The following is a 43,133-nucleotide window of genomic DNA, read 5'->3' on the forward strand; positions in this document are numbered from 1 at the left end:
GGGTTGGGGGTGGGCCTCAAACGCCCAAGGCCGTTGCTCTACGTCCGCCCGACAGGATCAGCCCTAAACCTGCGGCGCCTTGGCAAAAGGCGAGAAGTCGGTGTCCGTATCATAGACGTCCGCACCTTCGCGCGCCTTCAGCCAGCCGACCACGGCATATGTCACCGGCGTCAGCACCGCCTCCCACACCACCTTCATCAGCCAGTTGGTCACCATCACCGTCAGCACCTGGCTCGTCGTCCAGATGCCCAGGAACGCGATGGGGTAAAACAGCAGGCTGTCCACCGCCTGCCCGAACACGGTCGAGCCGATCGTGCGCGTCCACAGCATCTTGCCCCCGGTCAGCACCTTCATTTTGGCCAGCACGAAGGAATTTACGAACTCGCCCGCCCAGAAGGCCGTCACCGAGGCCAGCACGATCCGCCAGGTCGATCCGAACACGCTTTCGTAAGCCGCCTGCCCGTCCCAGCCCGGCGCGGGTGGCATTTTCACGACCACGAAGCTCATGAACGCCATGAACACCAGCGCAAAGAAGCCCATCCACACGCAGCGCCGCGCGTTGGCATAGCCATAGACCTCGGTCAGCACGTCGCCGATCACATAGGACACCGGGAAGAACAGGATGCCTGCGCCAAAGGTGAACCCGCCGACTTGCGCCAGCTTCGCCGCCCCGATCAGGTTCGACAGCAGCAGTATCGCCACGAACGAGGCCATCACATAGTCGAAATAGCGGAAATGCCGGCGCGCGCTGGTGGAGCCGTCGATTCTCGAAATCTGGGGATCGCTCATGGAGCGTGGTGCTAACCCGGTTTGCACGATCCGCAAAGCGTGCTTATGGGAAGCCGGCGCGCGCCCGTAGCTCATCTGGATAGAGCGCGAGACTTCTAATCTTGAGGCAGCAGGTTCGAGTCCTGCCGGGCGCGCCATCAACACGATCAGGTGTGTTTCCCACCTACCATAGGCGGGCTGTCTGCGTTGACAGTTGGGACTTCTGGTCCACTACGAAATCACTACCGCACAAAATCTCAATTCGGCAAAATCAATAACAAGTCTTCCCTCCTATCGATTGGACAGAAGGAGTCGGTCCCGGCAGAGGTATGAGACCGGTTTCACATTGCATGATCGCCGCTGCGAACAGGCGCGCCGGTCGATTGCAGCGTGAGAAAATACTTGCGAGGAGACGGATGCTGCCATGACAAAGCATCACATACCGAGTTTCATGACAGGGATCGCGCTGCTGCTGCCGATCACGCTCACCACGATGGCCGTCGTACTTCTTGCGCCTGTCGTACCGCAGATCATGGCAGAATTCAGTACAACCCCGGGACATGAATACCTTGTCCCAATGGTGTTGACCCTTCCGGCGCTGTGCGTGGCGCTGCTATGCCCGTTCGCTGGCATTCTCGGGGATTATTTCGGCCGCCGCAAGCTCTTGCTGGCCTCCTTCGTGATTTACGCGCTGGTCGGTCTGGCTCCAATCTTTCTGAAGGACCTGACTACCATCCTGGTGTCTCGCGTTGGCGTGGGAATTGCAGAGGCGCTGATCTACGTTCTCTCCACAACCATGATCGGCGACTATTTCAAGGGTGCCGAGCGCGACAAATGGCTTGCAGGCCAGACGGCGTTTGCCTCGATGTCCGCACTTCTGTTTTTCAATGTCGGTGGCATTCTCGGAGATTTCGGCTGGCGCACGCCGTTCTGGGTCTATTCGTCAGCTTTAGTGATGTTCGCACTTGTCTGGATCTTCACATGGGAGCCCGCAGGAGACGACGATGCGGATGAGGAAGCTGATGCCGCTCCTCACAAGCTCAGCTGGGCAGGTTTTCCGTGGGCCCGGATGGCAACGATTGTCGCCGTGACGATCTATGGCTCGGTGTTCTTCTATACCGTGCAAATTCAGGCCGCGAGCGGTCTCACCGAACTCGGATTGACCAGCGCCGCCCGAATCGGCTTCCTGACGTCTGTTGCCAGCGTCGGTGTTCCCCTCGGCACCTTCCTGTACTCCCGGATCGCTCGCATCGGTGTGGGCAAGCTTCTTCTCATCGAACTCACGCTGCTGGCTATCGGATTCATGCTGATGGGCAAGGGTGGAAACGTGACGGGATTCCTTGCCGGATGTTTCATCAACCAACTCGGTGCCGGCATGCTCCTGCCAACCCTTCTCGTATGGGCAATGAGCATCCTGCCCTTTGAATTCCGGGGCCGCGGGACCGGCTTCTGGCAGTCAGCCTTTTCGCTGGGGCAATGGCTGAGCCCGCTCGTGGTGACGTTCGTTGCCCTTCGTGCCGGCGGACTTATGGGTAGCTTCCAGGTCCTGGCTCTGTTTGCCGGTGCCGGTGCGGCAATTGCTCTTGCGTCGTTGCAAATCAGCCGGAAGGCGCAATGATGCCTGGTCGTTTAGCCAACAAGATCGCCGTCGTTACCGGTGCCGGCAACGGCATCGGCAAGGGCTGCGCCAAGATGTTCGCTGCCGAGGGTGCCAACGTGATCGGTCTCGACCTGGGCGGTGCGGACACGACGTGCGACCTGCTCGACGAGGACGCGACACGGGCGACCTTTCAGCACATCGGCCAGAAGCATGGCCGCATCGACATTCTTGTCAATGCAGCCGCCTTCGCAGTCTTCAATTGGATCGAAACCATGTCCTATCACGAATGGAAGCGGACGCTTTCAGGGGAACTGGACATCGTCTTTCTCGCGACGCGGGCCGCATGGCCGTTTCTGAAGTCCAGCGGCAAGGCGAGCGTGATCAACTTCGCAAGCGCCAATGCGCGCCATGCTCTCGATGGTTCTCCGGCCATCGCGCATTGCGCAGGCAAGGGAGGCGTTCTTGCCATGACCAGGCAACTGGCCATGGAAGGCGCGCCGCACAACATCCGCGCCAACACGATCGCACCTGGCTTCATCCAGACCGAAGCCACGCGCCGTCATATGGAGATGGACCCAGGTCTTGAAGGGGCGGTCCTCAAGAAGAACATGCTCAAGCGTCTTGGTGACCCGGAGGACATCGCCTGGTGCGCCACATGGTTGGCCAGTGATGAGGCACGCTACGTGACCGGCGCCGACTTTGCCATCGATGCGGGAGCGACTGCCTGGTAATCATTCTTGCACGAAACCTGTGTCCCCGGACAGGATCCGCACAGGGCCAAAATCCGGGGACACAAACAGATTGCTATCAACCAGGCCCAAACGCCGCCTACGAAACCCCTGTTGTCAACCAAGGGGTGTCGCTCACCACGAGCGTCATCGCGGGGGAACCGTCAGTTCGCGGCCGGCGGACAGGGGATGGCCTCGCCCACCCCCTCGATAAGTGCGCTACGGACGCTGACCGTGAATCCCTTATCTGCGCTCAGTCGAAGGGGGGAGCCCACCGCGCCCAACTTCGCACCATGCTCCGCAAAGCATGTCAGTGGGATACGCAGGGTGGCAGCCTTGCCAAGAGCCCCAAGGCTCTTGCCGACGTCCAGCTTCACGCCCGCAAAGGCAACCGTCACCGGCCCCGACCCGCGCGCATCCAGCCGCCAGTCCAGCCGCAGCGCGAAGCCGCCGTTGAGGTGCCGTTGCATATCGACCACCGGCCCGTCGAGCGCGATGTCGCCCTTGCCGCTCCAGGTGAACTGCCGTGCGTCCTCCTGCGCTGCCACATCGACCGCGCGCATGGTGACTACGCTGTCCAGGCCGAGCCGCCACGGCTCGATCACTTTCCCAGCGCGGATGAACGTGGTTTCACTCAGCAGGCTGCCCACCTCGACGCGAGGGTCCTCGTTGACCCTGGCGACGCTCGCAGGCTTTGCGTAACTGACGCCATGGCCCACCCGCCACAGCGGCTCCACCATCGGCGAGCGCGCATCGCGCGGCCAATCGAACGGCAGCGTGCCGGTGAAATCGCGCGGTGGCTTGCCGTCCTTGCGCGCGACCAGCACATCAGCCACGCCCTGCCCCTGGGAGCCCGGCTGCCACGCGGCGACGAAGGCATCGGCCACGTTCATCTCGGGTCCAACGAACATCGGACGGCCCGAAAGGAACACCGCAACCACCGGCACGCCTTGGGCCTTGAGCTGCTTCATCAGTTCCAGCTCGCCCTCGCGCGACTGGAACAGCAGGTTCGGCACATCGCCCTGAAACTCGGCATAGGGCTGTTCGCCGAACACCACGATGGCGACATCTGGCTTGACCGCGCCCTGCCCCTTGGCAATCTCGGCGGTACCGCCCGCTTCGGCCACAGCCTCGACGATCGCGCGACCGATGGTGCGGCCCTTGGGGAAGTCGGCGCCTGTCGTGTCGGTGCCCTGCCAGGTGATGGTCCAGCCGCCGGCCTGCATCGCCATGCTGTCGGCCCCCGGGCCGGTCACGAGCACCTTGGCGCCCGGCTTGATCGGCAGCGCCGAACCTTCGTTCTTGAGCAGGACGAGCGACTTGGCGACCGCTTCGCGCGCCACATCAAGATGCGCCTGGGCGCCCACTGCTGCGGGATCGCCACGCTCGACCAGCTTCGGCCCCATCAGGCCGAGCTTGTACTTCACGCGCAGGATCCGCCGCACGGCATCGTCAAGCCGCGCCATGGGAATCTTGCCCTCGCGCACCTGGCGCAGGGTGTTATCGAACAGGCCCTTCCAGCTGTCGGGCGCCATGTAGAGATCGAGGCCGGCGTTGATCGAGGCGGCGCAGTCGGTCGGCGTGCAGCCCTCGACCTGCCCGTGCCCGTTCCAGTCGCCAACCACCAGGCCCTCGAAGCCCATTCGGTTCTTGAGCACGTCGGTGAGCAGCGACCGGTTGCCGTGGTTCTTGACCCCGTTCCAGCTCGAGAAACTCGCCATGACTGTCAGCGCGCCCGCATCGATGGCGGGCGGATAGCCCTGCGCATGCAGACGGACGAGTTCGGGCTCGGCCAACTTGGCATCGCCCTGATCCTTGCCCTGTTCGGTCCCGCCATCGGCAAGGAAGTGCTTGGCACTGGCGGCCACCTTCTCGGCCGTCAGCGGCTTTCCGGCGAGAAGCGGCCCCTGCAGCCCCTCGACCATCGCCTTCGAATAGCTGGCGATCACCGCCGGGTCGCTCGAATAGCCTTCATAGGCGCGCCCCCAGCGCAGGTCCTGCGGGGCGGCAAGTGTCGGGGCGAAGGTCCATTCGATGCCCGAGCCGGCAACCTCGGCTGCAGTCGCTGCACCGATCCGCTTGATCAGTTCGGCGTCATGCGCCGCCCCAAGTCCGACGTTGTGCGGAAAGATCGTTGCGCCCGGCAGGTTCGAATGCCCGTGGACAGCATCGACACCAAACAGGATCGGCACCCCCGCCCCCGCCTTGCGCGAGGCTGCGCGGAATTCGTTCACCAGCTTGAGCCACTTGGCCGCATCGGCACGCTCGTCGCCATAAGGCCCGCTGTTGCCCCCAGCGAGGATCGACCCGAGCGGATAGCGGGCGAGGTCCTCGGGCTTGATCGAACTGATATCGCCCTGGATCACCTGGCCGACCTTCTGTTCGACCGTCAGCTGGCGGAGCAGCCGGGTGATCTCCTGCTCGGTCCGGGCATCGGTGATGGTCGACGGGCTGTGAGCAGTCGGCCAGTTCGCGGGATTGGCCACCGGGCTTTCGTGCGCTGCTACCGGCGCAGCGGCAAGCAGGAATGATAGCGCCACCACACTTGCCATGGCAGGACGCAGGCTTCCCTTCGACATCGACTTCCCCAGATGCTGTGAACGTTCTCAATCAGACGTCTCACACGTTTGCGAGTGGAAATCAACCCTTGACGAAACTGGTGTCAGGCAGTCCGTCGCAATCCGAAGAGAAGCAAGGTTGCGCAAAGGGCGAGCAACGCCAGAACCACGAAAAGCGCGCTGAAGCCGAGGCTTGGTACAAGAGCCAGCGTCAGCGCTGGCATCGCCAGCGACGGGATCGTGTTTGTCAGGTTGAACAGGCCCAGATCGCGCCCGCGCCGTGCACTGTCAGGCAAGACCCTCAGGGTGTGGGCGCTGTGCAAGGCCAGGAACGCCGAGGTCGAAAGGCCGAACAGAATGTACCCGGCAATCGCTCCGTCGCGTCCTTCGGCAAGCGCCATGATGATCAGCCCCAGCGCGGCCCCGATCGACGAGATCACCAGCGGTGAAACAGGCTGCCCGGTGCGATCCGCCCTGTCGCCCGCCACCAGCGCGACCAGCGCACCGATCACCATCGCCGTCAGCAGCACGCGGGCAATGGCGCCATCGGCAAGGCCCGGATCGACCGAGCGCAACCACAGGTAGAAGAACGCGAACAGCGAGGCTTCGGAAATCTGCACCAGCAGGCGGGCAAGCCACATGCGCGTTGCCATGCCCTTGAGAACTTTGCGTGCAACGTCGCTTCCCTCGGCCGGCCTTGCCCGGGTTTGCGCGAAGCCGTCGTCACCCAGAAGCACGAGCGGGAGGACGCACAGCGCCACGATCACGCCCACGACGGCAAAGCGCGTCTCCAGCGAGAAGGCATCGCCCAGAGTCGCCAGTGCTCCGGCAAGGGCGCCCGAGGCCGGGGCGAAAGCCAGCAGGCCGCCGAGCAGCCCCTTGCGCCCATCGGGCACCTGATCCCCGGCCCAGGCAGACAGCGGCCCCAGCATCATGTTGAGCCCGACCTGCCACAGCGCGATCACGGCGGTCAGCGAAAGCAAGGTCCCGGTACGCGGCGCAATCTGGAGCATGACGCTGGAGAGCAGGAGCCCCGCCAGCACGAAGGGGCGGCGCCTGCCCACGAGGTCGCTCGCCCAGCCAAACGCGATGTTGCACAAGCTGGCAGCAATCGCGCCCAAAAATGTCGTTGCAGCAAGCCAGCGCACGGCCTCGCTTCCCGCCAGTTCGCGCACGTGCATCGGCAACAGCAGCGTCAGGAACGGGACATAGGCAATCGTCGATCCAGCCCACGCCAACGCATAGAGCGCCAGAAAGCGGTGCTCGCGGCCTTGTCCGCCAATCACGCCCCGCAGGCCGCTGCCGGGCCGGTAGAGCCGCGAACCTCGAAGCCCATCGGCAGGATCACCGCGCCAGCAACATCTTCGCCCTTCTGCGCGGCGATCAGGCTGCGCACCGCAGTGGCTGTCGTCTCGGCAATCGGCTGATCCACGGCTGTCAGCGCGGGCCGGGTAAAGCGCACCAGCGGAGTGTTGTCGAAGCTGACCAGCGAGAGATCCGCCGGGATGGCAAGGCCCAGTTCGTCGGCGATTTCGACTGTGGCCAGCGCCATCTGGTCATTGCTGGCAATGATCGCGCTCGGCCGGTCGAGGCTGGCGAGCAAGGCGCGAGCGGCGCGCACGCCAGAGGCATAGGTGAAGTCCCCTGCCTCGAGCAGGCCCTCGGTGGGAAGACCCGCCGCGTCCATCTCGGCTTGCCATCCGTCCACGCGCTTGGCCGAAAGCCGATACTCGGAAGGCCCCGAGATGAAGCCGATGCGCTTGTGGCCAAGGCCGATCAGATGCCGGGTCGCCGTGCGTGCGCCGCCTTCGTCATCCATCGAGACCATGATGCCATCGGGCAACCCTTCCTCGTGCACTTGTGCGCCGATGCGGGCGAACGGCACGTTGTGGCGGGTCAGTGTCTCGAGAATCTGGGGATTGTCAGAGTGCGGCGGCGTGAGGATCGCGCCATCGGGCTGTAGTGCCGCAATCGCCGCGCCCAGTTCGCGCTCGACATGGTCGTTGTGGGTGTCGACCAGTTCGAAGATCAGGCGATAGCCATGTTCGGCGCATTCGAGCATGCCGCCCAGCAGCATCTGGTCGACCCAGTCGGTGCCCTGGCGCGCCCGCCAGTCGGCAATGGTGCGTTCGCGGTCGTTGAGGGCCAGGATAAGATAGGAACGCGATCCGCTCATCCGCTGTGCCGCGATCGAGGGCACATAGCCGAGCTTGTCGATCGAGGCCTGGACCTTTTCGCGCATTTCCGGCCGGACATTGGCCTCGTTGTTGATGACGCGGCTTACCGTCTGCAGCGAAACACCTGCATCAGCCGCCACGTGCTTGATGGTTACCGCCTGCCGCCTTCGCGCCATGGTAGCTCAGTTACCCCCGCTCTTCGTTCCGGCGCCCGCGTTAGCGGTTTCGCTGGGCTTTTGCCATACGCGGACCCAGTCAACCGCCATTGCCTTGGGAAAGCCTGAAGCGTTGACGCCCGTGGTGTTGCGCCCCTCTGGCAAGTGACCGCCGATGGCGAGGTTGAGGATGAGGTGGAAAGGCTTGTCGAAGGGCGCACCGGGCTTGTCAGAGCCCAGCGTGTGCCATTCGTGAGGGATGCGTCGAGCGTATTCCTTGCCGTCAACGCGCCAGACCATGCCATCCTTGTCCCATTCGACCTCGTAAGTGTGGAAGGCGGTCGGATCGGGCAGCGGCGTTTCTTCCGAGATATAGCGATTGCGCGGTGGTTGGCCGCCGAAGTGGATCGTGCCAAGCACATGGTTTTCGCGGCCACCCTCGCAGGTCTCGCAAGGTTCGCCAAGATTGACCGCCTCCATGATGTCGATTTCGCCGGAGCGCGCCCAGCCGCCATAGGCCCAGTCTTCGGGCAGCATCCAGATCGCTGGCCAGGTGCCCTGCCCCTGCGGCAGGCGGGCGCGGACTTGGATCTTGCCGTAGAGCCAGGCAGCTTTGCCTGCCGTCGACAGCCGGGCGGAAGTGAACGGCTTGTACCGCTTGGCCTCGGCCTTTTCCATGCTGTCGCGCTGATCGCGCGGGAAGGCAGGGCCGGTGAAGTCCTCGCGCTGGGCGATGATCTCCAGCACCCCGTCGCTTAATCGATGGTTGGCCTTGCGCGCGGTGTAGCACTGGCGCTCCTCGTTGCCGCCGCCCCAGCAGTCCTCGGCCAGGACCCAGCGATTGCGGTCAAGCGTGGTACCGTCGAACTCGTCGGCCCAGACGAGTTGCCAATCGGGTTGGACCGCCGCTGCGGCCAGAAGCAGAAAGCTCATGCTGCGGCCGGAACCTCGGCGCCACAATAGCGCGCAACGTAATCAACGTGCGATGGCAGCGCGGCAACGGTGCGGCTGACCTGTTCGCGCAAGCTCCCGAGCAGATGTTTCAGTTCCTCGTCACGCAGCTTGGCGGCAACCGGGTGGTGGCTTTGCGGATTGATCCCCTGCCCCATCATCACCTGCACCCACGAGTTCTCGGCAAACAGTTCTTCGTGTCTGCGGAACACGCGGCCGGTTTCGCGGAACAGCTCGATCTTGTGCTCGAGGCTGGCAGGAATCTCCATGCTGGCGCAATGCCGCCAGAACGGCGTGTCACGGCGATCGGTCGCCTTGTAGTGCAGGACGAGGAAATCGCGGATCTGCTCCATGTCCGTGAACTGCTGGTCGTTGAACTCGTCGATATCGCGCTGGCTGATGGCGCCCGCAGGCAGCATCCGCACGATGCGCAGGATGGCGCGCTGGATCAGGTGGATAGAGGTGGACTCCAGCGGCTCCATGAACCCGCCGGAAAGCCCCACGGCCACGCAATTGCGATGCCACTGCTTGCGCCGCGCCCCCGTGCGGAAGCGGATATGGTTGGGCTTGACCAGCTTCTCGCCCTCGACCGTCGAGAGCAGCTTTTCGAGCGCAGCCTCGTGGGCAAGGTAGTCACTGCAATAGACCACGCCATTGCCCTGCCGATGCTGCAGCGGAATGCGCCACTGCCAGCCAGCCTCGTGCGCGATGGCGCGGGTGTAAGGCACGGGCGGGCGCACGCTCGAGGTCTGGATGGCAATGGCGCTGTCGCAAGGCAGCCAGTGGGTCCAGTCATCATAGCCCGCTCGCAGTGCACCTTCGATCAGGAGCGCGCGAAAGCCGGTGCAGTCGATAAACAGGTCGCCCTCGATGCGGCGGTCCCCTTCGAGTACCAGCGCGGCGATGTCACCGGTTTCACCGTCAAGTTCCACGCGGGCGATCTTGCCTTCGATCCGGATGGTGCCGTCGGCTTCGGCCATGGCGCGCAGGAACTTGGCGTAGAGGCCGGAATCGAGCTGGTAGGCGTAGTTCATCCGGTCATCGGGAAGATGCGCGAACTTGCCCGCCTCGGCGGCCTTCAGCTCAAGGCAGTATTCGCCATAAGGGGCGGTGTGACCGCGCTCTTGCCCGTTGAGCCAGAAGTGCTGGAAGCCCGCCGACCAGTGGTCCTTGCCGGTACCGCCGAACGAGTGGAAGTAGTTCTCGCCCGGCACCCGCCAGTTCTCGAAATTGATGCCGAGCTTGAACGTCGCCTGCGTGGCGCGCATGAACTCGGCCTCGTTGATGCCGAGCAGGCGGTTGTAGGTGACCAGCGGCGGGATCGTGCTTTCACCGACGCCGATCGTGCCGATTTGCTCGCTCTCGACCAGCGTGACCTCGGCCACCGGGCCCAGCGTGCGGGCAAGCGCGGCGGCGGTCATCCACCCAGCGGTGCCGCCTCCGGCGATGACGATGCGGCGGGGCAGATGCGAAGCGGTCATTGGCTGAGGCTCCTCAGGATGAACTGGTGGATGCGGGCAGCGCCCTGCGCGTCGATGGGGCCCAATGCGCCCTGCCCCTCTTCGGGAATATGCGCGCGGGCCTCGTCCCCGCCCGAGAACACGTAGTATTCGAACAGGTCGCGCCACACCGCGCGGTCCCCCTCGGGCAGGTCTCGGATGGCGAGCAGGGCGTGGGTCAACGCCGTCTGCGGCTGTCCCATGTAGCGCGGGGTATCGCGCCACCAGTAATTGAGCAGGATGTTAAATGGCTCTGTCGCCTCGACATGGTGCCACCACATCGAAGGCACGAACAGCGCGTCGCCCGGTTCGAGGTCGGCCACCTGCCCGTGCCCCAGAGCTTCGGCAAAGCGCGGGTACGCCTCGAAATCGGGCGCCGCGAAATCGACCATGCTCACCGCGCGGCCCGCTGGCGTGTTGTCGATGGGGCCGAGGTAGAGATTGCGGAACTGGTTCGGCGGGAACAGCGTGAAGCGGCGACGCCCTGCCACGCAGCAGGCGAGGTTGTCGGGGAAATCGTTGTGCGCGGCGATGCGCGTTGGCGATCCGATCCACAGGCTGGTGATGGGATCGCGCGAGCCGAGATCCACCCGGTTTTCGGTATCGACGCCGTGGAAGTGCGTCGGCACGTCGATCGAGCCGAGGTAGATCACGGGGTGATCGGCGCTGCCTTCGTTGGCATCGAAACCTGAAAAGATATCCGCCAGCTTGCCGCGCGCCGTCCTGAAATTCATCTGCATGGCAGCGTCATAGAACAGCCGACCACCGCAGCCGGGGTCGGCCAGCGAGACGGTGAACGGCACGGGTCGCGCCCGTTCGACCAGATAGGCGCGAGCGGCGCGGGCAGATTCAAGGCCCGCCTGCACCAGCGGCCAATCGCGCACCAGTCCGCGCAGCACGAACGGTTCGCGCGTGCTCTGCAGCAGGGCGTCGAGGCCGCCCGGATCGTCAAGCGTCCTTTCGGCAACGGCAGGAAGCTTCGGGGCGGTCGCTTCAGCCACCGGCGACCTTGGCGTTCTTGCGCGCGACCAGATCGCCGAAGTGCGAGAGCGAGGCGATGATCATGTATATCCGCGCGAGGTGGCCGCTGGCCATGAGGTCCTGCAGCGCAGCGCCGTCCAGGGTCGAGAGCTTTTCCTCGTTGATGGTATGATAGCCGACGAGCGAGTTCTTCGCGCCATCGTCGAGCGTGACTTCCAGCGTGAAGGATTCCGCCAGTTCATAGCGATCGAGCGCGGCGAAGAAATCGGCGGATTCGCGGTGGGCGTGATCGAGGTCGCCCAGCTTGGCGGCGATGTCCTCCAGGTAAGGCGTGGGCTGGCCGCTGGCATCGAACACCCGCACACCCTCGCCCGTCCTGCTGATGCGGGGGTGGTCGAGGTCGACATGGACCTGGCCCACGCCGTCGGGCGTTGGCGCGCGACCGATCAGGAACGGGCGGGTCGCCATCGACAGCGGGCGGTAGGGCGCATCCCACCTGCCACTGCGCAGGAACAGGTTCTCGCCCGTCTCGAAGCCCAGCAGCGCCAGCGCTTCAAGCTTGCCGGTGGCAAGGTCGCGGCGCAGGACTATGGGGTAATGCGCCTGAACCGAGCGGAACTCGGCCGGGACCGTGGCACAGGCCATGACGTTGTCGCCAAGTTCGGCGCTGGCGGCAGTGTCGATGCGCAACTCGCCGTGGTCGGCGGGATTGAGGACTGCGTGATTGCTCATTTCACTGCCGCTCCGTGCATGGCGATTGGGGCTGCGGCCGCAACGGGGCGCAGGGCATCGAGATAGGTCCGGTTGGACGGCAACGCGGCAGCCAAGGCGCGCGAACGCTGGCGCACTTCGGTAAGCGCTTGCGTGGCTGTAGCGTCGGCTGCTCCGCCCGGCACAGGGAAGCCCACGCCATAGAGCACGTATTGCTGGCTGGCGGCGCAGAACAGTTCGTCCATGCGAGGGAAGTCCCACGCCGACGGCGGCTGATCGCGCCAAAGCTCCAGACACTCGGCAAGGCGCGCCGGGACTGTCGCCGGATCGCGCTGCGCCAGCCAGTAAGGCTCGGGCCGGCGGCTGAGGACGTAGTGCAGCTTGAGAAATTCGACGATGCGGTCCCAGCGGTAGCGGAACAGCTCGTTGAACCGCCCGGCGAGCAGGCCCATCGTGGCCAGGCGGCGCGGAAAGTTTTCGGCCAACGCCTTGATCGACAGTTCGATGGTGACGATGGCCGAGGCCTCGAGCGGCTCGATGAAACCGGCGGAGAGGCCCACGGCAAGGCAGTTGCCCTGCCAGAAGCGTTCACGGTGGCCCGTGGAGAACGTGAGCTTGCGCGGGCGCAGGGTCTGCAGGTCAGCGGACGGCAGCCGCGCGGCAATGTAGTTCCGCAGCACATCCTCCGCCCGCGCATCATCCATGAAGCGCGAGGAGAAGACGCAACCGATGCCGCGCCGCGTTGGCAGGGCGATGTCCCAGATCCAGCCCGCTCCATGCGCGGTACCGATGGTCTGCGAGGCAATCGGGCTGCCGGGTTCGACCGGGACCTGCACGGCAAGCGCACTGTCGTTGAAGGACACGTCGGACCGGTCCACCCACGGCACGCCGCAGTGGTCACCGATCAGGATCGCGGCAAGCCCTGAGCAATCGATGAAGAAGTCGCCGGCTATTTCGCGCCCGTCGAGCAGGCGCAGACTGGCGATATTGCCGGCCTCGTCATCGGCAATTGCAATGACTTGCGCCGAAACATGCGTCACGCCGAGCCACGTCGTCGCGTGGCGCTTGAGCAGTGCGGCGAACTTGCCGGCATCGAGATGATAACCGTAGTTCAGCGCCCCGGCATAATCGGGCATGGCCCTTTGCCGTGGTGCAAGGTTGTCCTCGCAGGCCGCAGCTTGTGGCGTCACCAGCGCTGCGAAGGACAATTCCGGTGCCTGTGCGCGCCACGCCTGCAGCATGGCAGCCATGTCGCCCGGCGGGGGCGGCGTGAACGGATGGAGGTAGCTGTCCTGCGCAGAACCATCGACCCAGCCATCGAAGCGCGAACCCTGCTTGAACGAAGCGTCGCACTCGGCAAGGAACTCGGCCTCGGGAATGCCGATGGTCGAGAGCGTTTCGCGCATCGTCGGCCAGGTGCCCTCGCCGACGCCGATTGTCGGGATGTCGGGCGCCTCGACCAGCGTGATTGCCAGCTCGGGCCGTCGCGCGGCCAGCAGGCACGCGGAGAGCCACCCTGCGGTGCCGCCTCCGACGATGACAACCTGCTTCACCGACCCGATCATCTCTCACCCGTTTCAGCCGCCGGTTGATCCGGCCAACCTGTCAGTCCTTGAAAACCCCTGCGGCCCGCACTGCCGAAGCAATACGGGCCGCCGGTTCCTCGTTACCCGAAGGTCATCCCCTCAGGCTCAGAAGGTAAACCGCGCACCGGCAGCATAGCGCGCATATCCCGGTGCCGCAAAGAACACGGTCTGGGTGTTGCGCTGGTAGCCCTTGCGGTCGGCGTTGGTGATGTTGATGCCTTCGACGAACACCGTCACGCCCTCGCGGATTTCGTACGATGCACTGGCGTCGAACTGGCCATAGGCCTTCACGTAGTACGGATCGAAGCCGTAGCCCGAGAGGAACCCATCGCGCCAGTTATAGGCAACGCGCGCCTGCAGGCCGTTCTTGTCGTAGAACAGCACGGCGTTGGCACTGTCGCTGACCCCGTTCACCGCGAACTGCGGGATGGTGTAACGCAGGGTGTTGTCGAACTTCGTGTCGCTCTTCACCACGGTGTAGTTCAGGATCGCACCGAAGCCGGTATCCCAGAAGCTGTGCTGGACCGCGAATTCCCAGCCCCACAGCTTGGCCTTCTGATCGCTGTTGGTCGGCTGCGTGGTGATGAAGTTCACAAGCGGATCGGAGGCCTGGCCGATGACGCCGGTGACGACCCCGTTGTTGTCACGAATGACCGTCGAGGGGAAGTTGGCGCCGATGTAATCGAGCAGTTGCTGCGCCGTAGCATTGGGACCCAGCGCTGCCCGCGCTGCTGCGGCATTGGCACCGGCAGCAGCGTTGGTCAGGCCGAACGCGGGCTGGTTGACCTGCGTCTGGCTGATGAAGTTCTTCACGACCTTGTGGAAGAAGCCCACCGAAACGTAGCTCGCCGGCGCGTAGTACCATTCGGCCGAGAGATCGACGTTGTTGGACTTGTAGGGCAGCAGGCCGGGGTTGCCGCTCGAGGCCGTGCTGCCTCCGATGCGGATCGGCGAAGCCAGCGTGGTGCCACCCTGCAGCGAGGCATAGTCAGGACGGGTGATCGTCTGGCTATACGATGCGCGCAGGCGGACGTTGTCGATCGGCTCCATGTCGAAGTCGATGGCCGGCAGCCAGTTCTCGTACTCGCCCTTGAGCGAGGCGGCAGCGACCTGCTGCGGATTGCCATAATCGATCGCGGTTTCGTTGCCGCCGGTCCAGATCGTGCGGACCGGGATCGGAACTTGCGCAGTGGAGTCGACCTTGGTCTTCTCGTAGCGCAGGCCGAAGCGCAGGTTAGCCGTGCCCGCGCCCAGATCGAACGAGTGCTTGGTCTGCAGGTACGGCGCCCAGGTCCGTTCGCGGACGGTGCGGTCGGTCGTGTACTTGGCAATGCAGGTGCCGGCAGTGACGGCGGTGCTGCAGATCCCGATCTTGCTGTCGAGCAGACGGATCAGACCGTCCGTGTCGATGTTGAAGTAGTTCGGGATGATCGAGCCATCGTTTGAGCCCGACATGCCCGCCAAGTCCTTCGGCAGGTCACGGATCTGGTAGAGGTCGTCCGGGGTTTCGGCTGCGGAAAGCGTGCCGCCCCAGGTATCGTTCTGGATAACGCCGAATGCAGAGCGCACCTTGTTCTCGGTGTAGGTGACGCCGAAGTCGAGGCTGTCGATGAACGAGGCGTCGAAATCCCAACCGCCGCGGAAAGTGACTTCGTTGATCTCGTCACGCATGTAGGCGGTGCGGAAGGCGTTGCCGGCAGGGCGGATGTTCGAGGCCTTGATCTCGGCCCCCGGATACATCTGAACGCTGATGACGGGCATGTCGGAGGTGTAATCGACCTTCTGCGACTTCACGCCGAAGATCGCGCTACCGACGGCAATGCCCGAACCATAAGGCTTAGTCGGCTTGCTTTCGGCGGTCGAGTGGTGACCATCGAGTTCGAGGCGCAGGCCGCCGGGGCCATCCCACTTGAGGTTGCCGCCGATCGACTGGTTGCGCGAGCGGTTGGCCGCGACTGCGCCGGTGATGGCGAGGTCCTTGTCGGTGCCACCGAAGTTCTCGGCATAGAAGTTCGGGCCAGCTGCCGGACCATCGGTCCAGCTGCTCGAGGTGTCGCCGTGGTTGAACCAGACGCCGATCGAGTTGGTGCGGGCGTCGATGGTGTTCTGCGAGAAGGTGTAGTCGACGGTCGCAGTCAGCGTATCGGTCGGCTTGACCTGCACCACGGCCTGACCGTTGATGCGCTTGCGGCGGAACGTGGTAAAATCGTAGCCCGCGTTCTGCGTGACCTGATAGATGTCGTTCGGGCCGGGGCGGTTCTGGATGTTGGCAGCGCCCGGCGTGCCCGGCTGTGCCAGCGAACCCCAGTTGTTTTCCGAGCCGAGATAGCCTTCGCGCCAGCCCGCGTTGAACTGCGCCTGGCTGGCCTTGCGATCCTGGTAGGAACCGGTCAGCAGAACGCCGATGCGGCCATCAGCAAAGGTATCGCTGATGATGCCCGAGACTTCAGGCGTGATGCTGGTGCCATCGAACAGCGAGGTGTCATAGACCGCCTTGGCGCCGATGCTGCCGTGGAAGCCTGGACGTTCGAGCGGCTTGGCGGTCTTGATGTTGATGACCGAACCGATACCGCCAGTGGCGAGCGAAGCGCGGCCCGACTTGTAGACTTCGACGCCGGCAATGCCTTCGGAGGCGAGGTTGGCGAAATCGAACGAGCGCGAGGCCGGGGCGCCGCTGCTGCCGCCGAGGCTGGAAGCGGGCATCTGGCGGCCGTTGAGCAGGACGAGGTTGAAGTCCGGACCGAAGCCGCGAACGGTCACGGTCGAACCTTCACCGCTGTTGCGGTCGATCGAAACGCCGGTGATGCGCTGCAGCGACTCGGCAAGGTTGGTATCGGGGAACTTGCCGATGTCTTCGGCCGAGATCGCGTCGACCACGCCCTGCGCGCTGCGCTTGATGTCGAGTGCCTTCGACAGCGAGGCGCGGATGCCGGTGACGACGATGGCTTCGCCTTCTTCAGCGGGAGCAGCAGCATCCTGCGGCGCTTCCTGCGCGTGGACGGCCTGTCCTGCAAGTGCGAGTGCAAGGGCACCCATGCTGGCTGCACGAACGGCAGCGGAACGTGTCATGGAAACCTTCATGATCCTCCCCTTTTACAACCTCGGCACTGCCACGCGAAATGCTCGCCATCAGCGCTCTTGTGAACGTTCACCTAAATGAGAACGTTCACGCGGTCAAGGGCCTTCGCCGACAATAGCCGGAAAACCTAGTTCTTTTGGGCAATCCAGGCAGGCACTTGCGCGAAACCTGCGCAAATCCGTTTGGTGGTGCGCTGCTCTTGGCATAGCGTTTTGCCCAAGCGGCGGCGTCAATGGTGCCTTCTCTCCTGCCAGCCGCGTCAGGGATTTTCACCCATGCGCGACCATGACCTTCGAAGCAGGGCCGTTGGCGAGATGCACTTGCGGCGCTGGCCGCCCCTGCCGGTCCCTTGCCATATCGTGCAGTGGGTCCTTGCGATCGACGACAGCGAGCGTGCCGATGAACTGTCCGCGATTGAGGCCTTGACGGCGAGCAACGACAGCGTCGGCAACCCGACGCACCGCGAAGGCCGGATCAACCAAAGGGTCACCTTCACCTGGGAACGCCAGAGCGAAGGCAGCAGCCTGACGCTGTTTTGCGCGCCTTGCGATGATGAAGGCTTTCTCGAACCGGCGACGGACGTTGAGCTATCGGCCGCAATCGCCTGGGCACGCACTCTGCCTGGCCAGATCGTGCGCAGCACGCGCGTGTGGCTGGCGCAGAGCGATGCCGACGTCGAGCGGGTTCTCGATCGCCATCCGATTAATCGCGATGAACTTGTTTCCAGCACACTGGGCGGCGGCATCCGCATATGGTCGGACTTCAGGCTGAAGGATGACGGCTTCGGGCGATTGCTTGCAGCGGCCAACGGCATTGACCGGCGCGATCTCACCCGACAGATCCAGCGTCTTCAGGAACTGGGCAACTATCGCAACAAGGCGCTGCTCGGCCTGCCGGTCGCCCGCGAATGCTGGCCCAAGCTTGATGCTGCCGAAGAACGCCTGAGCGATCTTGCCAACCGTATCGCAGATAGCGACGCACGCGACGACAGCCTGCTGGAGGAACTGTCGCGCCTTGCGCTCGATCTTGCCTCTGTCGCGACTGCTATTTCGTTCCGCATGGACGCCACCCGCGCCTACGGTCAGATCGTCGAGGAACGTCTGGAACAACTCGATGTGCGGCCGGTCGGAGGGTACGCCTCGCTGGTTGATTTCACCCAGCGCCGTTTCCGCCCGGCCATGAATACCTGCATCGCCACCAGCGAGAGGATCGAACGCATCGGTGAGCGTACCGAGCAACTGACTTCGCTGCTGCGTGCGCGGATCGATACGCGGATCGAGAACCAGAATGCAGAGCTTCTGCGATCGATGGAGCAGTCGATCTCGATGCAGGCACGTTTGCAGCAGCTGGTCGAAGGCCTCTCGGCGGTCGCGCTAAGCTACTACGTCCTCGGCCTCATCAAGTACGCACTCTATGCTGTGCCAGACAGCGCATTGGGGGTTTCGGACGAGTTCGTGATCGGTCTTCTTGTCCTGCCGATGGTGCTGGGCGTGTGGTGGACGATGCACACCCTCAAGGACCGACTGATCAAGACTTCAGATCAGCAATAATTCCGCTTGTCCTGACGGCCATATGTGTCCACACTTCTGGACAGATGGCGCGCTTCCCCTTCTCTGCGATCGTCGGTCAGGACGAAATGAAGCTCGCGCTCCTGATCGCAGCGGTCGATCCCTCCATCGGCGGAGTGATGGTTTTCGGCGACCGTGGAACAGGCAAGTCCACCGCCGCCCGCGCACTGGCCAGCCTGTTGCCGCCGATCATGGTCATGGACGGCTGCCGCTATGGCTGCTCGCCCGAAGCGCCGCATAGCTGCCCCGGCCCGTGCGAATCCAACAAGGCCAGCAAGCGGCCGGTGCCGTTCGTCGATCTGCCACTGGGCGCCACGGAAGACCGCGTGCTGGGCTCGCTCGATCTGGAAAGGGCACTGCGCACCGGGGAAAAGACGTTCGAACCCGGCTTGCTGGCGCGTGCGCATCGCGGGTTCCTCTACATCGACGAGATCAACCTGCTCGAAGACCACCTGGTCGACCTGCTGCTCGACGTGTCCGCCTCGGGCGAGAACGTGGTTGAGCGCGAGGGTCTGTCGGTGCGCCACAAGGCCAAGTTCGTGCTGATCGGCAGCGGCAACCCGGAAGAAGGCGAACTGCGTCCGCAACTGCTCGACAGATTCGGTCTTTCGGTCGAAGTACGCACCCCGCGCGAGATCGAAAACCGCGTCGAGATCATGCGCCGCTGCGCCTCGCACGATGCCGACAGCGAGGCTTTTGCCGCACAGTGGGCCGAGGAGGACGAGAAAGTCCTGCAGCAGATTGCGCGCGGGCAGAAGAAGCTGGCGAAGATCGAGGTTCCGGACGGCGTACTCGTCGACGCGGCGGGAATTTGCAGCGCCGTGGGCGTTGACGGCCTGCGCGGCGAACTGACCCTGATGCGCGCCGCGCGCGCCTTTGCCGCGCTGAAGGGGGCAAAGGTGGTCAAGCGCGATCACCTGCTTCACGTTGCGCCGATGGCCTTGCGCCACCGCCTGCGCCGCGACGTGCTAGACGAAAGCGGATCGACCGCACGGATTGATCGCGCGATCGCCGAACACTTCAGATGACCGAGGCACTGGCAGATGCGCTCCTGGCAGCGCGCCTGCTGGCCGCAGACCGCAAACTTGGCGGCATCGTCCTGCGCGGCGGCGGACCGGCGCGCGATCTCGTCTTGCAAGCGCTGCGAGGATTGCTTCCGGCGGACACGCCCTTCCGCCGCCTGCCCGGTCATATCGACGAGGACCGGCTGATCGGGGGCACCGACATTGCTGCCAGCCTCGCCAACGGCACGCTCATAAGGCAACGGGGCCTTCTGGCTGAGGTGGCAGGCGGCGTGTTGGTCGTTCCCATGGCCGAGCGTTTGCGCTCGGACACTGCTGGCCGGGTAGCGCAGGCGCTCGACAACGAAGGCGCCTTCCTGCTCATCCTGCTCGACGACGGCGAAGGCCCGGACGAGCGGCCACCGCTCGCCCTGATGGAACGGGTCGCTTTCGACCTCAGCCTGCAAGACGTGCGCGCGGCGGACCTCCACTGCGAAATGCCCGAGCCGGGCGCTCTCGGGGCCGCACCATCGCTCGATAGCGAAGCACTCTCGGCCCTTGCCGCCACCGCAACGGCGCTGGGTATCGCGTCGATCAGGCCGCTCCTGCAGGCAGCGGCCGTTGCCCGGGCGCACGCGGTGCTTGGCGGCCGGGACACGGTTCACCGCGCCGACCTTGAAGCCGCGACGCGCCTCGTCCTTGCCCCGCGCGCGACACAGCTGCCGCCGGAGCCTGAAGCGCCCGCTCCTCCAGAACCCGAGCATGAGCCCGTAGAGGCAGAGCGGCCGGACAATGACGAAGATGACGACGACAGCGCGCCCGACATTCCCGAAGACCTGCTGATCGAAGCGGCCCGCGCCATGATCCCGCCTGATGTGCTGGAACTGATCGCCTCGGGCCGCGCCCAGCGGTCTGCGCGTGGCGGAGGCGCCGGACGCCGAACCGGTTCAGCACTGCGCGGCAAGCCCTTGGGTGCGCGGCCCGGCATGCCCGGCGGCGGTGTGCGCATGGCGCTGGTCGATACCTTACGCGCGGCCATACCGTGGCAGCCCCTGCGCAGGCGCGATCCGGCTCCCGAAGGCGCAGGTCCGATCCGCTTCCGCCGGGACGACCTGCGGGTCCGCCGCTTCGAAGAGCGCGCCACCACGGTCACGATCTTCGCGGTGGACGCATCGGGCTCGGCGGCACTCGCCCGCCTGTCGGAAGCCAAGGGCGCGGTCGAATTGATCCTCGCCCAGGCTTATGTGAAGCGAGCCGAAGTTGCGCTGGTCGCCTTCCGCGGCACCGATGCCGACCTGCTGCTGCCCCCCACCCGCTCGCTCACCCGCGCCAAGCGCGCCCTTGCCGAACTGCCCGGTGGCGGCGGCACCCCGCTTGCCCGAGGCATTGCCCTTGCCCGGCAGCTTGCCGATGCCGTGATGAGCCGGGGCCGCACACCGTTCCTCGTGTTCCTCACCGACGGCAGCGCGAATGTCGCCGCAGACGGTACATCCGGCCGCGCCCAGGCCAACGCCGACGCGCTGACGGCCGCCAAGGGAATTGCCGGCGCCGGCCTTGATGCCGTGGTGATCGACATCTCCCCTCGCCCTCGGCCCGAAGCTGCCCGCATCGCCGAAGCGATGCGGGCGCGTTACCTGCCGCTGCCCTTCGCCGATGCCAAGGCGCTCAAGGCGGCGGTGACGCTGGCGGCCGAGCCGCAGAATAAACGCGCATGAGGGGGCCGCGCTGGGAGGTCGAAGGGCGCAACTGGCCGAACCGCGAGGGAAGCCGCTTCGTGGAGACGCCGGGGCTCAAGTGGCACGTTCAGGTGGCGGGCGATGGGCCGGCGATCCTGCTGCTCCACGGCACCGGCGCGGCAACGCACAGCTGGCGTGACGTGCTGCCACTGCTGGCGCAGGACTTCACCGTGATTGCCCCTGACCTGCCCGGCCACGGCTATACCAAGGGCCGCCCGCGACAGGGCCTGACGTTGCTTGGCATGGCGAGTGCCGTGATCGCCCTGCTCGATACCCTTGGCCAGAGGCCGTCGCTGATCGTCGGCCACTCGGCCGGCGCGGCCATTGCGATCCAGACCGTCCATCTGCAGGGCGCGGCCATGCCCCTGATCGGCTTCAATCCCGCCCTGATGCCCTTCCCCGGCCTTGCCGCCAAGCTGTTCCCGTCGCTGGCAAGGATGCTGTTCGTGAACCCCTTCGTCCCGCGGATGCTGGCCGGCATTGCCCGCATTCCGGGCGAGACCGGGCGCTTTCTGCGCCGCGCCACCGGCTCTGCCATCGATGTGCGGGGGATCGCTGCCTACGAGGCATTGATGGGCAACCATCACCACTGTGGCGGGGCAATGGAAATGATGGCCAGTTGGGACCTCGACGCGCTCAGCCGCCTGCTACCGCAGTTGAGAAGCCGCGTGCTGCTCGTACATTCCAGCGGCGACACAGCCGTGCCGCTGTCGTCGGTCGAACAAGCCGCGAGGTTGATACCCGATTGCCGTCTGGAAGTGCTGCCGGGGCTTGGGCATCTTGCGCATGAAGAGCGCCCCGGGAAGGCCGCTGAACTGATCCGCACGTTCGCCGCCGCAAGCGCGAGTGACGAAAGCAAGGGAGAGCCAGGATGAATTCGATGAGCGAACACTTTGGCTGGGTGGAAATCGTCTTCACCGCCGTCATCGCGCTGGGCTTCGGCATTTACCAGCTATGGTCGGTCAACCGCGAGATCGCGAAGGACAAGGCGAAGAAGCAGAACCCGGACGACTAGCCGCGCGGTATCCGATAGGGCAGCATGAACTGCACGATCGGCGAAGAAAAGCGATCGAGATCAAGGCTTTCCTGCACGGCCACGACGGGCTCTCCAAACAGGCGCGATGACAGGGCGGAGCGCGCATAGAACGGTGCGTCCTCCCACGTGCGGATGACGCTGGCATGGCCCCTGTCCGCCCGCGTCTTGCGCTCCATCTGCCAGAGCGTGTTCGGCAAGGGCGCAACCGGCGGCAGCGCCTCCTCCTCGTGCGGCACCCCGTCCGCACCGAAGCGCAGCGCGCTGGCAAAGCCCTGGCCATTGCGACGGATGCCCTCGTAGCAGACCACCGATCCGCTGCGGCCATGGGCGCGGGACCAGTGCCAGACGCGGAAGCCCTCCTCCAGCGATTCCGCGCCGAAGTTCGAATCGAGATAGGCGCTGCCCTTCCACTTGAGCCCAGGCTTTTCCATCCGGACCTCGATCCGCGCGCGCGGGGCAATGCAGTGCCAGCGGTGGCGCCCGGCCGGGTCCAGCGAGAAGGCGCGGTCGTTGGTCGCTTCCGGGTAGACGCGGACCTTGCCGGCGACACGCCGCTGCCACGGCACACCAACCCGCTTGTCCATCTCCTCGATATCGATTTCGAGCGCGTCACCGGTCCAGCGGACCGAACTCGGCCCGATCTGCAGATTATCGGCATCGCGCGCGACACTGCCACGCCCGCGCTCGGTCATGGTCCAGCGTGCGCCGAGGCCATAGAGCGCCACGTTCAGCGCGCAGTGCTGCAACGGATCGGCGCGGCCGCTCTTCTTGTAGTAGGGCGAGAAAACACTGCCGATGAATGCGATGATCGTCAGCCCATGGCGTCCGCATTCGCTGATCGCATCGACATACCACCAGCCATAGCCACCGGGCGGAACTTCCGCATCGAAGCGAGGTCTTGCACCACAGCCTGCATCGCCAGTTGCCCGGACAAGGCGGCCATCGGCACCCCGGCCCCCGGATGGGTGCTTCCACCCGCGCAGTAAAGCCCAGGGATCCGGGTCCGCGTGCCCTGCCGGAGGAAGGACGCCGCCCAGCCGTGCGAGGCCCGACCATAGATCGCCCCCCCGGTCGAGGGCAAAAAGTTCTCGAAGGCGTTCGGCGTCAGCAGCGTGTGGGGAAAGTCTTCCTCCAGCTCCAGTCCGCAACGCTGAAGGCTGCGCATCATGGCCTGTGTGCACCGGGCCTTCTCCTCTTCGGTATAAGTGTGGCTGTCGCCATTGGCAGGCGCGTTGACGATGATCTGCAGACGTTCACGCTGGCCCGGCGGCACATCGGCCCCGCCCTCGCGATCAAGCGCGCAGACATAGACGCTGGGATCACATGGCGGAGCGCCGCCACGAATGTCGCTGAATTCGCGGGCATAGTCGGGCGAGAAGAACACGTTATGACGCTGCAACGGAAAGCCCGATGTCCGTGCATTAGCCAGCCAGACCATCGCCGAGAGCGAACGCTTGCGCACGCCATGCGATGGCACCGCCATGGCGCCCAAGGGGCCGAAGCGCCCTGCCGCCAAGGCCTCGGGATCGGCATTGGCGATAACCGCGTCGGCGGCAATGCGCTCGCCATTGCAGAGGATCAGGCCCGATGTGCGTCCTTGCGCGGTCTCGATCAGGGCAGCGCCCGTGCTGAAGCGGAATTTCGCGCCATGCATCTGGCCCAAGCGCATCAACGCACCCGCAAGCGCGCTCATGCCACCTTCGATCAGCCAGACACCTTGCGCTTCCACGTGGGCGATCAGCATCAAGGTTGCCGGTGTCTCGAACGGCGAGGACCCACAGTAGGTCGAATAGCGCGCGAAAAGCTGGCGCAGGCGCTGGTCGGCAAAATGCTGGCCCAACACCTTCCACATCGATTCGTAGGGCCGGATCGCCAGAAGGTCGCCCATGCGCCACAAGCCGATGCGCCACATCAGGGGGAGCGGCCAACTGACCTTGCTCCCGCGCATCATCGGACGATCGATGATGCCGTGAATGCGCGCGGCCTCCCTGCGGAAGGCACGAAAGCCAGCTGCGGCCGAAGCGCCGGCAAAGTCACCAATGGCCTGCTCGCTCAGTTCCGGATCGGCATGGAGATCGAGATGGCGCTCTGGATCCCAGGCGTGACGGGCAATCACGTCTGCGCGGCGAATGTCGACAAAGTCGGCGAGATCGGCGCCGCAAGCCGCAAAGATGCCCTCGAATACGTCGCGCAGGGTGAAGACCGTGGGACCGGCATCAATGGAGGCACCATCGACGATCAGCTGACGCGCCTTGCCACCGGGGCGCGCTGCCTTTTCTACGACGGTGACATCTGCCCCGCGCGCAGCCAGCAGCGCGGCTGCCGTCAGGCCGCCGATGCCCGCTCCGATGATCGCCACCCGCGATGCCAAGGCAAGCTCCTCTCCTGAAGGGAAACCCTCCGCCGAATACAATTGACCTTTACATCATAAATGTCCAATCTTTTGGACATATGCTGGACGTTGCCCCTTTCACGGATGCGCCGCCGGTGCCCCACCCTCCTGAACGGCCTCCCGAATGGCGACGCCGCTGGACCCATTGGCGCAACCGGGTTCTGGGCAGCCCGGTCTTCCAGGACTGGGCGTCGCGCCTTCCCATTTTTGCAAGCGTATCAAGGCGCCGCGCCGCCAGCGCGTTCGATCTGGTGGCAGGCTTCACCTATTCGCAGATACTGCTTGCCGCGGTCCAGGTCGGCCTGCTCGACCTGCTCGACGCAGGGCCTTGCAACGCCGACGATATCGCCCGGTCGACCGCGCTGAGTCATGCCGTCGCGACTCGGCTGCTCCGCGCCGCCGCCGCGCTGGATCTTGCCGAAGAAGTTGCCCCGGGATGCTGGATGCTCGGCCAGCAAGGGGCGGCTCTGCGATCAAACCCCGGGGCGCTCGCCATGGTCGCGCATCACCCGCTGCTTTACGCGGATCTCTCCGACCCGCTTGCCCTGCTGCAGCAGGACCGACAGGAGCCGACGGCCCTGTCGCGTTTCTGGCACTATCACTCTGAAACCGATGGGGAAATTGCCGGTCGCTACTCTTCACTCATGGCCGCGTCCCAACAGATGGTCGCGCAACAGGCGATGGGTGCCTATGCTTTCGATCGCCACCGCCGCCTGCTTGACATAGGGGGTAGCCATGGCGCTTTCGTCAACGCGCTGGCCCCGGCATGTCCATCGCTGGAGCTGGGTATATTCGACCTGCCTCCTGTTCTTTCCGGTGCAACGAATCTGCCGTCGCGAGTCTCCCTTCATCCTGGTGACTTCTTTGCCGACCCCCTGCCCACCGGCTACGATTGCATAACGCTTTCGCGGATTCTCCACGATCATGACGATGATCGCTGCCTGCAGATCCTGCGCGGAATTCGCGCAGCTCTTCCCGAAAACGGCCGCCTAGTCATTGCCGAACCGATGGCCGGGGCACGCGGGGCAAAGGCCATGGGAGATGCCTATTTCGGCCTTTATCTCTGGGCGATGAACTCTGGTCGTCCCCGCACGCCCGCTGAATACGGCGAGATGCTGCGCAAAGCGGGCTTCCGGCACTGGCAACAGAAGCGAACGGCAATGCCGGTCATCGCCAGCGTCATTGTTAGTTCATATTGACAGCTATGACCGTCCAATCTGTTTGACACTCTTTGGCGTTAGCGTATGGTGAACACTGCCTGACAGTACCCATCCGGATACTGCGGCAAGGCCCGGATCACCGGGAGAGGGGAAGACCGGCATGGAGTCGCTGGCGGTCATACTGGAAGCACCGAGGCGCATCGCGCTTCGCAGGCTTGCCTTGACCTCAGGACAAGGCTCCGAAGCAGGCTTCTCCGCACTCGCTCCTTCAGACGTCCTCATCGAAGTCCAGTGGAGCGGCGTAAGTGCCGGAACCGAAAAGCTTCTCTGGTCGGGCGAGATGCCGAACTTCCCCGGAATGGGCTACCCGTTGGTGCCCGGATACGAGAGCTTGGGCCGCATCGTCGATGCCGGAAGCGAAGTCCAGGCGCGCATCGGCGACTGGGTCTTTGTCCCCGGCGCAACCTGCTATCGCGATGCGCGCGGCCTGTTCGGTGGCACGGCGCGGCAGGTCATCGTCCCGTCCGCACGCGCCCTTCCCGTCTCCGAGTCGCTGGGCCGTGACGGGGTTCTGTTTGCGCTCGCCGCGACTGCGCTTCACGCGATGAACGGTGGCGATCCGCCCGATCTGATCATTGGCCACGGCACGCTGGGCCGCCTGCTCGCGCGCATGACCATCGCTGCAGGTGCCCCCGCCCCCACGGTCTGGGAGCACAAGCCCGCCCGCCGGACCGGCGCCCAAGGGTACAACGTCATCGCTCCGAAGGACGACGATCGCCACGATTACGCGAATATCTATGACGCCAGCGGCGATGCCGATTGCCTCGACCTGCTCGTCCCGCGCCTGCGCAAGAAGGGCGAGATCGTGCTGGCAGGCTTCTACGCCAACCGCCCGAGCTTTGCCTTCGCACCTGCCTTCCGGGCCGAGGCACGCTTCCGCGTTGCCGCCGAATGGGGGCCGGATGATCTCGCCTCGACCCGCGCCCTGATCGACTGCGGCGCGCTCGATCTTTCGGGTCTGGTCTCGCACCAGCGCCCGGCCGAGGAAGCGCCGGACGCCTATCCGGAAGCCTTCCTCGATGCCGACTGCCTCAAGATGGTCCTCGACTGGAGCAACTGCGCATGACGATGCTGGATACACATGCGGCTGCCCTGCGCGATGAAGCCGCGATCGAGCCTGACGCACCGCACACCGGCGAGGTGAAGAAGGAAACGCAGATCATCGCGATCTACGGCAAGGGCGGCTCGGGCAAGAGCTTTGCCCTGTCCAACCTCAGCTACATGCTCGCCCAGCAGGGCAAGCGCGTGCTGCTGATCGGCTGCGATCCCAAGTCCGATACCACCAGCCTGCTCTTTGCCGGCAAGGCCTGCCCGACGATCATCGAAACGTCCTCCGCCAAGAAGCTGGCCGGTGAGGAAGTCCGCATCGAGGACGTCTGCTTTCAGCGCGACGGCGTCTTCGCCATGGAACTGGGCGGCCCCGAAGTCGGCCGTGGCTGCGGCGGTCGCGGCATCATCCACGGCTTCGAACTGCTCGAAAAGCTCGGCTTTCATGACTGGGGCTTCGATTACGTCCTGCTCGACTTCCTGGGTGACGTGGTCTGCGGCGGCTTCGGCCTGCCGATTGCGCGCGACATGTGCCAGAAGGTCATCGTCGTCGGCTCGAACGACCTGCAGTCGCTCTACGTTGCCAACAACGTCTGCAAGGCAGTGGAATACTTCCGCAAGATGGGCGGCAATGTCGGCGTGGCCGGCATGATCATCAACAAGGACGACGGCACCGGCGAGGCGCAGGCCTTTGCCAACGCGGTCGACATCCCCGTGCTCTGCTCCATTCCGGCCGACGAGGACATCCGGCGCAAGTCGGCCAATTACCAGATTATCGGCAAGCCCGGCGGGCAATGGGGCAGTCTCTTCGCAGAGCTTGCATCCAATGTCGCGTCGGCGCCGCCGCGGCAGCCCACGCCCCTCGACCAGGATGGACTGCTCGGCCTCTTCTCCCCCGAAGACACCGGAGGCAACGTCGAGTTGGTCCCGGCGACACAGGCTGACATGCGCGGCGGATCTTTCGAGCAGCGCCCCTCTCTCGAGGTGGTCTATGACGAGGTCTGAGGCATGACTGACCTTGCAGACAGGGCGCTTCATGCGCGCGAGCCGGACCGGATCGCTCTCGATCCGCCGGTCGAAGGTGGCGGCTGCCATGCCGGCGCCGATGTGCTGCGCGAGGCCACCAACAAGGCGCAAGGCTCGGAACTTCTGGATCGCTACGCCGCCGACTATCCGGTTGGCCCGCACGATCAGCCGCAATCGATGTGCCCGGCATTCGGTTCACTCCGCGTTGGCCTCAGGATGCGGCGCACTGCCACCGTGCTCTCGGGCTCGGCCTGCTGCGTCTATGGCCTGACCTTCACCTCGCACTTTTATGGCGCACGGCGCACCGTCGGTTACGTGCCGTTCAGTTCAGAGACGCTGGTAACCGGCAAGCTGTTCGAGGACATCAAGGAAGCCGTCGAAGGCCTTGCCGATCCAGCCGATTACGATGCAATCGTCGTAACCAATCTGTGCGTCCCGACCGCCAGCGGCGTACCGCTGCGGTTGCTCAAGAAGCAGATCAACGGCGTGCGCATCATCGGCATTGACGTGCCGGGCTTCGGCATACCCACGCACGCCGAGGCCAAGGACGTGCTCGCCGGGGCGATGCTTGCATATGCCCGCGAGGAAGTGGCGCAAGGCCCGGTCGCGGCCCCAACCAACCGTGCCGACAAGCCGACCGTAACCCTCCTTGGCGAAATGTTCCCGGCTGATCCCGTGGGCATCGGCATGATGCTCGAACCATTGGGCCTTGCCGCCGGGCCGGTCGTCCCCACCCGCGAATGGCGCGAGCTTTACGCTGCGCTCGATTGCGCGGTCGTGGCTGCAATCCATCCGTTCTACACCGCCAGCGTCCGTGAATTCGAACATGCCGGCCGCACCGTGGTCGGCTCGGCCCCGGTCGGCGCGGAAGGCACGGCGGCCTGGCTCGATGCCATCGGTACTGCCTGCAACGTGCCAGCCGAAAAGGTCGAGGCCGCCAAGGCGCGCTTCGTGCCGATGATCCGTGCCGCGCTTGCCGCCAACCCGATCAAGGGCCGGATCACCGTCTCCGGCTACGAAGGCTCCGAACTGCTTGTCGCCCGCCTGCTGATCGAAAGCGGCGCTGACATACCCTATGTGGGCAGTGCCTGCCCGCGCACGCGCTGGTCCGATCCGGACCGCGACTGGCTCGAGGCGCGCGGCGTGCGCGTGCAGTTCCGCGCCAGCCTTGAGCAGGACATTGCCGCGGTCGAGGAATTCCGACCCGACCTTGCCATCGGCACGACGCCGGTGGTGCAGCACGCCAAGGCCCAGGCGATTCCGGCGCTCTACTTCACCAACCTGATCTCGGCCCGCCCGCTGATGGGCGTGGCCGGCGCCGGCAGCCTGGCGCAAGTGATCAATGCGGCGATGGCCAACAAGGCGCGCTTCGACAGGATGACCGCGTTCTTCGAAGGCGTCGGCACTGGCCCGGCCGCCGGGATCTGGGAAGAGACGCCGCAGGATCGCCCGGCCTTCAAGAAGAAGTACGCCGCCCTCAACGAAGCCGCGCGCAAGGCGGCAGAGGCGGTGGGCACATGACCCTCGTCCTCGACCATGATCGGGCCGGCGGCTACTGGGGCGCCGTCTATGTCTTCACTGCGGTAAAAGGCCTGCAAGTGATCATCGACGGGCCGGTGGGTTGCGAGAACCTTCCGGTTACCTCGGTCCTGCACTACACCGATGGCCTGCCTCCGCACGAATTGCCGATTGTGGTCACCGGTCTTGGTGAGGAAGAGCTGGGCAAGACCGGTACCGAAGGCGCGATGAAGCGGGCATGGAAAGTGCTCGATCCGGAACTGCCCGCCGTGGTCGTGACAGGCTCCATCGCCGAGATGATCGGCGGTGGCGTGACGCCGCAAGGCACCAATATCAAACGCTTCCTGCCCCGCACGATCGACGAGGACCAGTGGCAGTGTGCCGACCGCGCGCTCAGCTGGCTCTGGTCGGAATTCGGCCCGAAAACCGTCCCTGCGGTCAAGCCGGTCAAGGACGGCGAGAAGCCCAGGGTCAATATCCTCGGCCCCAGCTACGGCATGTTCAACATGGCGAGCGACGTTCACGAAATCCGCCGCCTGATCGAAGGCATCGGTGCTGAGGTCAACATGGTCTTCCCGCTGGGCAGCCATCTTGCCGATATCCGCAGGCTGGCAGATGCCCAGGCGAACGTCTGCATGTATCGCGAATTCGGGCGCAACTTGTGCGAACTGATGGAACGGCCCTACTTCCAGGCGCCCATCGGGCTCGACAGCACCACTCGCTTCCTCCGCGCGCTGGCCGCCGAACTCGGCCTTGATCCAGAACCGTTCATCGAACGCGAGAAGCACACCACGATCAAGCCGCTGTGGGACCTGTGGCGCTCGGTCACGCAGGATTTCTTCGCCACGGCCAGCTTCGGCATCGTCGCCAACGAGACTTATGCGCGCGGCATCCGCCACTTCCTCGAAGACGACATGGGCCTGCCCTGCACTTTCGCCTTCTCGCGCAGTGCGGGCGTGAAGCCGAAGAACGAGGACGTCCGCGCCGCGATTCACGCGACCCCGCCGCTGGTGCTGTTCGGAAGCTACAACGAACGCATGTACAGCGCCGAAAAGGGCGGCCGGTCGATCTACATTCCGGCCAGCTTCCCCGGCGCCGCCATCCGCCGCCACATCGGCACGCCGTTCATGGGCTATTCGGGCGCGACCTACCTCGTGCAGGAAGTCTGCAACGCACTGTTCGATGCGCTGTTCAACATCATCCCGCTGGCCACGCAACTCGACGCAGTGGAAGCAACGCCCGCGCGCGCCACCCGCGAACTGGCTTGGGATGAAGACGCCAAGGCCCGGCTCGACCAGATCGTCGAGGCACAGCCCGTGCTGGTGCGCATTTCCGCCGCCAAGCGCCTGCGCGATGCCGCCGAACGTATCACTCGCCGCAATAACGAAACCCGCGTCAGCGCCGACAGGCTCGCCGATGCCATGCTCGAGGCGCAGGTCACATGATCCGCGCATCGATCCTTCCGCGCTCATCCCAGGCGCATCAGCTTGCACGGTCGCCCATCTCCGGTCGCCCGTGTTCCCCCATCCACGCGGGTCAGTTCCGCGCGGATACCGAAAGAGGTCTTCCGCCTCTCGCACATCAACAACGACTGGAGATTGGGCAATGAGTGATCATGACGATCGCTTCGGGCTGAGGACCTACCTCACCCCAGAGGAAGCAAAGGAATTCCACAAACTCTTCATGAGCAGCTTCGTCGGCTTCACCGCCGTCGCGGTGGTCGCACACGTCCTCGTCTGGATGTGGAAGCCCTGGCTCTGACGCATCCGCCTGCCCGCGGCGACAGCCTGAGGCAGGACCTTCAACACTTGCACAAGGACTAAGACCATGTGGAGGATTTGGCTTATTTTCGATCCGCGCAGGGCTCTGGTTGCCCTGTTCGCGTTCCTGTTCGTGCTCGCACTGGTGATTCACTTCATCCTGCTCAGCGCCGATACGTTCAACTGGCTCGATGGCCCGAATTCGGCCCAGGGCATGGCGAACGCAGCAGCAGCGGCGCCCGCAGCGCCCTGACGCAACTGTGCGAGAGGCGGCGGCGCTCCCGTCGCCGCCTCCTGTGGCAGCCAATCAGAACACAGCTAAGCCCGTCGCGCCGCGGCGGGGAGGGGTAGAACCATGGCACTCCTTAGTTTCGAACGAAAATACCGCGTTCGCGGTGGCACGTTGATCGGCGGCGACCTGTTCGATTTCTGGGTGGGTCCGTTCTACGTCGGCTTCTTTGGTGTGGTGACCGCGATCTTCGCATCGCTGGGCACCGCCCTCATCTTCTACGCGGCCTCGCAAGGACCGACGTGGAATCCCTGGCTCATCTCGATCGAACCGCCAGACCTCAAATACGGCCTTGGCCTCGCGCCGCTGGCGCAGGGCGGGTTCTGGCAGGTCATCACCGTCTGCGCGCTGATATCCTTCAGCAGCTGGGCGCTGCGCGAAGTCGAGATCTGCCGCAAACTGGGCATGGGCTATCATGTGCCGGTCGCCTTCAGCATGGCGATCTTCGCGTACTTCACGCTGGTGGTAATCCGCCCCGTCCTTCTGGGCGGATGGCACTTCGGCTTCCCCTACGGCATTTTCAGCCACCTCGATTGGGTTTCCAACACGGGGTACCAGTACCTGCATTTCCACTACAATCCGGCCCACATGCTGGCAGTCTCGTTCTTCTTCACGACGACGCTCGCGCTCGCCCTGCACGGTGCGCTGGTGCTCTCGGCGGTGAACCCGCCAGAAGGTGCCGAAGTGAAGTCGCCAGAGTATGAAGACACCTTTTTCCGCGATCTCATCGGCTATTCGGTCGGCACGCTGGGCATTCACCGCGTCGGCCTTCTCCTTGCCCTCAACGCAGGCTTCTGGAGCGCCGTCTGCATCGTGATCAGCGGGCCGCTGTGGACCAAGGGCTGGCCCGAATGGTGGACCTGGTGGCTCAACCTGCCGATCTGGTCGTGAAGGAGCACTGAGCGATGGCGACCTACCAGAACATTTTCACCCAGGTCCAGCTGCGGGGCGAACCCGAAGCCGGGATCGCCCTTCCCCCCGGCAGCGAGCCGCGGATAGGCAAGGGATCGTTCAACCACCTCATGGGCCTGATCGGCCATGCGCAGATCGGCCCGGTATATCTTGGCTGGACCGGCGTGTTCGCCCTGATCTTCGGCTTCTTCGCGATCGAGATTATCGGGCTCAACATGCTCGCCTCGGTGGGCTGGAACCCGATCCAGTTCGTGCGCATGCTGCCCTGGCTCAGCCTTGAACCTCCGGGGCCGGAATATGGCTTCACGCCCTTCGTCCCGCTGGCCAAGGGCGGCTGGTGGATCATGGCCGGGTTCTTCCTGACCACCTCGATCATCCTCTGGTGGATCCGCACGTACACCCGCGCCCGGGCGCTCGGCATGGGAACGCACGTGGCCTGGGCCTTTGCCTCGGCGATCTGGCTCTACCTCGTGCTCGGCTTCATCCGCCCGTTCTTCATGGGCTCGTGGGCGGAAAGCGTGCCGTTCGGCATCTTCCCGCACCTCGATTGGACCGCCGCCTTCTCGATCCGCTACGGCAACCTGTTCTACAACCCGTTCCACGCCTTCTCGATCGCCTTCCTCTATGGATCGACCCTGCTCTTCGCGATGCACGGTGCGACCATCCTGGCGGTCGGTCGCTACGGCGGTGAGCGCGAGATCGAGCAGATCACCGATCGCGGCACGGCATCGGAACGCGCGGCGCTGTTCTGGCGCTGGACCATGGGCTTCAACGCCACGATGGAATCGATCCACCGCTGGGCCTGGTGGTTCGCAGTGCTGACGACGCTGACCGGCGGCATCGGCATCCTGCTGACCGGCACCGTGGTCGACAACTGGTACCTCTGGGCGCAGCAGCATGGCTATGCTCCGATGTATCCCGATACCGGGGTCATTGATCCCGCCACGCTGGGGAGTGCGGGCCAATGAAAAGGACAATCGCAATCGCCGCATTGGCGAGCGCTGCTCTGACCCTTTCGGGTTGCGAGCTGGGGCCGAAGCAGTCGGTCCAGAACGGGCATCGCGGCACCGGGATGGACCAGGTCACCTTGAAGAAGGTGGCCATGGCCAAGGACGACGTGCCCGCCCCGCCCTACGATCCGCCCTCGAACGATGGACCTCGGGCTGGCGCCGCCTACCAGAACGTCCAGGTCCTGGGCGACGTCTCGGAAGAGCAGTTCACCTACACGATGGCCGCAATCACCGCGTGGGTTTCCCCGGAACAGGGGTGCAATTACTGCCACAACCCCGAGAACATGGCCTCGGACGAAAAGTACACCAAGGTCGCCGCGCGCAAGATGTTGCAGATGACGCGCAACATAAACTCCAATTGGAACAAGCACGTGGCGAGCACGGGCGTGACCTGCTGGACCTGCCACCGCGGAAATGCGATCCCGGCCAACTACTGGGCGCTGCCCGAAGCTGGCAAGAACGGGATCATCGGCAACCGTCATGGGCAGAATAATCCCGTTGCGGCATCAGCTTACTCGTCGCTGCCGGAAGCGTCGCTGGCGCTTTACCTGACCGGTGATCCGAAGACGGACAGGTCAATCCGGGTCGTTTCCGACACCCTGCATCCGACCAAGGCCAACGAGCTATCCATCAAGGAAACCGAGCCGCAGTATGCACTTATGAACCATCTGTCGCAGTCGCTGGGCGTGAATTGCACGTTCTGCCACAACGCGCAGGCGTTCAAGCCGTGGAACATCAGCACGCCCAAGCGCGCCACGGCGTGGTACGGCCTGCGCATGGTCCGCGATATAAATGGCCAGTATATCAGCACCTTGAAGGACGTCTTCCCGGCGCACCGCAAGGGGCCGATGGGTGATCCGTTCAAGGTGAGCTGCGCCACCTGCCACCAGGGCAAGAACAAGCCGATGGGTGGGTACAAGATGGCCAAGGACTACCCGGCACTGTGGGGCCCACCGATGGCGATGCCGGCGGCAGCTCCGGCAGCGCCTGCGGCACCGGCGGCTCCGATTGCCGCTGCGGTATCAACCGCAACACACTGATCCCCCGCAGGAATGTGGGACCTGAAGGGTCCGCTGGAGCACTCCGGCGGACCTTTTTTTGGGTTTCCAACTCTCGGGGGCAGAGGGGCAACTCCCCCCTAACTCACCCCCAACTCTTGCAGACGGACGTGCGACTGTCAGAGGCTGCGGCGACGGCGCATGACGTCGGCGATGTGCACCGGGAAGGACAGCGCGATCGGGGCCGAAATCCACGGCCAGTCCGCTCCGACCAATGCGGCGCGAAGTCCAACAACGATCAGCGCTGCGGGAAGCAGCATGGTGAGGAGATCCCCAACGCTCCAACCGCGCCAACGCAGCCAGAGCGCTTCGAGCAGGAGTGCGGCGAGGACAATGTCGGCGGCGTGGCCCGAGGCGAAGAGCGCTTCCATGGTGCCGGGCAATGACCTTCCCTTAACCGAACGGTGCGTTGAGGCGGACGATTTCCCAGTTGAGCGCGCCGGCAACAGTGACCCAGGCGATGTAGGGTAACAGCAGCACCGCCGATAGGCGCGAGATGCGGCCGCAATACACGATCAGCGTGGCGATCGAGAGCCACAGCAGGCAGAGCTCCCAGAACGCCCAGTCAGGGCGCTGCATCCGGAAGAAGAGCAGGCTCCACAAGATATTGAGGAAGCCGTTCAGCGCGAACAGGCCGATCACCGTGTCCGACGTGCGGGAGCTGCGTGCCGCGCGCCATGCTGCGACTCCGGCGATGGCGCACAGGGCGAAGATCGTGGTCCATGCGATCGGGAAGACCGGGCGCGGCGGGGTGAATCCGGGTTTGATCAGCGAGTCATACCAGGGCCCGAGATCGGTGATCGTCCCGCCGACCATTGCCGTGGCGAAGGCGGCCAGCGAGGCGATGCCGATGGGAATGCCGGCAGGCATGAGCGAGGCGGGCTTCATCCGACTGCAGGCCTCAACCCGAGCAAGTGCGCGCAATCCTTGAGGAATATCCGCACGTGCGCCATCGGTTTGGCGCGCACGAGCTTCTTGTTCATGTAGGCCTGCCAGGTCAGTTGCTGCACGTCCTTGTCCGCACACATCTCGACGAAGCGTTCGCGCCGCTTGTCGCTGGAGTACCAGAAGTACTGCATGATCCCGAGAATCCAGAACACGCGGCCATGTTCGCGCAGGAACGCCTTGCGCGCCCGCTTCAGCAGCGCAGGATTGCCGCTGGCAAGGAAAGCGTCGCCGGTTTGCGCGGCGATCCGGCCGCAGACCATGGCATAGTAGATGCCCTCGCCCGAGGCAGGGGCAACGACGCCGGCAGCGTCCCCTGCGACCAGCACATCGCGGCCATTGTCCCAGCGCTTCAACGGCTTGAGCGGGATCGGGGCGCCTTCGCAGCGGATCGTCTCGCAACCTTCAAGGCCGAGTTCATCGCGCATCTGCTTGACCGAACCGCGCAGCGAAAAGCCCTTGTTAGCGCTGCCGACGCCGATGCTCGACGTTTCGCCATGGGGGAAAACCCACGCGTAGAAATCGGGCGAGAGCTTGCCCTGATAGAGCACGTCGCAACGCGAGGCATCGAACCCTTGTTCGGTACTTTCAGGCGAGCGCACGACTTCGTGATACGCGAAGACGCACGGGTTACGTGTCGCAGCAGGAATGTTTTCGCGCGCTACGCCCGAGCGCGCGCCGTCAGCACCGATGACAAGGCGGGTGCGGACTTTCCGGACTTCGCCGCCGCGCGCTTCGTGATAGCAGACGATCGCGCCGGGCTTGCCGTCACGCTCGATCCGATCGTACGTGCCGACGCGGCGGTCGGCCCCGGCCCTGGCGGCACGGGCCCGCAGCCATTCGTCAAAGTGATCGCGATCGACCATGCCGACATAGCCGATCTCGCCCACCGGCATGTCCACCGCCCGGTTCGACGGCGCGACCATCCGCGATTGCGGCACTTCGAATTCCTCGAGCAGACGCGGCGGCACTGCGCCGCCGCAGGGCTTGATCCGCCCTGCCCGGTCAAGAAGCAGGACCTTCCGGCCCAAGCGTGCCAGATCCCAAGCGGCCGTGGCGCCCGAAGGTCCACCGCCAATCACGACGACATCGTATTCAAGCCTGTCGGTCATGCCCCTGCCGCCCCGAGTTGGGCGGGGATGTCCCGCCGGTGAGTCACCCGCATCGCGAGGATTGCCGAGACGAGGAACAAGCTCGCCTCGAATGCGAAGATGAGCTGGAAAGACTCGGCCACCTGCCCCGTCGCGCCGCGCACGAGATCGACGCCCAGAGCGCCGGTCAATCCGCCGAGGCCGAATGCGATGGCCTGCGCCGTGCCCCATACGCCCATGCGAACGCCTTCGCGGGTGCGCTTGCCCGCCCCGGCCAGTCCCATCATCGAGCCGATGGCGGAGACGGCGAAGGCACCGTTGAAGAAGCCAAGCGCGGCAATGTTCGCCGCCAGTGGCCAGACCGGACCCGCTTGGGCCGCCATGGCAAGCCCTGCCAGCGCAACAGCCGAGCCGACACAGCCAAGCATGGTCCAGATGCGCAGTTCGATGGGCATGCGCCCGGCAAAGGCACTGCCGCCAAGGCCCGTCACGATCATGCCGACGAGCACGCCGCCGTGCTGGAGGCCGGAAAGGCTGGTCGACTGTCCCGGCGACATCTGGAACACGAGCCCGGCAAAGGGTTCGAGGATCAGGTCCTGCATCGAATAGGCGAGCATCGAGACGAAGATGAACATGGTGAAGCGACGCGACTGCGGATCGCCGAGGATTTCGGCAATGGCTTCACGCAAGGACGCAGGGGGCTGACGGCTTTCCGCTGAAAGGGCGCCGGTGGCCTTGGCCTCTAGCCCGACCATCGCGATGCAGGTGAGCGTGATCGCCGCAGCTACGACGCACCCTGCGACCATGAACAGGCGCTGTTCGGTGAACGGATCAAGCAAGGCTCCGGCAGTGCCGGCGGAAATGACGATGCCGAAGACCATCATGATCCAGGTCGTGGCAGCGGCGGCGGCACGGCGTTCGGGAGCGACACCGCTGGCGAGAATGGCAAGCATCGAGGTTCCCGCTGCGCCAACACCGGCACCGATCAAGGTGAAGGCGACCGTGGCGAGGCCAATCCCAAGCATCCGCGCATCATCAAGCATCGTGGTCGCCTGTACCGCGAGCAGCGCACCTGTTCCGAGAACTGCCATGCCGCCGATGACCCAAGGCGTGCGCCGGCGGCCGAGATCGGAGCCGTGGCCCCATAGCGGGCGCGATAGCTGCACCATGTAATGCCATGCCACGAGACCTGCAGGCACGCCTGCCGCCAGGCGGTATTCCAGCACCATCAGGCGATTGAGCAAGGAAGTGGCGATCATCACCATCGCCCCGATCGAGGCCTGCACGGCCCCCAGCCGGACAATCGAAAACCAGCCGAAACTGCGGTTCATCAGACATACCCTCCAAGGCCGAGTGCCGAGGCGAGCATGCCAAGCACGTAGAGTGAAACGCCGGTGGCATTGTACCAGGGGGCATGGCGCGCAGGCGCCGACACCAGCCTTGGCATGAGCGCGAGCTGCGCGGCGAGCAGGACTGCGACCACCCCTGCGGAGATGTGGTGTCCCCACATGACCATCAGCGCAACGACGATCGCTTGCGGGATGGCCATGACGGCACTGGCCAGCAAGGCGGCTGGCCTTTCGCCGAGCACCACCGGAAGCGAGCGCAGGCCGGTCGCCCGGTCACCCTCCACGGCCTTGAAATCGTTGAGTGTCATGATGCCGTGGGCACCGATGCTGTAAAGCACAAGGATCACGAGAACGTGAACCGGTGGCAAGGATCCAGCCATCACGGCGGCGCCGGTAAACCAGCTCAAGCCTTCGTACGTGAGGCCGACGACGGCCGGGCCGATCCAGCCGCTGGTCTTCAAGCGGAGGGGCGGCGCGCTGTAGCCCCAGGCGCAGGCGAGGCCGAACACGGTGGCGATCAGGACCCAGCGGCCGGTGAAGGCAGCGACCGCCAGCGACAGGACCGTCCAGCCGATGGCGATATAAAGGCCCCAGCGCCCGCCGATGCGGCCCGAGGGGATTGGCCTATCAGGCTCGTTAATCGCGTCAACGTGGCGATCGAACCAGTCGTTCACGGCCTGGCTGGTGCCGCAGACCAGTGGGCCGGCCAGAAGGATGCCGGCAATGAGGAAGGTCCAGCGGCTGAGGGGGGAGACGCCCGAAGAAACCACGCCGCACATCAGGGCCCACATCGGCGGGAACCAGGTGATCGGCTTGAGGAGTTCCAAGACGTCACGAGCCGCCGGAGGCGGCGTCAATCCAGTAGAGACTGCAGATTGCGCCATGGGCAAAGACTATGCCCATGCACCCCAAGCGTCAAATCAAATTGACACTCTATTCGTCAAGTGAATCTACCAGATTGCCAAGGCCATAGCGGTGGAGCTTCGAATAGAGGCTCTGCCGGCTGAGGCCGAGGATTTCCGCGGCCGATGCGCGGTTGTTCGACGTGTATTCGAGCGCTGCCTCTATGCAGAGACGCTCGATCAGGTCGGTGGATTCGCGCACGATATCGCGCAGCGACATGCGCCCAACGAGATCGGTAAGTTGTTCGACCGAACGCGGGGCGTCTGCGGTAACGGGAAGATCGCGCAGGCGCCGCCCGATCGGGCGAATCACGAAACCGTAGTGAGTCTGGTCGTCGCCGGTCTTGACGGCGGAGAGTTCGACCGGCTCGCCATCGAAGCCATCGCGTGCACCGACCACCGTGCTGACATTGCGGGCAATGTCGTGCTTGGCAAGCTGGCCGTCGATCAGATCGAGATCGATGCCTGGGCGCCCGACGAAATCCGCCAGCGGTCGCCCGCGCAGCTGATCGACGGTGGCGGCAGAGACAAGTTCCACGAAGGCCGGATTGGCGGCCTGGATGAGCATGCGGGCGTCTGTCAGCACGAAGGCATCCGGCATGGCCTCGATCACGCGCATCACCTCGCCCGATGCGTGTTCGGCGGCGCTGGCAGCACCCGACAGGCGGATGAGCAGGAACTGCCCGCCGCGTTCGCGAAAGCCGCTGGCCGAAAGCATTACGGCATCGGCGCTGTTATTGGGCTGCACCTCGATCGGGAGGACGCCCGGGGAAACGAGAGTCGAACCCAGAAAAGCGATCAGATGCTCGCGCGCGGGGCGGGAGAACAGCGCGGTAAGCTTGGCTCCCTGCAGCGTGCCGTTGCGGGCCTGGAACAGCTGGTGCGCGGCGCGGTTGGCCTCGCGAATGCGGAAGGCTTCGGCATCGACGATCAGCACCGGGTCGACCGACTGGTCGAACAACATGCGGTAGCGCGCTTCGAGCTGGCGCAGGCGCAGATAATCGCGCTCAAGCGATTGCTGCGCCTGGAGGACACGCTGCTGCAAGGCCGCGGCATCGCGCATGTCCCGACCAATGGCGATGGCGTTCGTGCTTTCACCGAGGCGAACCACCACGAAACGCAGCGGCACTTCGCCTTCATTCGTGATATGGTTGACCTGGCGCCAGTGCTGGGTCACGCCCTTGCGCGCATTGGCCAGCATTTCCATGACCTTGGCACGGCTTTCCACCGACACCGTATCGAGCCATTCGCGGCCGATCCACTGCTGCGCATCCGGAAATTCGCGCGGGTTTGCCGTCACGTCGACGATCCGCCCAGCTTCATCGAGGACCAAGGCAAGGTCGCCCGCCACCATCGCCAGGGTAGCTGCAGCGTCCGGCCCGAGCACCTCGAAATGGGTGCGGGCACTGGCGAAGGGCAGCTTCCCTTCGATGGAGTTATTGCGGGAAGGCATCAGTCGAGCCGGCTATCCGAGGGGAAATTCGGTGCGGACTGATCCGGCGCGTTTCCTGGCAACCAGCTTTTCAGCGAGGACAAGAGCCGATCGTGCATCGGGAGCGGTGCCATCGGCGCCCACTTCATCGACGATACCCGGATTGGCATTGACCATTCGTCCACCAATAAAGACCTGAACCCCGGGCGTCCGCGAGACGCTGCGAATGGAACAAATTAGGTCACTGAGATTCGCGTTAGTGCAATCGCAACTGACGGTCAACCCTATGACATCAAAGTGTCTTTCGGCGATAATCTGCAGCAATTCCTTACGCTTGGGTTCGATCAGCGCCTCGGTTTGCCAGCCGGCCCGGGCGAAGACTTCCTCGATCATCAATGTCCCGAGTGCATGCCTGTCACCGGGCATCGGGGAGAAGAGTGCGCTGCGGGCGCGATCCCCATCGGAGTCGTCAGCCGGAAAACGCAAGGCGACCTGTCGCATGACTTCCTGCAGCCGCCACAAGCCCATCGTCACATCGAGAAAATCGCACTCGTCCTCTTCCCAATGCTGGCCAAGCCGACGCGCGGAAGGGGCGAGCAGATCGACGAAGATCGATTCAATCGCGATGCCCCGCGCGATGAAGCCTTCGACGACCTCGAGCAACTCCTCCGCATCAAGATCAAGCGGCAGCGAGGCGAAGCTGGCGGCGTCGGCCGGATCGACCGAAAGCGTGCCGGTCACGCGCCCACGTTGCACGCCGGAAGAATGAGCAAGCAGGAGACGGGGAATGATCTGCTCCTCGATCAGGCTGTTGACCGACGCCGGGCCTCTGGCCGGCGAGGAACTGTGCCCATCCGTGTGGGTCGAACCTGGTCGCAGGCCCGGAGCACGCCTGCGACGTGTCCGCCTTGCTGCATTGGCGTTGGCCTCAGTCCCGTAAACAGTCGCCATGGCAGACCCCTCCGGCCTGTGGGCGATGATACGCCCGCCGGACTGTCGGATCGATAGTTCGACTCTGACCGGAGCCAACACTCTACGCCTGTAAAGTGTTGCTGACAAACCCGGATATGTCATTTTTATTTGTCGTCAAGATAGATTGACACTTGGACAAGGCGAGGCGTAGTCTCCGGTTCTCGAAGGCCTTGTGCCTCAGCCCGCGAAAGGGGCCGGATGAGAGGGGACGCGATCAGATTTAGAGCCGCAGGCCAAGGACTTGGCCCGCAGGCTGCGCGCCCGACGCTTTACACTGCGGAGGAACGCAAGAAGCGCGACTCCACGCGGTGGACGCTGGTGCAGGGCCTTCTCGCCCCCTTCCAGTTCCTGGTGTTTCTGGTCAGTTTGGCACTAGTTCTACGTAGTCTTGCGTGGGGCGAAGGGGCCATGGCTGCCGACGTCTCGGTCGTGGTCAAGACGTTTACGCTCTATGCGATCATGGTGACCGGATCGATCTGGGAAAAGGTCGTCTTCGGCAAGTGGCTGTTCGCCCGCGCGTTCTTCTGGGAAGACGTGTTCTCGATGCTCGTGATCGCGCTGCACACCGCGTACCTGGTGATGCTGCTGGGCCATTACGGCAGCTTCGAGCAGCGCATGCAGATCGCGCTGGCGGGCTATGCCGCCTATGTCATCAACGCTGGACAGTTCCTGCTGAAGCTGCGCGCGGCGCGGCTTGAAACCGGCCAAGCGGAGGCTGCAGCATGAGCGGCGAAAGCGTTCTGGGATGCGCTCCGGCAGCACAGCCGCAAGTCCTGCGCGAACGCGGGCAGCGCGAGGTGTTCTGCGGGCTGACAGGTATCATCTGGATGCATCGCAAGATGCAGGATGCGTTCTTCCTCGTGGTCGGATCACGGACCTGCGCGCACCTGCTGCAGAGCGCGGCAGGGGTGATGATCTTTGCCGAGCCGCGCTTTGCCACGGCGATCATCGAGGAGCGCGATCTGGCCGGGATGGCCGATTGCCAGGACGAGCTCGACCGCATGGTCGACAAGCTGCTGACCCGGCGGCCTGAAATCCGCACGCTGTTCCTGGTGGGATCGTGCCCATCCGAAGTGATCAAGCTGGACCTGGGCAAGACAGCGCAGCGGCTTGATGCGAAGTTTGCCGGCTCCACCCGCATCCTCAACTATTCTGGCAGCGGGATCGAGACGACCTTTACCGAAGGCGAGGACGCCTGCCTGACGGCGCTGGTGCCTGAAATGCCCTCAGCCGACGCAGACGAGGCAGCCAACCTGCTCGTCGTCGGCGCCCTTCCCGACATCGTCGAGGACCAGTTCAAGCGGCTGTTCGACGAGCTGGGCATCGGGCCAGTACATTTCCTGCCCGCCAAGCGCATGGCCGAACTGCCGAAGGTGGGGCCGAACACGGTGTTCCTGCTGGCACAACCGTTCCTGACCGAGACGACCGGGGCGCTGCAGCGTCGCGGAGCCAAGCGCCTCGACGCGCTGTTCCCGTTCGGCGCCGAAGGCACGACCGACTGGCTGCGTGCGGCGGCAGAAGCGTTCGGGATTGACCGGATGCACTTCAACCGCGTGGTGGCTCCGGGCCGCGAGCGGGCCAAGCGCGCAATCGCCCATCGGCGCGAGCGGCTCGAGGGCAAGCGCATCACCTTCCTGCCGGATTCGCAGCTGGAGCTGCCGCTGGCGCGCTTCCTTCACACAGAGCTTGGCATGATGCCGGTGGAAGTGGGCACGCCCTACCTCAACCGCGAGCTCAATGCGCGCGAACTGGCGCTGCTGCCTGCCTCGACCCGGCTGAGCGAAGGGCAGGATGTCGACCTGCAGCTCGACCGCGTGCGGCTCGACCGCCCCGACCTTACTGTCTGCGGCCTGGGCCTTGCCAATCCGCTGGAAGCCGAAGGGCTTTCGACCAAGTGGGCGATCGAACTGGTGTTCTCGCCCATCCATGGCTTCGAGCAGGCGGGTGACCTCGCCGAGCTCTTCGCGCGGCCTCTGCGCCGTCGCGACATCCTGAGGGTATAGGCGATGCAGCTGGCGGTCTGGAGTGGAGTAGGAAGCGCATAAGCGCTTCCCCTCCCCGAACCGTACGTGCACC

At 64.6% G+C, this 43,133-nt stretch carries 38 protein-coding genes and 1 tRNA gene; 20 read left to right on the forward strand and 19 right to left on the reverse strand.

Annotation, left to right across the window (positions count from 1 at the left end):
* Positions 1–63: 63 nt before the first annotated feature.
* A complete protein-coding gene (locus AX703_RS23480; RefSeq protein WP_062347644.1) occupies positions 64–789 on the reverse strand; it encodes a queuosine precursor transporter in 726 nt (241 codons plus the stop codon).
* Between the two features lie 60 nt (positions 790–849).
* Here AX703_RS23480 and AX703_RS23485 point away from each other — a divergent pair.
* The 3 genes from AX703_RS23485 to AX703_RS23495 all read left to right on the forward strand — a co-directional run bounded on the left by AX703_RS23485 (position 850) and on the right by AX703_RS23495 (position 3,099).
* Positions 850–926 (forward strand) — tRNA-Arg (locus tag AX703_RS23485).
* A 266-nt stretch (positions 927–1,192) separates the two neighbouring features.
* Complete coding sequence (locus tag AX703_RS23490) at positions 1,193–2,386, forward strand: MFS transporter (RefSeq protein WP_082734772.1); 1,194 nt, start codon at positions 1,193–1,195, stop codon at positions 2,384–2,386.
* Complete coding sequence (locus AX703_RS23495) at positions 2,386–3,099, forward strand: SDR family NAD(P)-dependent oxidoreductase (RefSeq protein WP_039336696.1); 714 nt, start codon at positions 2,386–2,388, stop codon at positions 3,097–3,099. The genes AX703_RS23490 and AX703_RS23495 overlap by 1 nt, the downstream gene beginning before the upstream one ends.
* A gap of 161 nt (positions 3,100–3,260) precedes the next feature.
* Here AX703_RS23495 and AX703_RS23500 read toward each other — a convergent pair whose 3' ends face one another.
* The 9 genes from AX703_RS23500 to AX703_RS23540 form a co-directional block, all read right to left on the reverse strand.
* Entirely contained in the window at positions 3,261–5,675 is a 2,415-nt protein-coding gene (locus AX703_RS23500; protein ID WP_156452190.1) for a glycoside hydrolase family 3 protein, read from the reverse strand.
* An 83-nt stretch (positions 5,676–5,758) separates the two neighbouring features.
* A complete protein-coding gene (locus AX703_RS23505) occupies positions 5,759–6,940 on the reverse strand; it encodes an MFS transporter (RefSeq protein WP_231735673.1) in 1,182 nt (393 codons plus the stop codon).
* A complete protein-coding gene (locus AX703_RS23510; RefSeq protein ID WP_062347650.1) occupies positions 6,937–8,007 on the reverse strand; it encodes a LacI family DNA-binding transcriptional regulator in 1,071 nt (356 codons plus the stop codon). Before AX703_RS23510 ends, AX703_RS23505 begins: the two co-directional genes overlap by 4 nt.
* A gap of 6 nt (positions 8,008–8,013) precedes the next feature.
* Positions 8,014–8,919, reverse strand: a complete 906-nt coding sequence (locus AX703_RS23515; RefSeq protein WP_062347652.1) for a family 16 glycosylhydrolase — start codon at positions 8,917–8,919, stop codon at positions 8,014–8,016.
* A complete protein-coding gene (locus AX703_RS23520; protein WP_062347654.1) occupies positions 8,916–10,418 on the reverse strand; it encodes a tryptophan halogenase family protein in 1,503 nt (500 codons plus the stop codon). Before AX703_RS23520 ends, AX703_RS23515 begins: the two co-directional genes overlap by 4 nt.
* Complete coding sequence (locus tag AX703_RS23525; protein ID WP_062347656.1) at positions 10,415–11,437, reverse strand: cupin-like domain-containing protein; 1,023 nt, start codon at positions 11,435–11,437, stop codon at positions 10,415–10,417. The genes AX703_RS23520 and AX703_RS23525 overlap by 4 nt, the downstream gene beginning before the upstream one ends.
* Positions 11,430–12,149 carry a SapC family protein gene (locus tag AX703_RS23530; protein ID WP_062347658.1) on the reverse strand — a complete coding sequence of 240 codons (720 nt, stop codon included), beginning with the start codon at positions 12,147–12,149 and terminating at the stop codon, positions 11,430–11,432. The genes AX703_RS23525 and AX703_RS23530 overlap by 8 nt, the downstream gene beginning before the upstream one ends.
* Complete coding sequence (locus AX703_RS23535) at positions 12,146–13,693, reverse strand: tryptophan halogenase family protein (protein ID WP_062347660.1); 1,548 nt, start codon at positions 13,691–13,693, stop codon at positions 12,146–12,148. Before AX703_RS23535 ends, AX703_RS23530 begins: the two co-directional genes overlap by 4 nt.
* Positions 13,694–13,819: 126 nt before the next feature.
* Positions 13,820–16,783 (reverse strand): TonB-dependent receptor, encoded by a 2,964-nt coding sequence (locus AX703_RS23540; protein WP_231735674.1) that lies wholly within the window; start codon positions 16,781–16,783, stop codon positions 13,820–13,822.
* Between the two features lie 285 nt (positions 16,784–17,068).
* Here AX703_RS23540 and AX703_RS23545 point away from each other — a divergent pair, with 285 nt between their 5' ends.
* Genes AX703_RS23545 through AX703_RS28745 form a run of 5 tightly spaced genes read left to right on the forward strand, consistent with a single transcriptional unit; the run spans position 17,069 to position 22,113 of the window.
* The gene (locus AX703_RS23545) at positions 17,069–18,343 is read left to right on the forward strand and encodes a DUF3422 domain-containing protein (protein ID WP_062347664.1); all 1,275 of its coding nucleotides are present in this window, start codon (positions 17,069–17,071) and stop codon (positions 18,341–18,343) included.
* A gap of 44 nt (positions 18,344–18,387) precedes the next feature.
* Positions 18,388–19,389 carry a magnesium chelatase ATPase subunit I gene (gene bchI, locus AX703_RS23550; RefSeq protein WP_039336629.1) on the forward strand — a complete coding sequence of 334 codons (1,002 nt, stop codon included), beginning with the start codon at positions 18,388–18,390 and terminating at the stop codon, positions 19,387–19,389.
* A complete protein-coding gene (locus tag AX703_RS23555; protein WP_062347667.1) occupies positions 19,386–21,077 on the forward strand; it encodes a magnesium chelatase subunit D in 1,692 nt (563 codons plus the stop codon). Before bchI ends, AX703_RS23555 begins: the two co-directional genes overlap by 4 nt.
* The gene (gene bchO, locus AX703_RS23560) at positions 21,074–21,973 is read left to right on the forward strand and encodes an alpha/beta fold hydrolase BchO (RefSeq protein WP_062347669.1); all 900 of its coding nucleotides are present in this window, start codon (positions 21,074–21,076) and stop codon (positions 21,971–21,973) included. The genes AX703_RS23555 and bchO overlap by 4 nt, the downstream gene beginning before the upstream one ends.
* A gap of 5 nt (positions 21,974–21,978) precedes the next feature.
* A complete protein-coding gene (locus tag AX703_RS28745; protein ID WP_255355113.1) occupies positions 21,979–22,113 on the forward strand; it encodes a hypothetical protein in 135 nt (44 codons plus the stop codon).
* On the opposite strand, the gene AX703_RS23565 is transcribed toward AX703_RS28745, so the two are convergent.
* Positions 22,110–22,880, reverse strand: coding sequence for a hydroxyneurosporene dehydrogenase (locus tag AX703_RS23565; protein WP_369821053.1), 771 nt, complete (start codon positions 22,878–22,880; stop codon positions 22,110–22,112). The genes AX703_RS28745 and AX703_RS23565 overlap by 4 nt on opposite strands.
* 65 nt (positions 22,881–22,945) lie before the next feature.
* On the reverse strand, positions 22,946–24,493 hold the full coding sequence (gene crtD, locus AX703_RS23570; protein WP_231735675.1) for a 1-hydroxycarotenoid 3,4-desaturase CrtD: 1,548 nt from the start codon (positions 24,491–24,493) through the stop codon (positions 22,946–22,948).
* A 92-nt stretch (positions 24,494–24,585) separates the two neighbouring features.
* Between crtD and AX703_RS23575 the strand changes: the two genes are divergently transcribed.
* From AX703_RS23575 to pufC, 10 genes are all read left to right on the forward strand, one after another.
* Positions 24,586–25,725, forward strand: a complete 1,140-nt coding sequence (locus AX703_RS23575) for a methyltransferase (RefSeq protein WP_082734773.1) — start codon at positions 24,586–24,588, stop codon at positions 25,723–25,725.
* 121 nt (positions 25,726–25,846) lie between these two features.
* Positions 25,847–26,812, forward strand: a complete 966-nt coding sequence (gene bchC, locus AX703_RS23580) for a chlorophyll synthesis pathway protein BchC (RefSeq protein ID WP_062347671.1) — start codon at positions 25,847–25,849, stop codon at positions 26,810–26,812.
* The gene (locus tag AX703_RS23585) at positions 26,809–27,798 is read left to right on the forward strand and encodes a chlorophyllide a reductase iron protein subunit X (RefSeq protein WP_062347672.1); all 990 of its coding nucleotides are present in this window, start codon (positions 26,809–26,811) and stop codon (positions 27,796–27,798) included. The genes bchC and AX703_RS23585 overlap by 4 nt, the downstream gene beginning before the upstream one ends.
* Before the next feature lie 3 nt (positions 27,799–27,801).
* Positions 27,802–29,340: a chlorophyllide a reductase subunit Y gene (gene bchY, locus AX703_RS23590; RefSeq protein WP_062347674.1), complete on the forward strand. Its 1,539-nt coding sequence runs from the start codon at positions 27,802–27,804 to the stop codon at positions 29,338–29,340.
* Positions 29,337–30,782 carry a chlorophyllide a reductase subunit Z gene (gene bchZ, locus AX703_RS23595; protein ID WP_062347676.1) on the forward strand — a complete coding sequence of 482 codons (1,446 nt, stop codon included), beginning with the start codon at positions 29,337–29,339 and terminating at the stop codon, positions 30,780–30,782. Before bchY ends, bchZ begins: the two co-directional genes overlap by 4 nt.
* A 160-nt stretch (positions 30,783–30,942) precedes the next feature.
* The gene (gene pufB, locus AX703_RS26995) at positions 30,943–31,098 is read left to right on the forward strand and encodes a light-harvesting antenna LH1, beta subunit (RefSeq protein ID WP_082013438.1); all 156 of its coding nucleotides are present in this window, start codon (positions 30,943–30,945) and stop codon (positions 31,096–31,098) included.
* A 66-nt stretch (positions 31,099–31,164) separates the two neighbouring features.
* The gene (gene pufA, locus AX703_RS23600; protein WP_062347678.1) at positions 31,165–31,350 is read left to right on the forward strand and encodes a light-harvesting antenna LH1, alpha subunit; all 186 of its coding nucleotides are present in this window, start codon (positions 31,165–31,167) and stop codon (positions 31,348–31,350) included.
* Positions 31,351–31,452: 102 nt separating this feature from the next.
* Positions 31,453–32,277, forward strand: coding sequence for a photosynthetic reaction center subunit L (gene pufL / locus AX703_RS23605; protein WP_039336611.1), 825 nt, complete (start codon positions 31,453–31,455; stop codon positions 32,275–32,277).
* Between the two features lie 14 nt (positions 32,278–32,291).
* Complete coding sequence (pufM, locus tag AX703_RS23610; RefSeq protein ID WP_039336609.1) at positions 32,292–33,266, forward strand: photosynthetic reaction center subunit M; 975 nt, start codon at positions 32,292–32,294, stop codon at positions 33,264–33,266.
* Positions 33,263–34,348 carry a photosynthetic reaction center cytochrome PufC gene (gene pufC, locus AX703_RS23615; RefSeq protein WP_062347680.1) on the forward strand — a complete coding sequence of 362 codons (1,086 nt, stop codon included), beginning with the start codon at positions 33,263–33,265 and terminating at the stop codon, positions 34,346–34,348. Before pufM ends, pufC begins: the two co-directional genes overlap by 4 nt.
* Positions 34,349–34,485: 137 nt before the next feature.
* Here the strand turns inward: pufC and AX703_RS23620 are convergent, their stop codons facing one another.
* From AX703_RS23620 to AX703_RS23650, 7 genes are read right to left on the reverse strand one after another with little or no spacing between them, the layout of a single operon-like run.
* Entirely contained in the window at positions 34,486–34,737 is a 252-nt protein-coding gene (locus AX703_RS23620; RefSeq protein WP_062347683.1) for a hypothetical protein, read from the reverse strand.
* A 22-nt stretch (positions 34,738–34,759) separates the two neighbouring features.
* The gene (locus tag AX703_RS23625) at positions 34,760–35,254 is read right to left on the reverse strand and encodes a TspO/MBR family protein (RefSeq protein ID WP_082734774.1); all 495 of its coding nucleotides are present in this window, start codon (positions 35,252–35,254) and stop codon (positions 34,760–34,762) included.
* Positions 35,251–36,423, reverse strand: a complete 1,173-nt coding sequence (locus tag AX703_RS23630; protein ID WP_062347685.1) for a geranylgeranyl diphosphate reductase — start codon at positions 36,421–36,423, stop codon at positions 35,251–35,253. The genes AX703_RS23625 and AX703_RS23630 overlap by 4 nt, the downstream gene beginning before the upstream one ends.
* Positions 36,420–37,733, reverse strand: coding sequence for a BCD family MFS transporter (locus tag AX703_RS23635; protein ID WP_062347687.1), 1,314 nt, complete (start codon positions 37,731–37,733; stop codon positions 36,420–36,422). The genes AX703_RS23630 and AX703_RS23635 overlap by 4 nt, the downstream gene beginning before the upstream one ends.
* The gene (chlG, locus tag AX703_RS23640) at positions 37,733–38,635 is read right to left on the reverse strand and encodes a chlorophyll synthase ChlG (RefSeq protein ID WP_062347688.1); all 903 of its coding nucleotides are present in this window, start codon (positions 38,633–38,635) and stop codon (positions 37,733–37,735) included. Before chlG ends, AX703_RS23635 begins: the two co-directional genes overlap by 1 nt.
* A gap of 49 nt (positions 38,636–38,684) precedes the next feature.
* Positions 38,685–40,106, reverse strand: coding sequence for a transcriptional regulator PpsR (gene ppsR / locus AX703_RS23645; protein WP_062347689.1), 1,422 nt, complete (start codon positions 40,104–40,106; stop codon positions 38,685–38,687).
* A 12-nt stretch (positions 40,107–40,118) separates the two neighbouring features.
* Positions 40,119–41,036, reverse strand: coding sequence for a B12-binding domain-containing protein (locus AX703_RS23650; RefSeq protein ID WP_197423817.1), 918 nt, complete (start codon positions 41,034–41,036; stop codon positions 40,119–40,121).
* A gap of 219 nt (positions 41,037–41,255) precedes the next feature.
* Here AX703_RS23650 and bchF point away from each other — a divergent pair, with 219 nt between their 5' ends.
* Entirely contained in the window at positions 41,256–41,783 is a 528-nt protein-coding gene (gene bchF, locus AX703_RS23655; protein ID WP_082734775.1) for a 2-vinyl bacteriochlorophyllide hydratase, read from the forward strand.
* Entirely contained in the window at positions 41,780–43,060 is a 1,281-nt protein-coding gene (locus tag AX703_RS23660) for a ferredoxin:protochlorophyllide reductase (ATP-dependent) subunit N (RefSeq protein WP_062347690.1), read from the forward strand. Before bchF ends, AX703_RS23660 begins: the two co-directional genes overlap by 4 nt.
* Positions 43,061–43,133: the final 73 nt, after the last annotated feature.

The sequence above is a fragment of the Novosphingobium sp. CCH12-A3 genome (genome assembly GCF_001556015.1).
In the GTDB taxonomy this organism is placed as follows: domain Bacteria; phylum Pseudomonadota; class Alphaproteobacteria; order Sphingomonadales; family Sphingomonadaceae; genus Novosphingobium; species Novosphingobium subterraneum.

What these genes read in the sequence shown, in the direction of transcription:
- AX703_RS23480 (WP_062347644.1), bottom strand. Translation starts at nt 789, where the DNA reads ATGAGCGATCCCCAGATTTCGAGAATCGACGGCTCCACCAGCGCGCGC.
- AX703_RS23490 (WP_082734772.1), top strand. Translation starts at nt 1,193, where the DNA reads ATGACAAAGCATCACATACCGAGTTTCATGACAGGGATCGCGCTGCTG.
- AX703_RS23495 (WP_039336696.1), top strand. Translation starts at nt 2,386, where the DNA reads ATGCCTGGTCGTTTAGCCAACAAGATCGCCGTCGTTACCGGTGCCGGC.
- AX703_RS23500 (WP_156452190.1), bottom strand. Translation starts at nt 5,675, where the DNA reads ATGTCGAAGGGAAGCCTGCGTCCTGCCATGGCAAGTGTGGTGGCGCTA.
- AX703_RS23510 (WP_062347650.1), bottom strand. Translation starts at nt 8,007, where the DNA reads ATGGCGCGAAGGCGGCAGGCGGTAACCATCAAGCACGTGGCGGCTGAT.
- AX703_RS23515 (WP_062347652.1), bottom strand. Translation starts at nt 8,919, where the DNA reads ATGAGCTTTCTGCTTCTGGCCGCAGCGGCGGTCCAACCCGATTGGCAA.
- AX703_RS23520 (WP_062347654.1), bottom strand. Translation starts at nt 10,418, where the DNA reads ATGACCGCTTCGCATCTGCCCCGCCGCATCGTCATCGCCGGAGGCGGC.
- AX703_RS23530 (WP_062347658.1), bottom strand. Translation starts at nt 12,149, where the DNA reads ATGAGCAATCACGCAGTCCTCAATCCCGCCGACCACGGCGAGTTGCGC.
- AX703_RS23535 (WP_062347660.1), bottom strand. Translation starts at nt 13,693, where the DNA reads ATGATCGGGTCGGTGAAGCAGGTTGTCATCGTCGGAGGCGGCACCGCA.
- AX703_RS23540 (WP_231735674.1), bottom strand. Translation starts at nt 16,783, where the DNA reads ATGACACGTTCCGCTGCCGTTCGTGCAGCCAGCATGGGTGCCCTTGCA.
- AX703_RS23545 (WP_062347664.1), top strand. Translation starts at nt 17,069, where the DNA reads ATGCGCGACCATGACCTTCGAAGCAGGGCCGTTGGCGAGATGCACTTG.
- bchI (WP_039336629.1), top strand. Translation starts at nt 18,388, where the DNA reads ATGGCGCGCTTCCCCTTCTCTGCGATCGTCGGTCAGGACGAAATGAAG.
- AX703_RS23555 (WP_062347667.1), top strand. Translation starts at nt 19,386, where the DNA reads ATGACCGAGGCACTGGCAGATGCGCTCCTGGCAGCGCGCCTGCTGGCC.
- bchO (WP_062347669.1), top strand. Translation starts at nt 21,074, where the DNA reads ATGAGGGGGCCGCGCTGGGAGGTCGAAGGGCGCAACTGGCCGAACCGC.
- AX703_RS28745 (WP_255355113.1), top strand. Translation starts at nt 21,979, where the DNA reads ATGAGCGAACACTTTGGCTGGGTGGAAATCGTCTTCACCGCCGTCATC.
- AX703_RS23575 (WP_082734773.1), top strand. Translation starts at nt 24,586, where the DNA reads ATGCTGGACGTTGCCCCTTTCACGGATGCGCCGCCGGTGCCCCACCCT.
- bchC (WP_062347671.1), top strand. Translation starts at nt 25,847, where the DNA reads ATGGAGTCGCTGGCGGTCATACTGGAAGCACCGAGGCGCATCGCGCTT.
- AX703_RS23585 (WP_062347672.1), top strand. Translation starts at nt 26,809, where the DNA reads ATGACGATGCTGGATACACATGCGGCTGCCCTGCGCGATGAAGCCGCG.
- bchY (WP_062347674.1), top strand. Translation starts at nt 27,802, where the DNA reads ATGACTGACCTTGCAGACAGGGCGCTTCATGCGCGCGAGCCGGACCGG.
- bchZ (WP_062347676.1), top strand. Translation starts at nt 29,337, where the DNA reads ATGACCCTCGTCCTCGACCATGATCGGGCCGGCGGCTACTGGGGCGCC.
- pufB (WP_082013438.1), top strand. Translation starts at nt 30,943, where the DNA reads ATGAGTGATCATGACGATCGCTTCGGGCTGAGGACCTACCTCACCCCA.
- pufA (WP_062347678.1), top strand. Translation starts at nt 31,165, where the DNA reads ATGTGGAGGATTTGGCTTATTTTCGATCCGCGCAGGGCTCTGGTTGCC.
- pufL (WP_039336611.1), top strand. Translation starts at nt 31,453, where the DNA reads ATGGCACTCCTTAGTTTCGAACGAAAATACCGCGTTCGCGGTGGCACG.
- pufM (WP_039336609.1), top strand. Translation starts at nt 32,292, where the DNA reads ATGGCGACCTACCAGAACATTTTCACCCAGGTCCAGCTGCGGGGCGAA.
- pufC (WP_062347680.1), top strand. Translation starts at nt 33,263, where the DNA reads ATGAAAAGGACAATCGCAATCGCCGCATTGGCGAGCGCTGCTCTGACC.
- AX703_RS23620 (WP_062347683.1), bottom strand. Translation starts at nt 34,737, where the DNA reads ATGGAAGCGCTCTTCGCCTCGGGCCACGCCGCCGACATTGTCCTCGCC.
- AX703_RS23625 (WP_082734774.1), bottom strand. Translation starts at nt 35,254, where the DNA reads ATGAAGCCCGCCTCGCTCATGCCTGCCGGCATTCCCATCGGCATCGCC.
- AX703_RS23630 (WP_062347685.1), bottom strand. Translation starts at nt 36,423, where the DNA reads ATGACCGACAGGCTTGAATACGATGTCGTCGTGATTGGCGGTGGACCT.
- AX703_RS23635 (WP_062347687.1), bottom strand. Translation starts at nt 37,733, where the DNA reads ATGAACCGCAGTTTCGGCTGGTTTTCGATTGTCCGGCTGGGGGCCGTG.
- chlG (WP_062347688.1), bottom strand. Translation starts at nt 38,635, where the DNA reads ATGGCGCAATCTGCAGTCTCTACTGGATTGACGCCGCCTCCGGCGGCT.
- ppsR (WP_062347689.1), bottom strand. Translation starts at nt 40,106, where the DNA reads ATGCCTTCCCGCAATAACTCCATCGAAGGGAAGCTGCCCTTCGCCAGT.
- AX703_RS23650 (WP_197423817.1), bottom strand. Translation starts at nt 41,036, where the DNA reads ATGGCGACTGTTTACGGGACTGAGGCCAACGCCAATGCAGCAAGGCGG.
- bchF (WP_082734775.1), top strand. Translation starts at nt 41,256, where the DNA reads ATGAGAGGGGACGCGATCAGATTTAGAGCCGCAGGCCAAGGACTTGGC.
- AX703_RS23660 (WP_062347690.1), top strand. Translation starts at nt 41,780, where the DNA reads ATGAGCGGCGAAAGCGTTCTGGGATGCGCTCCGGCAGCACAGCCGCAA.